Below are 52844 nucleotides of genomic sequence, written 5' to 3'. Positions count from 1 at the left end.
GACTTGGCCTCGCTGAGGTGTTCGTGGATCGAGGCCGAGGCATTGACACAGATCAGCAGGCTCGGCGGTTCCGCGCTGAGCGAGGTCACCGCTGTGGCGATAAGCCCGTGCCGCACGCCGTCGCATTCGCAGGTGATCAGCGAGACACCGGCAGCGAGGCGTCTCATGCCGGATTTGAAGTCGTTGGGGTCCATCAGTCGTCCTTTCCTTCGATCTCGGCGGGCCGGGAGGGAGCCAGCGCCGGGGCAATCTGCGCGGCGAGCCGGATCAGCCGGCTGTCCTGCGCCCGCGCCGCCACGAGCTGCACGCCGAGCGGCAGCGGATGCGAGACCGCAGGAACATGAATGCAGGGCAGTTGCATCGCCGTCCAGAGGGCATTGAACTTCGGCTTGCCTGCGCTGCGCCCGATCGGCGCAAATCCGGGTGCCGCGGGGACAATGACCGCATCATATGGGGCCACGAGGGCCTCGAAGGCGCGGCGATGGTCCGCAAGCCGGTCATAGGCGGCGACCATCTTGCGCGCGCTGTGGCCCTCGCCGCGACTCGCGCGGTTCGGGAAATCTCGGTGCACCAACGGGCGCTTGTGCAGAAGATTGCGCATGGCGGCAGCGCCCTCGCTCATCTGCACACAGCGGTGCAATGCGTCGAGGTCGTGCATCTCGGCGGGCAGTTGCAGCCATTCGGTGTCGGCAACCGGGGCGAGCCGGGCGGGCAGGCTCTGCATGAGGTCCATAGTCTCTGGCGCGAGCTCGCCGGCGTAGGGCTTCACCCCCTCGGCCGAGATCAGCCCCCAGCTCGGTTTCATGGCCGGGGTGCCGCAGAACGACGCCGGGCGGATGGTCGAGCCGCCGGTCTGCGTGCCGAGCGCCAGCGGTACGTGGAAATCCGCGACGGCCGCTGCCGAGCCCGCCGAGGAGCCGCCGGAGGTGCGGGACGGATCGGCGGGGCAGCCGGGCATCGCGTTGCGCCCGGCGGCGGCAAATTCCGTGGTGTCGGTCTTGCCCAGACTGATTGCTCCCGCAGCGCGCAGGATCGCGACGCAGGGGGCGTCGTCGCTCGGGCGGCGAGTGCCGTAGAGCGGGGAGTTCTGGTTGGTCGGCAGGTCTGCCGTGTCGATCACATCCTTGATCGCCACCGGGATTCCGGCCAGCGGGCGGGGGTTGAGATTGAGCCACGCGCGGATCTCGCCGTCGCGCGCGGCAATGCGGGCGAGGCAGACGCGCATGAGCTCGCGCGGGGTGAGCCGCCCGTCACGCATCAGCGCACGGGCGGAGGTGGCGTCGAGCCTGCAAAGGTCGGTCATCGTCGTGAGGGGAAGGCTGCCGCTTGTTCCTACATGCGCGGCGGTCCTGCAGACATCCTGCTGCCGCCGCGCCTGATCGGGGTTCTGGTCGCGGGTCAGGCGGCCTTGAGCTTGTCGCTGCGCGAGTTCATCAGCGGCTGGATCTTCTGGCCGAAGGCATCCATTCCGATGAGGAAGTCGTCGAAGGTCATCATGATGCCCTTCACGCCTTCGACGGCCGCGGCCTCGTCGAGCATCTTGGCGACGGTTGCGTAGGAGCCGACCAGCGTGCCCATGTTGAAGTTCACCGCGCCCTCGGGCACCGACATGTGCTTGGCGGTCGAGGTGCCGTCGCGGCCCTCGTCGACGTTGGACTGGTCGATCAGCCACTTCAACGCGCCCATGTCGGCCATGTCGTGGTACTTCTGCCACTTGGCCATGGCCGCCTCGTCGGTCTCGTCGGCAATCACCATGAAGAGCACGTAGGCGCCCACGTCGCGGCCCGACTCCTTGCCCGCCTCGACGAGGATCTTGGCGTTGTCGGCAAAGGCGGTGGGGGTGTTGATCCCGGCACCCATGATGAAGTTGTAGTCGGCGTATTCGGCGGCAAACTTCATGCCGCGCGGGCTCATGCCCGCGGCAACGATCTCGACATCGCCCAGCGGAGGCGGCGAGAGCTTGCAGTCGGTCATGGAGAAGTGCTCGCCCTTGAAGTCCGAGCTGCCCTCGCCCCAGAGGTCCTTCATCACCTGCACGTATTCGGTGGCATAATCATACCGGTAGCCGAACCAGTCGTTGCCCGGCCACATGCCCATCTGGCTGTATTCGCCCTCGGCCCAGCCGGTGACGATGTTGATGCCGAAACGGCCCGGCGCGATCGAGCTGATGGTCGAGGCCATGCGCGCCACGATGGCGGGGGGCAGGGTCAGGATGGCGGTGGAGGCGAAGAGCTTGATCTCCGAGGTGACGGCGGCAAGGCCGGCCATCAGCGTGAAGCTTTCCAGCGCGTGGTCCCAGAACTCGGTCTTGCCGCCGAAGCCGCGCAACTTGACCATCGAGAGCGCGAACTCGAGGCCGTAGCTCTCGGCCTTCTGCACCACCTGTTTGTTGAGATCGAAGCTGGCCATGTACTGTGGCGCGCCTTCGGAAATCAGCCACCCGTTGTTCGCGATCGGGATGAAGACACCCATATCCATATGAATTCTCCTGCTGGACATCTCGTTTTTGTATGTCCGAACTAATCCGGTCAGGTCCGGACGGGTCCAGCGGAGTGATGCAAGGACGTCCGGACTTATGCGGAGGCTCCGGGCGGCTGATGATTTTATGTGCAGAGCGGTCTTGGGCTGGGCTCGACGTGGGCAGCGCGCGAGCGCTGCGGAGGTCTCACTCGGCGGAGAGATTCGTGCGATAGGCGAAGGCGTCGTCGGGAGACGTCTGGATCGCATATTCCAGCAGCCGCCCGCCTGACGCGAGGTAGCGCCGGGTGATGCGCAGCCCGATGGTGCCTTCGGGCCGGTTCAGCTCCCGGCAGACCTCGGGGCAGATCTGCACGGCGCGGATCTCCTGCTGTATCTCTTCGATCCGCTCTCCGGTGCGCTGCTCGATCAACTGGAAGAGAGAAGAGCGCAAAGCGGTCATGTCGGTCACCACGTCCTGCGCGATCGGGTCGAGGTAGACCTCGTTCCAACAGAAAGGCGTGGGCTCGCCGATGAAATGCCGCGGGCCAGCCATGTAGATGAGCCGTTTTCCGGGACGACAGCCGATCTCGGCCGCGGTCTTGCCGCGCACCTCGCGGCGCTCCTTCTGGCGAATGAAGAACTCGCTCTGACTGGCAAACTCGAAAAGGTCGTCGCGGGAGTCATTGCGGAAGCGATCGCGCCAGTCTGCCTTGGCGGCCTCGACTCGTGTGCCCACGCCCTTGCGGGCCACGAGCATTCCCCGCTTGCGCAGCTGGGCAATGGCCTGACGCACCGTGTGCCGGCTGACGCCAAGTTGCGCTGCAAGCTCCGCCTCTGGCGGGAGAAGGCTGCCGACCGCGCGCTCGCCAGAGACAATCTGCCGCTCCAACCGGTGCGCCACCTGGAGATAGAGCGGGGTGGACGTGCCCGCGTCCTGCTCGAGATCCTGGTCTTCCGTCACCTCATGCTCCCCTGAAGCGGATAGAATTCTTTCCAATAAGTACGTACTTATTAGGCGTCCTGCGCATCGCACTCATATTGCCCGCCATTTAAGTCCGGACTTTACGCGAATGAGCGACAGCTTGTCGACCCAAGGTGCCCCAACTGCGCCGAACCTTTGGATCAGGCCGCTGGCGCTCATGACGCTGGTGCAGATCGCCGCGACGAGCAGCATCCTCGCGCTGACGGCGCTGGCACCGGAAGCGGCGGAGAGCCTCGGCATCGGTGCGCATTGGATCGGGTACCAGATCAGCCTTGTCTATTTCTCGGGCATGTTCGCCTCCGGGTTTGCCGGGGTGGTGGTCGAGACGCTGCGCGCCGAGCGCGTGATCCGGCTGGAACTGGCGATCTTCGTGCTCGGCCTTCTGGTCCTCGCGACCGGGCAACCGGTGCTCATGGTGCTGGTCTCGCTGCTCTTTGGTGTCGGTTACGGGCTGAACAACCCGGCCTCTTCGGTCATCCTGCACCGCCATACGCCGCCGGCGCGCCAGAGCCTGGCCTTCTCGATCAAGCAAAGTGGCATGCCGCTCGGTGCGGTCGTCGCCCACGTGCTTTTGCCGGCGCTTGCGGTCGCGCTGGGGCTGGGATGGCAAAGCGCGCTCGTTCTGGCGGCAGTCCCGCCAGCGGGGCTGCTGCTGCGCTCGCTGCTGGTCGGGCGGCCCGAACCGATCCGCCGCGGCGCGGCCTTGGAGGGCATATGGCGGCGCATGCTGCGCGAACAGCGGGCGATCCTGTCGAACCCGCGATCGCGCACCTTGGCCATTCTCGGATGCCTCTACTCGGCGCTGCAACTCATCGCGACGGCCTTCATCGTCGTGATGCCGGTCGATCAGGGCTGGACGCTGGTGGCGGCGGGACGCGTGGCGGCCGCCTCGCAGATGCTCGGCGCGGCCGGGCGCATCGGCTTGGGGGTGGCCGCGGATCACCTCGGCGGATTCCGGACGCTGGCGCTGATCGGGGGGCTCGCCGGCAGTATCCTCTTGTCGCTCTTCTGGCTTGGCTCCTTCCCGGCACCGTTGCAAGTGGCGCTGCTGGCCGGTCTCGGCGGCGTGGCCTCGGGCTGGAACGGGGTGTTTCTGGCCGCCGCCGCGCGTGGCGCGCCCAAGGGCAAGGTCGGCGCCAACACCGGCGCGCTGCTCGTCTACACCTTCGTCGGGGTGATCCTAGCTCCGAGCTGCTTCGCCTTCATCTACGGGCTGGTCGGGGACTACGGGCTTGGCTTCTCGCTCTTCTCGGGCGTTGGCTTTCTCGGTGCGGCGCTGTCTTGGGGTCAGATGCGGGCGCAGGCCCGCGAGGTGTTGCCCGCATAGGTCAGGTGCACAAGGGGCAGGCGTCCCCGCGATGAGAATGCGGGCATCTCGCGTCCGGCCGCGGTCGTTCCGTCAGATTCCTCGCGCGACTCGTTGACATAAATTTGCAAAAGTACGGACAATCATCACGTGTACGGGCATGTGCCCGGCGCGAAAGGTCATTGCCCGAAAGACGCAGATGAGCACCTCAATCCCGGCAAATCCCTCGGTCGAGCAGTGTCAGGTCCGGCCCCGCGTGTGCGCATCGCCGTGCAGACGCGGTCCGTTTTCTCATCCAATTGCCCTCACAGGCGATCAGCGGATGGGCAAATCGGCGGTGGAGCCTCCGATTGGGTCGCGCGACTCTGGTGCTTGGCCGCAGGCTCGATCAGCACGATCCCCAAAGCAGACAAGCCAGGACAGCCGCGCCCGAGCGGCTGGGAAAGGACCCCTCACATGGAACAGGAGCTGAACGCTCTGCTGGGGCGCGCCCCATCGGACAGCGAACGCGCCATCGCGCAGGATCAACGCGCCCGCGTCGAGGCCGGCATCTTCGCCAATCCGCTGCTCGCATTGGCCGGCGACGGCCCCTTGCGCCCTTCCGGCCGTTGCGGCGCGCTGGCGGCCACCGATCCTTTCGCGGAGGGCGCCGCATGAGCCTGGTCACCATCGCCGCCCTGCAAGCCCGGCTCGAAACGGGCGAGACCACCGCCACCGCGCTGCTCTCGGACATGCAAGCGCGCATCACCGCCCGCGGCACGCTCTCGCCCTTCCAGCGGCTGGAGTGGGAGCGCGCCTACGAGCAGGCCGAGCGGTCCGACCGTGCGCGGCGCGAGGGGGCACCGCTCGGACCGCTCGCGGGCGTCCCGATGGCGCACAAGGACATGTTCGACCGCAAGGGCGCGACCGTCGGTTTCGGGGGGCATCCCTCGGCCCGCAAGACCGCCACGGCAACCGCGCCGGTGCTCGAGCGGCTCGACGCCGCCGGGGCGGTGGATTTCGGTCGGTTGCAGATGTCGGAGTTCGCCATGGGGCCGACCGGGCAGAACCACCATTACGGCATGCCCGAGAACCCGGCGGTTCCCGGCGGCGTGCCCGGCGGGTCGTCGAGCGGCTCGGGCGTTGCGGTCGGCATGGGGCTGGTGCCCGCGGCGCTCGGTTCGGACACGGGCGGGTCGATCCGCGTGCCCGCGGCCTGCAATGGCGTGGTGGGGTTCAAGCCGAGCCTTGGCCTGGTGCCGCTCACCGGTGCCATGCCGCTGAGCTGGACGCAGGACACCCTCGGCCCGCTCGCCGCCTCGGTGGACTGTGCGCGGCGGGTGCTGTCGGTGATCTCCGGCGGCAAGATCCGCCCGCGGGGCGAACCGCTGCGCAAGCTGCGCATCGCCTTTGACCGCGGCGCATTTGTCGAGGGCATCTCGGATCGCATGCGCGCGGCGCTGGCCGAGACTCGCGGCGCGCTGGCGGGGCAGGGGCACGACCTCGTCTCGCTCGACATGGGCTTCTTCGCCGATCTCACAGAGCCTGCCAATGTCATCGCCATCGCCGAGGCCGCAACGGTCCATGCCGACCGGCTGCGCGACTGTGCCGAGACCTATGGCACGCAGGTGCGCGCCCGCCTCGCGCAGGCGGCGGGCATCTCGGCCCAGGCCTACCTGCGCGCCCGGCAGATCCGCGAGATCGCCATGGTGCGCACCGCCGAGGAGATCTTCGGCGCCGCCGACCTGGTGATCCTGCCCGGCCTCGCCGACGTCGCCCCGCAGGCCGAGGCGCTGGTCCATGCAGAGGGCACCGAGATCGCCCGGATGATCTCGGGGATGACCGGCTTCACCCGCCCCGGTTCGATCCTCGGCCTGCCGGTGCTCTCGCTGCCGGTGGCCTGGACCTCGGACGGCCCGCTCAGCCTCCAGATCATGGGGCCGCGCGGCTCGGAGGACCTGATCGCCGATCTCGCGCAAACCCTGGAAACCTCGCGCCAGCCGGTGGAATCCGCCCTGGCCGAACCCGCTTGAAGACTGAAAGGCACGATCCATGAAAGACCTCCTCCCCACCGGCGCGCTCGATGCCGCGGCGCTCGACACGCTCTTCCTCGAAGCGCGCAGCCAGAACGCCTGGCAGGACAAGGACATCCCCGAGGAGATCCTCGCGCAGCTCTACGACCTGGTGAAGATGGGCCCGACCTCGGCCAACTGCTCGCCGGCGCGCTTCGTCTTCATCCGCAGCAAGGACGCCAAGGACAAGCTCGCCCCCGCCATGTCGAGCGGCAACCGCGAGAAGACCATGGCGGCCCCGGTCACCGTCATCGTCTGCCAGGACATGGCATTCTACGACAAGCTCGGCGAGCTCTTCCCGCATGTCGACGCCAAGCCCTGGTTCACCGGCTCCGAGGCGATGATCAGCGAGACCGCCTTCCGCAACTCCTCGCTGCAGGGCGGCTACCTGATCACCGCTGCCCGAGCGCTCGGTCTCGATTGCGGCCCGATGTCGGGCTTCGACGCCAAGCTGATCGAGGAGACCTTCCTCGCCGGCACGACCTGGAAGGTGAACTTCATGGTCAACCTCGGCTATGGCGAGCCTTCCAAGGTCTTCGGTCGGCTGCCGCGGCTCAAGATGGAAGACGCCTGCAAGGTGCTCTGAGCCATGCTCTCGCCATGGTGGCGCGCCGCCGCCATGGCCCCCTCTCCTCCAGCCTTCTTCTAGGATCAAATATCCCGGGGTGAATGCCCGCAGGGCAGAGGGGCAGCGCCCCTTCCTGCGCGATGGGGCAACCGGCGTCCGGGCCAACCCCCTTTCCCCTCCCGCCTCATTCCGCTAAGGACCGGACCCAAGCGAAACCAAGCCGGGCCGAGAGATGAAATTCACGCTTTCCTGGTTGAAAGACCACCTCGACACCTCCGCCACGGTGGAGGAAATCACCGAGGCACTGACCGATCTGGGGCTGGAAGTCGAAGGGGTGGAAAACCCTGCCGACCGCCTGTCGGCCTTTACCATCGGCAAGGTCCTCAAGGCCGAGAAACACCCCGACGCCGACAAGCTGCGCGTCTGCACGGTGATGACCGACGAGGGCGAGAGCCAGATCATCTGCGGCGCACCCAACGCGCGCGAGGGGATCACCGTGGTCGTGGCCAAGCCCGGCACTTATGTGCCCGGCATCGACACCACCATCCAGGTCGGCAAGATCCGCGGCATCGAGAGCTTCGGCATGATGTGCTCCGAGCGCGAGATGGAGCTGTCGGAAGAGCATGACGGCATCATCGAGCTGCCCTCGGGCGAGGTCGGCGAGCGCTTCATCGACTGGCTGGCGGCCAATGATCCGGCCAAGGTCGATCCGGTGATCGAGATCGCCATCACCCCGAACCGCCCCGACGCGCTTGGCGTGCATGGCATTGCCCGCGATCTCGCGGCGCGGGGGCTCGGCACGCTGAAGGCGCTGCCCGAGGTGACCGTGCCCGGCGCCTTCGCCTCGCCGATCAACGTCACCATCGACGAAGACACGCTGGACGACTGCCCGGTGTTCTACGGCCGCGTCATCCGCGGCGTGAAGAACGGCCCGTCGCCGCAATGGCTGCAGGACCGGCTGAAGGCCATCGGCCTGCGCCCGATCAGCTTCCTCGTCGACGTGACCAACTACTTCACCTTCGACCGCAACCGCCCGCTGCACGTCTTTGACGCCGGCAAGGTGTCGGGCGATTTGCGCGTGCACCGCGCCAAGGGCGGCGAGACCATCGAGGCGCTCGACGAGCGCACCTACACGCTCGAGCCGGGCATGGTGGTGATCTCGGCCGGGGATACCGTCGAAAGCCTTGGCGGCGTCATGGGTGGCGAGCCCACGGGCGTTTCTGACGAGACGGTCGACGTCTTCCTCGAGGCGGCCTACTTCCAGACCGTCCGCACCGCCTACACGGGCCGCGCGCTGAAGATCAATTCCGACGCCCGCTACCGCTTCGAGCGCGGCATCGACCCGGCCTCGGCGGCCCCGGGCATCGAGGCGGCCACCAAGATGATCCTCGAGATCGCCGGCGGCGAGGCCTCGGAAGTCATCGTCGCGGGTGCCACCCCTGACGTCAGCCGCGCCTACAGGCTCGACACCGACCGGGTGATCAGCCTCGTCGGCATGGAAATCCCGGCGGACGAACAGCGCGCCACGCTGACCGCGCTCGGCTTCACCTTCGACGGCGACATGGCCAATGTGCCGAGCTGGCGTCCCGACGTGATGGGCGAGGCGGACCTGGTGGAAGAGGTTGCCCGCATGGCCTCGCTCACCAAGCTGCAGGGCCAGCCGATGCGCCGCGCCCAGCCGGGTGTGCCGAAGCCGATCCTCTCGCCGCTGCAGAAGCGCGAGCAGGTCGCGCGGCGCACCACGGCGGAGCTCGGCTACAACGAGTGCGTGACCTACAGCTTCATCGACAAGGCGGCGGCCGAGCTCTTTGGCGGCGGCACCGATGCAACCATGCTGGCCAACCCGATCAGCTCCGAGATGAGCCACATGCGCCCCTCGCTGCTGCCGGGCCTCTTGCAGGCGGCAGCACGCAACCAGGCGCGCGGCTTTGCCGACATGGCGCTCTTCGAATGCGGTCCGGCCTTTGCCGGTGGTGAGCCGGGTGAGCAGGCGACGCAGGTCTCCGGCATCCTCGTCGGCCGCACCGGCCCCAAGGACGTGCACGGCGCGGCGCGCCCCGTCGATGTCTTCGACGCCAAGGCCGATGCCGAGGCGATCCTCGCGGCCATGGGCGCGCCCGCCAAGATGCAGATCCTGCGCGGTGCCGAAGAGTGGTGGCACCCGGGCCGTCACGGCAAACTCTGCCTCGGTCCGAAGAAGGTGCTCGGCGTCTTCGGCGAGCTGCACCCCAAGGTGCTGCAGGCGATGGACGTCAAGGGCCCGGTCGTGGCCTTCACCCTCTACCCGCAGGACATCCCGCTGCCGCGCAGCACCGGCTCGGCGCGCCCCGCGCTGAAGCTGAACGACCTGCAGGCCGTCGAGCGGGACTTCGCCTTCGTGGTGGACGCGAACGTGGCCGCGCTCGATCTGGTGAACGCCGCGGCGGGGGCCGACAAGGCGCTGATCGAGGACGTCCGGGTGTTCGACGAGTTCATCGGCGGCAGCCTCGGCGAGGGCAAGAAGTCGCTCGCCATCACCGTGCGCCTGCAGCCGAGCGACGCAACGCTGAAGGAAAAGGACATCGAGGAAGTGGCGGCAAAGATCGTTGCCAAGGTCGAGAAGGCCACCGGCGGCGCGCTGCGCGGCTGACCTCTGGTCCAAAGCAAAGGCCCCGGCGGGATCGTTCCGCCGGGGCCTTTTTATTTGCTGTTGTCGGGCCGCGCCTCAGCCTCGCCAGAACCGCAGGACCTCGATGCGCAGCACGCGCATCATGTCCCGCCAGCCGAGACCGCGCCGTTGGGCTGGCGCGCCCACGCGCAGCGGCACGCTCAGCTCCCCGGGCGCTTCGGCGGGGTCAGTTCGTTTCCGCTCAGCACACCGTCGCCGTTGCGATCCATGCGGGTGAACATGGCGCGGGAGTTGGCATCGAATTCTGCCTTGGTGACCTTGCCGTCGCCATTGGCATCCATCTGCTTGATCATGTCGCCGGGGCCGCGGCCAGCTCCGGCGGCACCCTGGGGCTGGGCCGCGAGGGCGGTTGCGGAAAGCGCGAGGGCGAGTGCTGCTGCGATGAGGGGCTTCATGGGGCGTCCTTTCTTGCCTGTGTCCCTCTGATACGCAGCCCGCGCGCTCCTCCGTCGCGGCATTAGCTCTCGGCTGTAAATTCGTCGTAGGCGGCGAGCGCCTTGGCGGCATACATCAGGCCCGGGCCGCCGCCCATCTGCACGGCCATGCCGGAGACATCGGCGATCTCCTCGCGGGTGGCGCCGAGGCGGACCAGCGCGTTGACGTGGCTCACGATGCAGGCGTCGCAGCGGATCGCGATGCCGATGCCGAGCGCCACGTATTCCTTCTGCTTGTGGTCCAGCGCGGCGTCGGCCGAGGCGGCCTGTTCCATCGCGACGAAGCCGGCGAAGGTCTCGGGGATCGCCTTGCGCAACTCGCGCAGTTCCTTGCGCTTGTCCGAGAGTTGTTCCTTGAATGACATATGTCTCTCCTTGAATGTGACTGAGCCCTGATGACCACGCGGGCGGGACCGCGGCCTTGATCCAGATCAGGCAAGAGGAGAGTAGCGGGATTGCAGGGCGCGCAGAACGCAGAAGGCCCCGCGGGGCGGGGCCTTCCTGTGCATCGGAGGCAGGATGTTCAGCCGAGCAGACGTCGCGCGATCACCTGCGCCTGGATCTCCGCCGCCCCCTCGAAGATGTTGAGGATGCGCGCGTCGCAGAGGATGCGGCTGATCGTGTACTCCAGCGCGAAGCCGTTGCCGCCGTGGATCTGCAGCGCGTTGTCGGCATTGGCCCAGGCGACGCGCGCGCCGAGCAGCTTGGCCATCCCGGCCTCGAGATCGCAACGGATGCCCTCGTCCTTCTCGCGGGCCGAGAAATAAGTGAGCTGGCGGGCGATCATGATCTCGACCGCCATCATCGCCAGCTTGCCCGAGACGCGCGGGAAGGCGATCAGCGGCTTGCCGAACTGCTTGCGCTCCTGCGCGTAGCGCATGCCGACGTCGAGCGCCGATTGCGCCACGCCGATGGCGCGGGCGGCGGTCTGGATGCGGGCGCTCTCGAAGGTCTCCATGAGCTGCTTGAAGCCCTTGCCCTCCGCGCCGCCGAGCAGGTTCTCGCCCTTCACCTTGAAGCCGTCGAAGCCGAGCTCGAACTCCTTCATGCCGCGATAGCCGAGAACCTCGATCTCGCCGCCGGTCATGCCGGGGGTGGGGAAGGGCGTCTCGTCGTCGCCGGGGGTCTTCTCGGCGAGGAACATCGACAGGCCCTTGTAGTCGCTGCTGCCGGGATCGGTGCGGGCGAGCAGGGTCATCACATGGGCGCGGGCGGCATGGGTGATCCAGGTCTTGTTGCCGGTGATTACGTAGTCGCCGTTCTCGTCCTTCACCGCGCGGGTGCGCAGGCTGCCGAGGTCCGATCCGGTGTTGGGCTCGGTGAAGACCGCCGTCGGGAGCTTCTCGCCGCTGGCGATCTGCGGCAGCCATGTCGCCTTCTGCTCCTCGGTGCCGCCGGCGAGGATCAGCTCGGCGGCGATCTCCGACCGGGTGCCGAGGCTGCCCACGCCGATATATCCGCGCGAGAGCTCCTCGGAGACGACACACATCGAAGCCTTGCTGAGGCCGAACCCACCGAATTCCTCGGGGATGGTCAGGCCAAAGACGCCCATCTCGGCCAGTTCCTCGATCACCTCCATCGGGATGTAATCGTCCTTGAGGTGCCAGTCGTGGGCAAACGGCTCGACTTTTTCGACGGCGTAGCGTCGGAACTGCTCGCGGATCATCTCAAGCTCGTCGCCAAGCCCGGTGCGGCCCACGGTGATCTCGGCGGCGCGCTCCTCCATCAGCTCAACGAGGCGGCTGCGGGCGGCTTGAGAATTCCCGATGGCAGCGAGCCTTCCTGCGGCGCCCTCGCGAAGCGGCCCGGCGGCAGAGGGCGGCAGGCCGAGATCCGTAAGGCGTACCATCTCGCCCTGGTTCATCTGGATGCCGCCGGCAATTTGACTGAGGTACTCTCCGAAAGCGATTTGCAGGATCAGCTGTTCGATCTCGCCGAAGGTGCCCGCCGCCGCGAGCCGCGTGGCCCAGCCGTGCATCTGGCGCAGCGATTCGGCGTAGGTGGCGAGCCAGGCAAGACCGTGCGCGGCAAACTGATGCTGCTCGACCAGATCTCCGGAGACGCGGCCATCTTGCACGACCAGCGCGCGGACCGAGTCGCGGGCCCGTTCAAAGACCTGCCCGACCGGATCCAGCGCAGCACCGGTGAGCGCCAGAAGATCGGCGCTCAGGACACCCTGTTCCACCATGCCACCCTGTCCGTCATGAGCCATGAATCATCTCCTCGTCCTGCAAGGGACGGGGATAGCGACTTTGCACTCGCAGCGCAACAAAAATGCTCAAGTGGCGATGTAATGGTTGCACTTATTACCTTGCCGATTGAGGCTGCCCGACTGATCCGCCCGTGATATGAGCGGCTTATGGATGCGCTTCTCACTCTTGTATCGCCGCCGGTCCTGGCGCTCGCCTTCGCTGTTGCAGCACTTGCCGGCCTGATCAAAGGCATGGTCGGTTTCGCCATGCCGATGATCATGATCTCGGGGTTGGGCTCGCTGGTGTCCCCCGAACTGGCGCTGGCCGGGTTGATCCTGCCGACGGTGGCCACCAATGCTCTGCAGGCCCTCGGCGAAGGTCCGCGCGCGGCATGGGAGACGGCGAAACGCTTCAAGGTGCTGCTGGTGGTGGCCTTGGCCATGCTGGCGATCTCGGCGCAACTGGTCCGGGTGCTGCCGGTGCAGGTGCTGCTGGCGATGATCGGCGGGCCGGTCTTCGTTTTCTGCCTGTTGCAGCTCGCGGGATGGAAACCCAACCTGCCCAACGGGTCGACGCCGCGCATCGAGGCGACCGTGGGCGCGGTGGCCGGGTTCATCGGCGGTATGTCCGGCGTCTGGGGGCCCCCGTTCGTGGCCTACCTCACGGCGATCGGCACCGAGAAGCGCGATCAGATCCGTGTCCAGGGCGTGGCCTACGGGTTGGGCGCGATTGCCCTGGTCGCGGCGCATACGGTCTCGGGCGTGTTCAGCGCGCAGACCGCGCCCTTCTCGGCGGCGTTGCTGGTCCCGGCGATGGCGGGCATGTGGCTGGGGCGGCGCGTCCACGACCGAATCGACCAGTCGATGTTCCGCAAGCTGACGCTGATCGTGCTGCTGGTGGCGGCGCTGAACCTGCTGCGGCGGGCTTTCTTTGGCTGAAATCGCCACGGGGGCGCTGCCCCCGTCCGCCGCTGGCGGACTCCCCCGGGATACTTGGACCTAGAAGAAAGGGCGGCGGGGCGCGGGGTGGATCAGTCGAAATGCAGTTCGGGGTACCCCGTGCGCGGATCGACCATGCGGCGGAAATGCACCGGGGCGAGGCCGATGACGACCTCTGCGGTGGTGCGCACGATCGACCCCTCAAGCAGGTGACCGCCAAGCATGGTGCCCTTGGAATCCGAGACCGAGATGTGCAGGTGCGGGCCATTCTCGGAGAAGGTGCCCGACAGCGAGACGATTTCGAGCGTCACCTCAAGGGCCATCGGCGTGTCGAGCCCCGCCGGGCGCAGGCAGACCTTGCTCAGGCTGCCGACACATGCGACCACGAAGCCCGCGTGCTCGCGCTCTGCGCGGAAGGCCAGGTCGAGCGCCGAACGCAGATCGTCACCCGGCAAGAGCCGCAGGGCGAGGAAGCGCATCGCGGCACCGGGCCAGCGGGATTTCAGCTCAGGGTCCATGTGCCGAGGATGCCATATCATGGCCGAATTTCCCAAGATATTCGCGCCAAGGTTGCGCTTGAGGGGACGCGGCGCGCGCATTCCAAGTCATTTTGCCGCCTCATTCCGGTCGGCGGGCGCAGCGGTGATCGCCAAATGGCGCCCGTGCCGGGGCGCTGAAGGAACAACGAGGCCTTCGGCAGTGACCCGGCGTTCCGCTTGCTGTTAGAAAGGGGGTACCCGAGGCAGGAGACCCCCCGTGTTCGACTTTTCGCATCCCTTCTTCCGCCCGCTCTGGCTGCGCGTCGCGGTCACGCTCGTCTGTTTCGGCTGGGGCGCTGTCGAGACGCGGGTCGGCTCGCCGGGATGGGCAGTGGTCTTTCTCGGGCTGGGGGCAATCTGCGGCTACAAGCTCCTGCTGACGTATCAGCCACCGGAGGGCGGCGAGTGATGCTGGAAGGCCGCGGTTCGCGGGGGATTTCGGGGCTGCGCAAGGGAAGCCGATTTTCCCGCCGATACCCGGTTGACCACGCCTTCAGAACCTTCTAGAGAGCGCAGCACACAGGGGTATAGCTCAGCTGGTAGAGCGACGGTCTCCAAAACCGTAGGTCGCGGGTTCGAACCCTGCTGCCCCTGCCAAGCACCAGGACAAGGGTGCTGTCTTTTCTCGAAAATTGATCTGGGTTTCCGCGCCGCGCGGGTCGGCCCCCTTTGGCCCGTGGCCTTTTCAGCGCGCGGGAGCGTTGCTGGATTGTCTGGTTTCCGCCGGGGCAACGTCATGCGCGCAAAAGTTGTTTCGCACTTTGGCCAATTTGGCCTACGCTTTTACCGAGTGTGACTTCGAAACTTTTTCCGCATGACATTTTATTGGAGCGCTCCCATGACGTATTTGTCCCGAGCCCTCGGAGCAGGGCTTGCCATCACGTTGCCTGCGGCTCCGGCCCTCGCCCAATCGCCCTCCGATGCGGCGGATCTGCAAAAGCAGCTGTCCAATCCGGTGGCGTCGCTGATCTCGGTGCCCTTCCAGTTCAATTTCGACGACAACATCGGCCCCAAGGACAAGGGCGAGCGCTGGACGATGAACATCCAGCCGGTCATTCCCTTCGATCTTGGCGGCGGGTGGAACCTTATTTCGCGAACGATCGTGCCGGTGGTGTCGCAATACAACCTGCCCTCGGAAGGCGAGGACGCCTGGGGCCTGGGCGACACCACGCAGAGCTTCTTCTTTTCTCCGACGCCGAGCGACGGCGGGCTGATCTGGGGCGTCGGCCCAGCCTTCCTCTTCCCCACGGCGAGCGAAGACGACCTTGGACTTGACACCTTCGCGGCCGGCGTGACCGGCGTGGTGCTGAAACAGAGTGGCCCCTGGACGATGGGCCTGCTTGCCAACCACCTGTGGGACTGGGATGGCCCGGTCGAGATCGACTCGACCTTCACGCAGCCCTTCCTGGCCTACGCCTATGACAATGGCTGGACCGCGACGCTGCAGGCGGAATGGACCCACGACTGGGTCAATGACACGGATTCCGCGCCGATCGGGCTGCTTGCGTCGAAGCTGACCAACATCGGCGGCACTCCGGTGAGCTGGCAGGGCGGTGTGCGCTATTACGCGGAGTCCGCACCGAACGGACCAGAGGGATGGGGCGCCCGCTTTGGCGTGACGCTGCTGTTCCCGAAATAGGGGTTCAGTGCTTCGGCCCGCGGGGCTGGGTGCGTCTGCAGCGGACCGGTGCGCCCAAGGGGGGCATCGCGGGCGCGTGACCGTATCTTGGGGCTGGGGGGGAACCATAGGCGATATCTGCGCGTTTCTGCGCTTGCAGCGTCACATTGACGATACAACGAGACGCCATAAGGCGGGCGAACAGTGAAGGAACATGCCCGGATGCCGAGATTTTCCGATGGCCGAGACGCCCGCACGCCCTATCGCAGCCTGTTCATTTCCGATCTGCACCTGGGTGCACGTGCCTGCCGCGCCGGTCCGATCCTCGATTTTCTGCGGGGGGTCGAGGCAGAGACCATCTATCTCGTGGGTGACATCTTCGATCTCTGGCACGGCGGGCGTTTGCACTGGGCGGCGGCGCATGACGCGATCATGGCCGAGCTTCGGGCGCGGGCGAAGGCGGGCACCCGCGTGGTTTACCTTCCGGGCAACCACGATGCCAGGATGCGCGCGCCCGATGCCGCGATCGAGGGCTGGGAGCTGCGCGAGGCGGTTGTTCACAAGGCGGCTGACGGGCGACACTACCTTGTGCTGCACGGCGACCAATGCGACCCGCGCATCCTGCGCTGGCATTTCATGACCCGGCTCGGAAGCCGTGCCGACGCGATGCTGCGCCAGCTTGACGGGTACCTGCGCCGCCGCGCGGGCCTGACCGAATGGGAACAGAGCTTCGTCGACCGGGTGCTCGCGGCCGCCAACAACCTGCTGGCCATGGGCGGTGGCTTCGAGCGCAAGCTGACCAAGCTGGCAGGGGCTGCCGGGGCCATGGGGGTGATCTGCGGTCATTCGCACAAGCCGGGGCTGCGCCAGCACAACGGGCTCGTCTATGCCAATTGCGGCGACTGGGTCGATAGCCTGACCGCGCTTGCCGAGGATTTCGACGGCAAGATGCGCCTGCTCAGCTACGAGCCCGTGCCCGTGGCCAAGGCGCTGCCGCGCCCGGCAGCCCAGCAACGCCCCGCCGAGGATGGCGCACTGGCGGAGGGGGCGATGTGATGCTGATTGCTTTTTCCCTGCTGATCCTTGTGCCCTTGGCCATCCATCTGGCGAGCGCCGCGCTGGCAGGCTGGCGCTACGTCGCGCCTGGCCCGAAGTACGAGCCGCGCGAGAAGCCTTTCCTGTCGCTGATCCGCCCGGTCTGCGGGCTCGACAGCTTCGACGAGGAGACGCTGCGATCGTCGTTCCGGCAGGCCTACCCCAGCTATGAGGTGATCTTCTGCGCTGCGCGCGAAGAGGATGCCGCGGTGCCGCTTGTGCGTCGGCTGATCGCCGAGCACCCGCATGTCGCCGCGCGGCTGCTCATCGGCGAGCAGCGTCTGACTGGCAATCCCAAGCTCAACAACCTGTTCAAGGGCGTTGCTGCCGCGCGGAGCGATGCGCTGGTGATGACCGACAGCAACCTGCTTCTCGACCGCGACTACCTGAGCCGGCTGGTCGCGACCTGGCGCGATGACACGGGTCTCGTGTCTGCCCCGCCCGCGGGCAGCCGTCCCGAGAACTTCTGGGGCGCGGTCGAATGCGCCTTTCTCAACAGTTCGCAGGGCCGCTGGCAACTGGCAGCGGACAGCCTCGGGATTGGCTTCGCGCAGGGCAAGACGCTGTTCTGGAAGCGCGCGGTGCTGGAGGCGGGCGGAGGGCTGGAAGGGTTGGGGCGCAACTTGGCGGAGGACGTGGCCTCGACCAAGATGGTGCGCGCGCAGGGGTTGAAGGTGCGCTTGGCGCGGCGGCTCTTCTGCCAGCCGATCGGGGCGCGGAAACCCCGCGCGGTCTGGGATCGGCAACTGCGTTGGTCGCGGGTGCGGCGCGATGGCTTTCCGGGGCTCTTTCTGGGAGAGATCGCGCAGGGGCCGCTTCTGCCGCTCATCGGTCTGATGGGCGTGATGTCCATGTTCGGGACGAGCCTTTGGACACTCCCCGCGCTTCTGGGCATGTGGTATGCTGCGGAATGGGCCCTGTGCCGCGTGGCGGGCTGGCCTGCCGGACCGCGGGACGTTGCCGCCATGCTGGTGCGCGACCTCTTGCTTCCGGCGATCTGGGTGGCCACATGGGCAGGACGCGACATCTCCTGGCGCGGAACGGACATGGCGCCGGGCGGCCCCTTGAAGACGGCTGCGGGGCCTGCGGAGTAGAACCTTGATCGGACTTGAAACGGTAACCGCGCTCATCGCCAAGGAGGGCCTGGCGATCCTTGCCCCCATCGCCATGCTCGAGGGGCCGATCGTCACGGTGATCGCGGCCTGGCTCGCCAGCCGCGGCCTGCTCGACATTCTCAGTGTCACGATCGTTGTGATCGCCGCCGACATCGCGGGAGACATGCTGCTCTATGGCATCGGGCGCTGGGGGTTGAACCGCCTGCCACAGGGCTGGCTGATGAAGATGGGGCTGAATCGCGCGCGGGTCGGAGCGCTGGCCGGGCATTTCCATCACAAGGGGGGGCGCACGCTGGTGATTGGCAAGATCACCCATAGCGCCGGTGCGCCGATCCTTGTGGCCGCGGGGCTGGCGAAGATGCCGATCTGGCGTTTCTTCTGGGTCAACACGCTTGCGACCATCCCCAAGAGCCTGTTCTTCGTCGCGCTTGGCTACACTCTGGGCTCGGCTTACAGCCAGATCGACAACTGGATCGCCCGCGTCTCGCTGGTGCTGCTGGGCGGGCTGGTGCTCTTCGGCGCGGCCTGGATGCTGCGGCGCGGGATGAAGACCGGGCTCAAGCTGGGGGGCAAGCCGTGACCGCCTGCAGGCTCAGCTGCATCATCCCCGCCTACAACGAGGCACCGCGCATCGCGGCCGTGCTGGGGGCCGTGCTGGATCACCCGCTGATCGATGAGGTGGTGGTGGTGGACGACGGCTCCGGCGACGGCACCGCCGAAGTGGCCGAGGCGGCGGGGCAGGGCCACAGCCGGCTGCGCGTGCTGCGCCAGCCGGACAATGGCGGCAAGACCCGTGCCGTCGCACGTGGCATCGCCGAGGCGCGGGGCACCCATGTGCTGCTGCTCGACAGCGATCTGATCGGGCTTGATGCGGGGCAGATCAGCGCGCTGGCAGCGCCGGTGCTCGAAGGGCGGGCGGGGGCGGCGATCAGCCTGAGGCGCAATGCCCCGCTGCTCTGGCGGATGATCGGCATCGACTACATCTCGGGCGAGCGGGTGATGCCGCGTGACGTGCTGGCGGCGCAGGTCGAGACGCTGCTGGCGCTGCCGCGCTTTGGGCTCGAGGTCTTCATGAACCGCCTGTGGATCGAGGCTGGCCTGCGCGTTGCGGTCGTCCGCTGGCCCGGAGTCGAAAGCCCGTGGAAACACGATAAGCGCGGTGGCCGGATCGCCGGGTTGCGTGCCGACCTCGCGATGATGGGCGACATCTTCCGCACCGTCCCGCCCGCCGAAACGATCCGGCAGGTTCTGGCGCTGCGGGCGGCAAGGGTCTTCTGAGCGCCGCGGCTTGAACGTCGGCGGCAGCCGGTCCAAGACTTGGCGCCATGATCGACGCCTTTCTCCTGCCCTTGCAGCGCCGGCTGCTGCATCCTGTCGCCCGCGTGCTGCACCGCAGCGGGGTCAGGGCCGACTGGATCACGATCGCCGGCTTCGCCTGTGGTCTGGCCGGGGCGGCCGCCGCCGCCTGCGGCGCTTTCGGGCTGGCGCTGCTCGGATTGGCGCTGAACCGGCTGGCGGATGGGCTCGATGGAGAGGTCGCGCGCCGGGCGGGCGCCACCGACCGCGGCGCGTTCCTCGACATCGCGCTCGACTTCCTGTTCTACGCGCTCTTCCCGCTGGGCTTCGCGCTGGCAAATCCGCAGGCCAATGCGCTGGCGGCGGCGGCGCTGATCGCAAGCTTCATCGGCACCGGGTCATCCTTCCTCGCCTTTTCGCTGATTGCCGAGCGGCGCGGCATGACGGCGGCCGACTACCCGAGCAAGGGCATCTACTATCTTGGGGGGCTGACCGAAGGCGCGGAGACCATCGCGCTCTTCGTGGCCTTCTGCCTTCTGCCTTCGGTCTTTGCGCCGCTGGCCTGGGTCTTTGCGGGGGCCTGCGCGTTGACCACTCTGACGCGGCTCTGGGCGGGCTGGCGCCTGTTTTGATAAGGCGCGCCGGGACTTGCGGAACCGCGCCTGCGTGCGAGGGGTTTCTTCGGGGAAGCGCCCGCAGAGACGCTGCGGCGCAGGCAGACCCGAGGAGGATCCCATGTCCCTTGCCAACATCATCCGCCGCGCGGCTTCGAGCTATGCCGCGAGCCAGACCCGCCATAACCGACCCATTCGCCGACGCCCGGTGAAGCGGAGCCACAGCCAGAAGCTTCGATTGGCACAGACCGCCCTGCGCGCGGTGCAACGCCGACTGTAGGCGGGACGCGACGCGGCACATTCTTCTGCCAAGCAAAAGGGGCGGTCCCAGATGGGCCGCCCCTTCGCGTCGCGGGGGGAACCCCCGCAAAATCCGGTGCTCAGGCGAGCTGGATGTTCACGGCGCTTTCGCGACCGTCACGGCCGGCTTGCAGCTCGTAGGTCACTTTCTGGTTGTCGGCGAGGCCGGTGAGGCCCGAACGCTCGACTGCAGAGATGTGAACGAAAACGTCCTTGGAGCCGCCATCGGGAGCGATGAAGCCATAACCCTTGGTGGTGTTGAACCACTTCACGGTGCCAGTTGCCATGGGATAAACCCCTTCCTGTCAGTACGCTGCCCACGGAACTGCGGCAGCCCGGCGTAGAAACGTCTGTATCGATAGACTGCGTGCCGGGAAGGAACTGGGTCGTCGAATAGAAGCCTAAGCGGGCAGCAAGGTGGCACGAACAGGCCCGAAATTCAAGGGGATTCGATCCCGGCGGGGCGGGTCTCCGCCGCCAGCCATGCGATATAGTCACTATTGCCGTCAACGGGTTGCCGCAGGATTGCGGGAGTCTCGTAGGGATGATGGGCGCGGATCAGTGCGACCAGAGGCTCTGCAAGGTCGGGCCTTGTCTTCAGCAGAAGGGGAACCTCGCGCCCGCGGCAGAGCTGGCCCTTCCAGTGATAGAGCGAAGCGATCGGTGCGAACCGGTTGGTCGCGGCGGCAAGACGAGACGTCACCGCGGCCTCGGCGATCCGGTCGGCGCTGGCCTCGTCCGGGCAATTGGTCAGAAGGATGAGAAGCTGCATGGCGCGAGGCTGCGCCGCAGCGTGCGATTTCGCAAGCCCGGCGTCCTCTCGACTCTTGTAGTCGAGCTGCCGCTGCGGCAAGCCTTGTCGCGGGAATAAGGAGTTATCCAATGCAGCTGGTTCTTGTCGGAATTCTCATGGGGTTGGGTGGAACCCTCGCCATGGACCTCTGGGCGCTGCTGCTGCACCTGGTGCTGGGCTATCCGAAGCCCGCCTGGCGCAATCAGGGGCGCTGGGTCCTGCGCTCTCTTCGAGGCAAGATCTTCCATGACGACATCACGGCCACCCCTGCGCTGGCGCATGAAAGCGCAGTCGGCTGGAGTTTTCACTACGCGGTGGGCATCGCCTACGGGGTGATCTTCATGGTGCTGGCGGGACCGGGCTGGCTTGAGGCACCGCGCTTCCTGCCGCTCTGGCTGTTCGCGTTGGTCACCATCTGTGCGGGATGGTTCCTGATGCAGCCGGGCATGGGGCTGGGCTGCGCGCTGTCGAAAACGCCCACCCCATGGAAGGGGCGGGCGCTGGGACTGATTGCCCACACGGTGTTCGGCCTTGGCATGTGGGCGGTGGCGCTGCTCGCCACCTGAGCGTCAGATCATCGCCCAGTCGGTGAAACGGAACTCCGGTTGGGGCTGGGGCTCCGGTTGTTTGCGGGCCGTGTGCTGCGATACCTGTGCGGACTGCATGCTCATGTCGAACTCTCAGATCTTTGCGTTTGCTCCGGAAGACCGCGACTCTCCGCGTCTCCCGTGGCGGGGCAGGTAATCGCGAGGCCGGGGAAACGAAAGACCCCACGCACGGTCAAGTGCGTGGGGCTGATCGCTTCGTGAACGAAGAGCGGCGGAAACCGGCTCAGCGCGTGAATTTCTTGAACTTCACGCGGGTCGGCTCGAGCGCCGCGGCGCCGAGGCGGCGCTTCTTGTCTTCCTCGTAGTCCTCGAAGTTGCCTTCGAACCATTCCACATGCGCCTCACCTTCGAAGGCGAGGATGTGCGTGCAGATCCGGTCGAGGAAGAAGCGGTCGTGCGAGATGACCACCGCGCAGCCGGCGAAATCGACAAGCGCGTCCTCGAGGGCGCGGAGCGTTTCCACGTCGAGGTCGTTGGTCGGTTCGTCGAGCAGCAGGACGTTGCCGCCCTCCTTGAGAAGGCGCGCCATGTGCACGCGGTTGCGTTCACCACCCGAGAGCAGGCCGACCTTCTTCTGCTGGTCGCCGCCCTTGAAGTTGAAGGCGCCGCAATAGGCGCGCGAGTTGATCTGCGCGTCACCCAGCTGGATGATCTCGGCGCCGCCGGAGATCGCTTCCCAGACCGTGGCGTCGCTGGCCAGATCGTCGCGCGACTGATCAACGTAGGAAAGCTTGACCGTGTCACCATAGGTGACCGAGCCCTCGTCCGGCTGTTCCTGCCCGGTGAGCATCTTGAACAGCGTCGATTTGCCGGCGCCGTTCGGGCCGATCACGCCGACGATGCCGCCCGGCGGCAGCGAGAAGTCGAGATCCTCGATCAGGAGCTTGTCGCCCATGGCCTTCTTCAGGCCCTCGACCTCGATCACCTTGCTGCCAAGGCGCGGGCCGTTGGGGATGATGATCTGGGCCTTGCCGACCTTCTCGCGCTCGGACTGCCCTGCCATTTCCTCGTAGGCCGCGATACGGGCCTTCGACTTGGCCTGACGCGCCTTGGCGCCCTGGCGCATCCATTCGAGTTCGCGCTCGAGGGTCTTCTGCTTGGCCTTGTCCTCGCGGGCTTCGTGCGCGAGGCGCTTGGCCTTCTGTTCCAGCCAGCTCGAGTAGTTGCCCTCGTAGGGGATGCCGCGGCCGCGGTCGAGCTCGAGGATCCAGCCGGTGATGTCATCGAGGAAGTACCGGTCGTGCGTGACGCAGAGGATCGTGCCCTTGTACTCGATGAGGTGGTTCTGCAGCCAGGCGATGGTCTCGGCGTCGAGGTGGTTGGTCGGTTCGTCGAGCAGCAGCATCTCGGGCGCTTCGAGCAGCAGCTTGCAGAGCGCCACGCGGCGCTTTTCACCGCCGGAAAGCGTGGTCACATCCGCCTCGTCGGGGGGGCAGCGCAGCGCTTCCATGGCGACGTCGATCTGGCTGTCGAGATCCCACAGGTTCTGCGAATCGATTTCGTCCTGCAGCTGCGCCATCTCGTCGGCGGTCTCGTCGCTGTAGTTCATCGCCAGTTCGTTGAACCGGTCGAGCTTGGCCTTCTTGGCCGCGACGCCGAGCATGACGTTGCCGCGCACGTCGAGCGAGGCATCGAGCTCGGGTTCCTGCGGCAGGTAGCCGACCTTGGCGCCCTCGGCGGCCCAGGCCTCGCCGGTGAAGTCCTTGTCGATGCCCGCCATGATGCGGAGCAGGGTCGATTTACCGGCGCCGTTGACGCCGACGACACCGATTTTCACCCCGGGAAGAAAGCTGAGACGGATGTTCTCGAAGCATTTCTTGCCGCCGGGATAGGTCTTGGAGACGCCGTCCATGTGGTAGACGTACTGATAGCTGGCCATCGGTTCCTCCGGTGAAAAAGCTTTGCGGGCGTGTATGGCACCGCAAGGGGGGAAAGCAAATGCCTTGTTTCGCGGGATCCGGACCGTCCGGCGCGCTTTGACACGTGGTCAGCGCCGAAAAATCCGGTTGATCCCTGAGCGAAATCCTGTGTCTTTGGGCATTCATTCCTGAAGGAAGGCGCGCAATGCTCTGGACTGCGCATGAGACCGGGTTTCACGTGGCTCCCGGGCAGAGGGTCGGATTGCTCGGCGGATCGTTCGACCCGCCGCATGAAGGCCACGTCCGCATCACGCTCGAGGCGCTGAAGCGCTTTCGGCTTGACCGGGTGATCTGGCTGGTCAGCCCGGGCAACCCGCTGAAATCGCAGGGACCGGCACCGCTCGACACGCGCATTTCCGCGGCGCGCGCGCTGATACGGCACCCGCGCGTCATGGTTAGCCGCTTCGAGGCACTCGCGGGCACCCGGCATACCGCCCGCACTCTGGAGCTGCTGCAGGGGCGCCATCCGGGCGTGCGGTTCGTCTGGCTGATGGGCGCTGACAACCTTGCGCAGCTGCACCGCTGGGAGGATTGGCAAGAGATCATGCGCCGCGTGCCGGTGGGCGTGCTGGCCCGGCCCGGAAGCCGCCTCGCGGCCCGGGAGTCGGTCGCCGCCTCGGTTTTTCGTCACGCGCGCCTGCCCAGCAGCGCCGCGCCGCTGCTGCCGCTCTGCACGCCGCCAAGCTGGTGTTTCGTCAACCTGCCGATGTCGGACCTCAGCTCGACTGCCCTGCGGGCGCGGCAAGGGAGATGAGCGCAGAGAACAACCGGCGCAAATGTGAAGTAGTCCCCCGCTCTGGGCGCTTGCTGCGCTCTGGCCGCATCGGTTAAATCGACACCATGACCCGCGGACTCTCTCGTCGCCATTTCCTGTTCTCGCTCGCTGCAACGGGGCTTTCCTCTGCTGCCGCCCCGGCTTTCGCGGAGGCGCTGGATCGCTCGCTGCGTCCCAAGGCGCGGGGCGACAAGACCGCCGCGCCAGCGCCCGATACGCCCGAGGATCTGATCTCAAAGGCGCGGCTCGGGGATGGCATCGTCGGCTTCGCGGTGTTGAGCGCCGCCACCGGACAGCTGCTGGAAAGCCACCGTGGAACGCTTGGCTTGCCGCCCGCGAGCGTCGCGAAATCGCTGACCGCGTCCTATGGGCTTGACGTGCTGGGGCCGGACTACCGCTTTTCGACCGAGCTCTGGACCACCGGCGCGATCGTCGGCGGCGAGCTGCGCGGCGATCTGGTGCTGGTCGGCGGCGGCGATCCGACCCTGGACACCGACGGGCTCGCCAAGCTCGCACGCAACCTCGAGGAGGTCGGCATCAAGTCGATCACCGGGCGGTTCATCGTCGATGGCGGGGTGCTGCCCTATGCGCCGGTCATCGACACCGAGCAGCCGGTGCATGTGGCCTACAACCCTGCGGTCGCGGGCATCAACCTCAATTATAACCGTGTCAGCTTCGAATGGGAGCGCAAGGGCGAGGGCTACGAGGTCAGCATGGACGCGCCCTCGATGGCCGGACGTCAGGCGGTGCGCATGGCGCATATGGAGGTCGCCGACCGAAACGGACCGATCTACACCTACGCCGACTTGAACGGACGAGACGAGTGGAGCGTGGCGAAGCATGCGCTCGGCCAGGACGGCTCGCGCTGGCTGCCGGTGCGAAAGCCCGAGCTTTATGCCGGCGAGGTGTTCCAGGCGCTGGCAGGCTCGCGCGGGCTGCAACTGCCCGAGCCGGTGATCGAGCATGGCGTCGAGACCGTGGACTTCATCGGCCGCGTCGAGAGCGAGCCGCTGCATGTTGTCCTGAAGGAAATGCTCAAATACTCGACCAACCTCACCGCCGAGTTGGTCGGGCTGACCGCCACGCGCAAGCGGCTGGGTCACGCGCTGTCGATCAAGCATTCCGCCGAAGAGATGAACGCCTGGGCGCGCGACAGCATGGGGTTGACCCATGTGGCGATGACCGATCACTCGGGGCTGGGCGGCGACAGCCGCGTGGCGGCGGCGGATGTTGCCATGGCGGTGCTGGTCGCCGAGCGGCGATTGAAGCTGAAGCCGCTGATGAAGCCGATCACCGTGCTCGACAACCGTGGCCGTCCGGTGAAGGACGCGAAGCTGCAGGTCCACGCCAAGACCGGCACGCTCAATTTCGTCAGCGGGCTCGCGGGTTATGTCGACCTGCCGAGCGGCGAGGGGCTGGTCTTTGCGATCTTCTGCGGCGACGTGCCCCGCCGCGACGCGATCCCGATCGAGGAACGTGAACGGCCGCCGGGAATGATGGAGTGGAACACCCGCGCCAAGATGCTTCAGCAGGATCTGATCCGGCGCTGGGGAGCGATGTTCCCAGAGGGCAAGGGTCCCGAGACCGTGGCCGTGTCGAGCGTGACGCCAGCCATGCAGACCTCGTCCGGCACCGCGGCGCTGGTGGAGACGGTCGAGCCCTAAGCTTAAGCTCTGGCCGGGGTGTCCGGGCAGGACTGATCCGCCCCGGACACCCCGGCCAGTGGCTCAGGCGCGCAGGTGGCGCGCGCGGGCGCCGCGCTCGATGGCAGCGGCGTGCAACCGGTCAATGTCGAGCTCGTAGCGAATCTCCTCAAGCAACCGCAGCTCTTCCTCGCGCAGCGTGCCATCGGCGGCGGCCACGTCGCAGGCCAGCGCATAGGCGGTCTCGTTCAGGCGCTCGGGCAAGTTGTCACGCAGCAGGCCGAAAAGCGCGTCGAGACCGTCTTCCTGCTCGAAGAGGTCGAAGACGAGGTCAGTGATCACGCGCATGCGGTCGATGTCATAGTCGCTGAAGATCGGCAGCATGTTGACGGCGGACTCGATCTTCACCAGTTCGGCAGTGCGCATGTTCTCGTCCGAGGCCGAGACGGCGATCATCAGCGCGACAAGGCAGTCTTGCGGCGTCAGCGGGTGCGGGGCGGCTTCGGGCACTGGAATACTCCGGAAAAATCATGCTACCGGCAATTTATTGACCCCGTGCCCCGCCTGCAATAGGACGCGGGCGCACTGCCCCGTGAAAGGGGGCGTTTCTTCCCTAAGGAGTGTTTCACATGTCCGAACTGCGCGACGCAGCAATGAGCTCGAAGGCTTGGCCCTTTGAAGAGGCGCGCCGGGTGCTGAAACGCTACGAGAAGACGCCGCCCGAGAAGGGCTACGTGCTGTTCGAGACCGGCTACGGGCCGTCGGGCCTGCCGCATATCGGCACGTTTGGGGAGGTTGCGCGGACCACGATGATCCGCCGCGCCTTCGAGGTGATTTCGGACATCCCGACCCGGCTGATCTGCTTCTCGGACGACATGGACGGCATGCGCAAGGTGCCAGAGAACGTGCCGAACCAGGAGCTGCTGCAAGAGAACCTGCAGCGCCCGCTGACCTCGGTGCCGGACCCCTTCGAGGAGTTCGAGAGCTTCGGCCATCACAACAACGCCATGCTGCGCCGCTTCCTCGACACCTTCGGGTTCGAGTACGAGTTCTATTCGGCGACGGATTTCTACAAGTCCGGCCAGTTCGACGAGATTCTGCTGCGCTGCTGCGAACGCTACGACGACCTGATGAAGATCATGCTGAAATCGCTGCGCGACGAGCGAGCGTCGACCTACTCGATCTTCCTGCCGATCCACCCCGAGACCGGCCGCGTGCTCTACGTGCCGGTCAAGCACGTCGATGCCGCCGAGGGGACCATCACCTTCGACGATGACGACGGCAAGGAATGGACCCTGCCGGTGACCGGCGGCAACGTGAAGCTGCAATGGAAGCCCGACTTCGGCGCCCGTTGGGCCGCGCTCGGCGTCGATTTCGAGATGTATGGCAAGGACCACTCGACCAACACACCGATCTACGACGGCATCTGCCGCACCCTCGGCGTGCCCGCGCCCGAGCATTTCACCTACGAGCTTTTCCTCGACGAGAACGGCGAGAAGATCTCGAAGTCCAAGGGCAATGGCCTGTCGATCGACGAGTGGCTGACCTATGCCTCGACCGAGTCGCTGTCCTACTTCATGTTCCAGAAGCCGAAGACCGCGAAGCGCCTGTGGTGGGACGTGATCCCCAAGGCGATGGACGAGTACCACCAGCAGCTCCGCGCCTATCCGACCCAGGACGCGGCGGCGCAGCTGAACAACCCGGTGTGGCACATCCACGGCGGTGACGTGCCGGAATCGAAAATGGTGGTTCCCTTCTCAATGCTCCTCAACCTCGCCTCGGCCGCCGGTGCCGAGGACAAGGAGGTAATGTGGGGCTTCATCCGCCGCTATGCGCCCGACGCCGCGCCGAAGACCCACCCGGATCTCGACGCCGCCGCCGGTTTCGCGGTGCGCTACTTCAACGACTTCGTGAAGCCCACCAAGAAGTTCCGCGCCCCCACCGATCAGGAGCGGGCGGCGATGGAGGATCTTGCGGCCAAGCTCGAGGGTTACGACGGCGCGGTCGATGACGAGGCGCTGCAGACCTTGGTCTTCTCGGTCGGCAAGGAGCACGGGTTCGAGAACCTGCGCGCATGGTTCCAGGCGCTCTACGAGGTGCTGCTGGGCCAGAGCCAGGGGCCGCGCTTCGGCGGGTTCATCGCGCTCTACGGCGTCGCCGAGACCGCCGCGCTGATCCGCAAGGGGCTGGCGGGCGAGCTGGGCTGATCCGCCCGACGCTTGACGCATCATGACGAAAAGCTACCTCTCCGGGCATTCCGGGGAGGTTTTTCTTATGCGGCATCTGCTTTCTGTCCTGACGATCGGCATTGCGCTCGCGGGTCCTGCGGCGGCGCAGCAGTCCGAGATTGCTGAGACCATCCGGCGCCAGATGGACGCCTTTCTGGCCGAGGATGAATCCACGGCCTTCGGCTTCGCAAGTCCCGGGATACAGGGCCTTTTCGGCACTCCGGAGAATTTCGGGCGGATGGTGCGCGACGGATTCCCGATGGTCTGGAACCCCGGTGATGTGCGCTTCGGCCAGCTTTTCGAGCGCGGCGGTCTCTGGGTGCAGAACGTTTACGTGAGCGATGCCGCGGGCGCGCCCCACCTGCTCGAATATAGCATGGAGCAGATCGACGGCCGCTGGCGCATTGCCGGCGTGCGGATCCTCGAGATGCCCGGAGCCGCGGTGTGACCCCGACCTGTGTGACCCCGACCTGTCCCGTTGCGCCCCGGCACGGTCCGCCGCGCGGTGCCGCCGGGGCGCGTTAACCTCTGCCCTCTAGCTCTGTCTCCCGTGGGGTCGGCGCGAACCCGCGAGGCGTTTCAGAGCAGAGGTGCAAGCCATGAACATTGCGGTGACCGACGGGGTGGTGCTGACCCCCACGCCATTTTCCGAGGGGTTGGCTGTCTGGTCGCGGGGCGACGGGCGACCGGGATCGGACAACTACGCCTCTGATGCCTCGGCGGCCTATGTCCCGGCGGATGCCGATTTCGGTGGCTGCCTCGAGCTGCAGAAAACCGAGGCCACGCAAAAGCTGCGCTACATGGGGCAGACGCCGATTCTGCCGGGGGTCTACCTGCGCATCACCGCGCGGATGAAAGCGGTGTCGGGCAACCTTCCGACGGTGTGCATCGCCGGGTGGGCTGGGACCGGCAGCGATGTCGAGGTATCCGGGCTGCCGATGCAGGGGCCCTCGGTAACGCTGGCGAGCTACGGCGAGGTGGTCGAGGTTTCGGCCATCGTCGGGACCGGCGCGCGGGGCGGCGTTGACCTGGTCTGGGGAACGGTGCCCACCTACGGCCACTTCGGCCTGGATCTGACCGGACTCACCGGCGGGGTGCTGCGCATCGACGACCTGCGGATCGAGGATGTGACCGAGGTCTTCCTGCGCGGCATGATGGCCCGCGTCGATGTGCGGGACTATGGCGCGCTTGGGGATGGCAGCACGGATGACAGTGCCGCCTTCGAGGCTGCCGACGCGGTCGCCGACGGGCGGCAGATCCTCGTGCCCGCCGGGACCTATCATCTGGCGAACTCCGTGACGCTGGAGAATCCTGTGCGCTTCGAAGGGCAGGTGACCATGCCCGCCGCGGCGATTCTGTCGCTGACCAAGGACTTCCATCTGCCGGCCTATGTCGCGGCCTTTGGTGACGAGCAACTGGCGCTTGCCAAGGGCCTTCAGTCGCTGCTCAACAATGCCGACCACGAGAGCTTCGACCTTGGCGGACGGCGGGTGTCGCTGACCGCGCCGCTCGACGTGCGCGCGGCGGTGAACAACCGCGACACCTTTTCCCAGCGTCGCGTCCTGCGCAATGGCCAGCTGCGCGCCGAGAGCGGCGGCGACTGGGACGCGGTCAGCGTCGCGGGCACGGCAACCTATTCTGCTTCGAACCCGTGGCAACTGACCAATGTGTCGAACATCGCCAACATCGAGGTTGGCAGCCTGGTGACGGGGGCCGGGGTGGGCCGCGAGATCTACGTGAAGGAGAAAAGCGTGGGGGCCGCGACGATCACCCTGTCGCAGCCGCTGTCGGACGCCGTGGGCACACAAGCCTACACGTTCACGCGCTTCCGGTACCTTCTGGATTTCTCGGGGTTCACCAAGCTCGAAAAATTCGAGATCGAGGACGTGGAGTTCCAGTGCTCCGAGCTGGCGAGCGGCGTGATGCTGCCGCCCGCGGGCACGGTCAACGTGATTCGCGACTGCGTGTTCAATCGTCCCGGTCACAGGGCCATCACCTCGCCCGGTGACGGTTGCCAGGGGATGCTGATCGACCACAACCAGTTCCTCAGCGCCGAGGGCGATCTGGAAACGCAGAACCGCCAGTCGGTGGCGATCAACACCAATGGCAACGACGTGAAGATCCGCGACAATCGCGCCTCGCAGTTCCGCCACTTCGCGGTGATCTCGGGGGCGCACGCGGTGATCTCGGGCAACCACTTCTTCCAGGGTGACGACAGCGGCGCGGGTATCCGTTCGGCGGGCCTCGTGCTCTGCCTGCGCGCCTGCAACACCACGATCACCGGCAATTACATCGACAACTGCTTCATCGAGTGGACCAACGAGCGCGAGCCCGAGCCGGATTTCACCGGCGGCTTCGGCTTCGCGGGCCTGTCGGTGACCGGCAACGTGATGCTGTGCTCCGACGTGGCCGAGTGGTTCTCCTTCCTCGTGGTGAAGCCCTACGGCTCGGGCCACATGGTCAACGGGCTGAACCTGTCGGGGAACCTCTTCCGTTGCGTCGGAGGAACCATCGTGCGGGCAGACCGGGTGGACACCTCCTTTGCGCCGCTGAACCTTGGCGCAATGCGGCGGATCTTCGTGCAGTCGAACACCTTCCACAATGTCGAGGTGCAGACCGAGAACCCGTTGCAGGTGAGCCATGCGCAGAACAGCCACGCCAGCACCTGGGTGGTGGAGACGGACAACAAGCTGCCCTTTGGTGGCCAGGCGCGCGAGGTCCAGAGCCTCGTTCTGCGCTCACGTCCCCGCGATGCGAGCAACGTCAGCAAGTTCGTCACCCCCTACGCCACATCCGAGGGCGGCAGCGCGCGCGACGAGGTACATGTGGTCTGGCCCGAGCCGATGATGGGAGACCTGACGATGATGGTGCGCATGGATTACTGATCGGCATCGGTCGTTTGGTGAGCGGCAGGCCGGCGCCGAAGGGTGTCGGCCCGTTTGCGGTCAGAACTCTGTCCAGAGCCCCAACAGAAGCCCGGCACTGGCGTCGCCCGACAGGCCCCAGCTGGCCCCGACCTCGGCCTGGATGCGTGGATGGAGCGGGACCACCAGCGACGGCGCGAAACGCGCGAAGGGCGGATCGCCCTGCTGGACGCCGGTTTGCAGTTGCAGGATCATCCGCAGCTTGCGCGGCAGGCGCAGGCCCAACGTGAGGTCGAGCTTGTAATCCGTGCCCGCGTCGCCGCGCATCTCGAACAGCAGATCGGCGTTGAGCCACCCCTGCGCGCCGCCCAGCCCCAGCGACAGACCCGGCCGGAGCGCCTGCGCGCCGTCGATCCGGCCCAGCCCGAGCTCGGCCGACGCCCGCAGAGCGCCGTCGTCCTTGAGCGGCAGGCGCAGAAAGGCCAGCATCTTGCCGCCGCCCGAGATCGATCGCCCCAGGTCGGCGCCGGCGGTGAGGCGCCGGCCAAGCCCATACTCGAAATAAAGCGTGTCATACCGCCCTTCGGGCTGTCGCCAGCCGAGCAGGGCATTGTCCTGCGGCCAGGTGAGCCGCGTGGTGCTGCTGGCAAAGCCGACGCCGTCCGGCATGAGCCAGGCACCGGCCGAAACCGGCGGCACGCCCGGTACAAGCAGGGCGCAGGCAAGCGCAACCCGAAACAGCCGCATGATCAGCCTCCCGTCCGCCAGCCTCGGGGAAACGTGGTTAAGACAAGGTGAACTTTTGCTGGACAGGCATCGCGGCGGAGTTTCTCGGATCGGTGCGGACGCCGGGTCATCTGTCCACTGGACGGCTTGCGGCGTTCGGATATGCTGCAGGTGCAAACTGGGCCCGGCGGGGGCCAGGAGCGCCGCAAAAGGGGGAGTTTCATGACCGGATCGGTGATCACCGTCGCGCAGCAGAAGGGCGGCTCGGGCAAGACCACGCTCTCGGCCAATCTCGCGATCGGCTTCGTGGCGCAGGGAAAATCCGTGGCGTTGGTGGACATCGACCCGCAGGGCAGCCTCGGGCGCTGGTTCATGACCCGGCTCGAGCGTGACCCCGAGGCTGCTGGCGGGCTCGAATTCGCCACATCCTCGGCCTGGGGTGTGACCTACGAGTGCCGCAAGCTGGCGGCGAGCCACGACGTGGTGATCGTCGACACGCCGCCCAAGGCCGACAGCGATCTGCGCCCGGCGCTGCGCGCTGCCGATCTGGTCGTGGTGCCGGTCTCGATGAGCCACCTCGATCTTTGGGCCACCGAAGGCGTTCTGGATCTGGCCCGGCGCGAGAATCGCTCGGCGCTCGTGGTGCTCAACCGCACCCGGCCCGGTACGCGACTCTCGGGCGAGATCGCCGAGGCGGTGCAGGCCATGGACGTGCCCATCGCTGCCGCGCAGCTTGCCAACCGCGTCGGCTATGCCGAGGCCTTCGGTCGCGGACAGGGTGCCGCCGAGGGCCGCAAGACCCCGGCCCGCGCCGAGATCGCCGCGCTGACCGCAGAGGTGGCGGAGGCGCTGGCAAACGGGTAAAGCGGGCGGCAACAGGAGATTTGCCATGACCGATCACGCCGCCCTTGCCGAGACGATCCGCCGCCACCAGCAGGGCCAGGGCCAGCCGATCTCGCGCCTTGGGTATTTCTGCGCGCCCTTCCGACCGGCGGACGGGCCGTTCGCCGACAAGGTGGTGAAGGTCTACCGCGGCCTGCCTGACGGTGCGGCGCTGGAGCGGTTGGCGCGGGCCCATGACGCCTATGTTGCCGCGCTCGAGCAAACCGGTGTGCCGCTGCCGCAGACCGAGTTCCTGCTGATGCAGACCGATCAGGGCCGGGTGCCGGTGATCCTGCAGGAGGCGCTGCCCGAAAGCGCGCTGATGCGCCCGCGCATGCAGCGCGAGGACCTGGCCGCGACGCTGGCGATGATGGAAAGCGCCGGGCAGGTGATCGCGCAGTTCTGGAACAACGCCGACCAGATCGACGGCCGGGTTGGCTTCCATCCGTCGATCCGCAACTTCGCGGTGGTCGACGGGCAGGCGATCTTCTTCGACACCTTCCCGCCGCTGATCGGCTACAGCCGCGAGGAAATGGGTGAGCTGCTGCTGCAATTCTCCGAAAAGCGCCTGATGCGCTGGATCGGCCCGCTGATGAAATCCAAGGTCACCGGCATTCAGGACGAGTGGTACTCGGCCCCCGAGACGCTGGTCGGCCTCGTCGGCTCGGCCTGCCGACTGCGCCCCGAGCATGCCGACGCCTATCTCGATTGGGGGCGCGACTTCGCGCCGCGCGCCATGCCGCGCTTTGCCGAGGAGGCGCTGGAGGGGCTGTCGCAGCCGCCGCGGCTGCCGGGCTACTGGACCGGCTTCCGCAAGCTGCTGGGCTTGCAGGGCGAGCCCAACCTCTGAGACCTGCGCTGACCCCGAGGGCGGGGTTTGCGTATTTGCAAAGAGAAGAAGCGGCGGGCGCGGCGCGATCTTCCGTGGTCGGTAACCTTGGGTTAACCGCTTCTGCGGCACTCTGGACCTGCGGTACAGGCTTGCGAGCCGATGACCGCAAGAGGAGAAGCCCCGCGCCCGGCCTGCCATAGTCCCTCCACGACAACAGCCGCCGGGGGCGGGGTGCACCGCCTCGCCCTTCTTCTCTTTCAAAATACGCACCTCCGGCGGCCGTGGCGGGCGCGGCGCCGGGGAAGGGGCGTGCCGGTCGCGCCCGCGCTGCAAAAAGGCCCGCCTCTTTCGGGGCGGGCCTTTCGTGCATCACGGCGGCTCGGATCAGACGATCTTGATGCCGGCCTTTTCCGCGTCGACCAAGAAGGCGGCAAGGCCCTTGTCGGTCAGCACGTGGTTCGCCATCGCCTTGATCACCGACGGCGGCGCGGTGCAGACGTCGGCACCGATCTTGGCGCAATCCGACATGTGGTTGGCCGAGCGGATCGAGGCGGCGAGCACCTGCGTCTCGTAGCCATAGTTGTCGTAGATCTGACGGATGTCGGCGATCAACTGCAGCCCGTCGAGGTTCAGGTCATCAAGGCGGCCGATGAACGGCGAGATGAAGGTCGCGCCGGCCTTGGCGGCGAGCAGCGCCTGGTTGGCCGAGAAGCAGAGCGTCACGTTGACCATGTTGCCCTCTTCCGAGAGCACCTTGCAGGCCTTGAGGCCGTCCCAGGTCAGCGGCACCTTCACGGCGATGTTCGGCGCGATCTCGGCCAGCTTGCGGCCTTCGGTGATCATGGCTTCGGCTTCGGTGGCGACCACCTCGGCCGAGACCGGGCCCGGCACCATGTCGCAGATTTCCTTGGTGACCTCGAGGATGTCACGGCCAGACTTGGCGATCAGCGAGGGGTTGGTGGTGACGCCATCCACCATGCCGAGCTCATGAAGCTCGCGGATTGCGTCCACGTCGGCGGTATCGACAAAGAATTTCATCTCGGTAAGCCCTCCAGGCTTGGCTTGGCATTCGGTCGCGCCTGTCTTACCTCATGCAGAGAGGGGCGGGAACCCCCTTGGAAATAGCGCTAACGGACCTGCCCTCAATGGATGATTTCTACGACGAAGGCACGCTGATCTCGGTGCTGACCACGCAGCCGCTCGATCGGCTGCTGGACTACAAGGCACCGGCGGGCGGCTGTCCGCAGGGCGCCTATGTCGAGGTGCCGCTCGGGCCGCGCAAGGTGCTGGGCGTGGTCTGGGGGGCGGGGCAGGGCGGCTTCGATCCGGCCAAGGTGCGCGCCGCCTTCCGCATGCTCGACGCGCCGCCGATGCGCGCCGAGCTGCGCGAGTTCCTCGAACGCTCCGCCGATTACACGCTGACCCCGCGCACCGCCATGCTGCGCCTTGCCACCCGCGCGCCGGGGCTCGGAGACGGGCCGGCGATGCGCAAGATCTACCGCAAGGGCGAGGCCGAGCCCGACCGGATGACCGACGCGCGCCGCCGGGTTCTGGAGGTGCTGGACGAGATGGGCGGGCTCTCGCTGACGCTGAAGGAGCTGGCCGATGCCGCCGGGGTGACCTCCTCGGTGGTCAAGGGGCTGGCCAAGCAGGGGGCGGTGCGCGAGGAGGAGGCGCCGCGCGATACGCCCTTCTTCCGGCTCGACCCGGACCACGGCGGCAAGACCCTGACCGAGGATCAGTCCGCGGCGGCCGAGGTGCTGCGCGAGGGGGTTCGGTCGGGGAAATACGGCACGGTGCTGCTCAAGGGCGTGACCGGTTCAGGCAAGACCGAGGTCTACCTCGAGGCGGTCGCCGAATGCCTGCGCAAGGGCCGGCAGGCGCTGGTGCTGCTGCCCGAGATCGCGCTGACCTCCGAGTTCCTGACCCGAGTCGAGGCGCGCTTCGGGGCGCGGCCCGCCGAGTGGCACTCGGGCGTCACGGTGACCGAGCGTCGGCGGGTCTGGCGGCAGGTGGCCGAGGGCGGCGCGCAGCTGGTGGTGGGGGCGCGCTCGGCGCTTTTCCTGCCGTTCCGCGACCTTGGGCTGACGGTGGTCGATGAAGAGCACGACACCTCCTACAAGCAGGAGGAGGGTGTGCTCTACAACGCCCGCGACATGGCCGTGCTGCGCGCCTCGATCTGCTCGGGGCGGGTGGTGCTGGCCTCGGCGACGCCCTCGCTGGAGAGCTGGGCCAATGCCGACGCGGGCAAGTACCAGCGGCTCGATCTGGTGTCGCGCTTCGGCCCGGCGGTGATGCCGCAGATGCGGGCGCTCGACATGCGCGGCGAGGACCTGCCCGGCAGCCGCTGGATCTCGCCCTCGCTGCAGGCGGCGGTGAAGCGGCGGATTGCGCAGGGCGAGCAGTCACTGCTGTTCCTCAACCGGCGCGGCTATGCGCCGGTCACCATCTGCCGCGCCTGCGGCCACCAGATCGCCTGCCCGCATTGCGACGCGCGCATGGTCGAGCACCGCTTCCAGCAGCGGCTGATCTGCCATCAATGCGGCGAGAGCACCGCCAAGCCCGAGAAATGCCCGTCCTGCGAGGTCGAGGGCAAGCTGGCCGCGGTGGGGCCGGGGGTCGAGCGGCTGGCCGAGGAGGCGGCGGAGGTCTTTCCCGATGCGCGGCTGGCGGTGCTGTCGTCGGACCTCTTCGGCTCGGCGCGGCAGCTCAAGGCGGAAATCGAGAAGATCGCCATGGGTGGAGCGGACATCGTCATCGGCACGCAGCTGGTGGCCAAGGGGCACAACTTCCCCAACCTGACGCTGGTGGGGGTGATCGACGCCGATCTCGGCCTGCAGGGGTCGGACCTGCGGGCGGCCGAGCGGACGTTCCAGCTGATGCGGCAGGTGGCGGGGCGCGCCGGGCGGGCCGAGAAGCCGGGCACGGCGCTTCTGCAGACCTTCCAGCCCGAGCACCCGGTGATCCGCGCGATCCTCTCGGGTGACGAGGAGGGCTTCTGGAAGGCCGAGGCGGACGAGCGTCGCATGGCGGGGATGCCGCCCTATGGCCGGCTCGCGGGGGTGATCCTGTCCTCGACCGAGGTGCAGGAGGTCTTCGATCTGGGCTCCGCCATGGCGCGGCAGGACGGACCGCTGCGGCGCATCGGCGCGCAGGTCTACGGGCCGGCACCGGCGCCGATCGCCCGCGTGCGCGGCCGGCACCGGGTGCGGCTGCTGGTCAAGGCGCCGAAGGGCGTGGCGCTGCAGGCGGCGCTGGCGGAATGGGCCGGGCAGTTCCGCCTGAGGGGCGAGCTGCGCATGGCGATCGACATCGACCCGCAGAGTTTCTTCTGAGGCTCAGCTCGACCGGCTCAGCTTCGTGCTGAGGTGGATCAGGCTCTCCGAGCTCTTCACCCCGCGCGCCTCGGCGATCCTGTCGAGCGTGGCATCGAGTTCCTCGGTGCTGCGGGCGCTGACCTGGACCAGAAGATCGACCCGACCCGAGGTCGTATGCGCGGCCTCGACCGCGGGCATCTGGCGCAGACGTGCCAGCACCTCTGGCTGACTGCGCGGCTCGATGCAGACCAGCACCGTGGCGCGGATCGGTGCCCTCAGCGCGGCGCCGCGGCGCAGGGTGAAACCGGCGATGATGCCGCGGGCCAGCAGCCGGTCGATGCGCGCCTGCACCGTGGTGCGCGCCAGCCCAAGCTTGCGGGCAAGATCCGCCACCGGCAGCCGGGCGTCCGCCTCGAGCAGGGCGACGAGCTGGCGATCTGTTTCGTCGATCTGTAGAGATTTATCGTCAATTTGCCTCATCACACCTGACATTCTGTGCCAACTGCCGAGCGGATCCGAGCGTTTTCTGCGCCATGCTGAAAGAAAACCGACAGGAGGCAGTGACCGATGCGGCTCGATCCGACCCTTTCCCCGACGCCGGAGGCCTGGCTCGCGGCCAATGCCCCCGACGAGCCGGTGTTCTTCTTCCACCGCGCACGGCTGATGGAGGTGGCGCGCGAGTTCCTCGAGGGGTTTCCCGGCCTTGTGACCTACGCGGTCAAGGCCAACCCGGCGCCAGAGATGATCAGCGCCCTGCACGCGGCCGGGGTCACCGCCTTCGATGTCGCCTCGCCCGCCGAGATGACGCTGGTTCGGGCCGAGGCGCCGGGGGCGGCGCTCCACTATCACAACCCGGTGCGCTCGGCGGCAGAGGTCGCGGCGGGGCGCGAAGCTGGCTGCCTGTCCTGGTCGGTCGACAGAATGGCGGAACTCGAAAAGCTGGCCGGGCTGCAAGAAGGCACCGAGATCGCGGTGCGCCTCAAGCTGCCGGTGGCAGGTGCGGCCTATGATTTCGGCGCGAAGTTTGGGGCCACGCCCGAGCAGGCAGTGGCGCTTCTTCGGCGGGTCGCCGCGATGGGATTTGTCCCGTCGATCACCTTCCACCCCGGCACGCAATGCGCCAGCCCCGAGCCCTGGGCACGCTACATCGTCGAGGCCGCGGCGGTCGCCCGCTCGGCGGGCGTCATGCTGCATCGTCTCAACGTCGGCGGCGGGTTCCCCGCGCACCGCGATGCGGGCAGGCCGAACCTGCAGGCCATCTTCGACATCATCCGGGACACCACCTTCGGTGCATTCGACATCCCGCCGCAGCTGGTCTGCGAGCCGGGGCGGGCGCTGGCCGCCGAGGCGCTGACGCTGGCGGTGCGGGTGAAGGGCGTGCATGACGAGGCGGTGTTCCTCAACGACGGGGTCTACGGCGGGCTGGCCGAATGGCGAGACATCGCGCCGATGGACCGGGTGCGGGCGGTGCGCCGCTGCGGCACGGAGCTTGGCGGGCCCAAGATCCGCCGCGTGGTCTTTGGCCCGACCTGCGACAGCATCGACCGCCTGCCCGAAACCCTGCCGTTGCCGGGCGCTCTTGCCGAGGGCGACTTTCTGCTGTTCGAGGGCATGGGGGCCTATTCCCGCGCGCTCGTTACCGGCTTCAACGGTTACGGCGTACGCAGAGTGGTGGAAATCGAAAATCAAGACTGAGATCACAGTCTCGGGCGCTGGACTCTGCTGCTGCGGCCTCTACAGTCGCGGCAAATATGCAGTCGCGGGAGGACCAGCCAGATGGAAAAATTCGGCAAGAGCCAGTCGTTCAAACGCAGCGAGGACGTGCGCTTCCTGACCGGGCATGGCCGCTACGTCGATGATATCGCGCCGGAGGGGGCGCTGCATGCCTATGTGCTGCGCTCGCCCGTGGCCCATGCCACGATTGCCAAGCTGGACGTGACGGATGCCCGCGAGATGCCGGGTGTCCACATGGTGGCAACGGTTGATGACCTGGTCGCCGCCGGCATGGACATCTCTATGGATGGCACCGTGATCAAGAACCGCGACGGCAGCAAGGCCGCCGATCCGCTGCGTCCGATGCTGGCCAAGGACCGGGTGCGCCATGTCGGCGAGCCGGTGGCGCTGATCGTCGCCGACTCCATGATCGAAGCCAAGGATGCGGCCGAGGCGATTGTCTTCGATTTCGACGAACTGCCGGTGAACATGGCGCTGGAAGCGGGCGGCGAGGCGATCCACCCCGAGGCACCGGACAACCGCGCCTTCGACTACGGGCTCGGCAACGAGGCCGAGACCGACGCGGCCTTTGCCGCCGCCGCCAAGGTGGTCAGCCTCGAGGTCGGCGACAACCGGGTCATCGTCAACGCCATGGAGCCGCGCGGCGCCTATGCCGAATGGGACGGCGAGAAGCTGCACGTCGCCTTCAACGGGCAGGGCGTCTGGGGCTTCAAATCCGAGCTGGCGCAAGCCTTCGGCCTGCCGGTCGAGCAGATCCGGGTGACCAACCCCGACGTTGGCGGCGGCTTCGGGATGAAGGCTCCGGGCTACCCCGAGTATTTCGCCATCGCCTTCGCCGCGAAGGAGCTGGGTCGGCCGGTGCGCTGGATGTCGGACCGCACCGAGGCGATGCTCTCGGACCACGCGGGGCGCGATCTTGTGACGCTGGCCGAGCTGGCTTTCGATGAAGACAACCGCATCCTCGGCTACCGCAACCACACCCGCTGCAACCTCGGCGCCTACAATTCGAACTTCGGGCAGGCGATCCAGACCGCGCTCTATGCCAAGGTGCTGACCGGCACCTATGACATCAAGGCCGCCTACATGCGGGTCGAGGGCTTCTACACCAACACCACGCAGGTCGACGCCTACCGCGGCGCCGGCCGCCCCGAGGCGATCTACACGCTCGAGCGGATCATGGACCGCGCCGCGCGCGAGCTCGGCGTCGATCCCAGCGAGCTGCGCCGGATCAACTTCGTGCAGGAGTTTCCCTACAAGACGGTGACCGGCGAGAATTACGACGTCGGCGATTTCTCCCGCGTGCTGGCCCATGCCGAGGCGGATGCCGACATCGCAGGCTACCCGGCGCGCAAGGCGGCCACCGAGGCGCAGGGCAAGCTGCGCGGCCTGGGCCTCTGCTACTACATCGAGAGCATCCTCGGCGATCCGGCCGAAGACGTGAAGGTCGAGTTCACCGAGGACGGCGGCGCCGTGATCTACGTCGGCACCCAGTCGAACGGGCAGGGGCACGAGACGGTCTTTGCCAAGTTCCTGTCGGACCAGACCGGCATCCCGGTCGAGAAGATCGGCTTCGTGCAGGGCGACAGCGACCTCATCCCGCGCGGCGGCGGCACGGGGGGCTCGCGCTCGGTGACCACGCAGGCGACGGTGACGCTCACCGCGGTGCGCGACATGATCGCCGGCTTCTCCGAGTTCCTCGCCGGCGAGATGGGCGTGGACCCGGACGAGGTGCGATTCGACGACGAGCAGTTCCGGGCGGATGGCTCGAACCTGCACCCGACCATGCTCGAGGCCGCGGCGCTGGCCCGCGAGAAGGGCCGCGAGGACCTGCTCAGCTGGTCGGCCCGCACCGCGATCGACGCCCGCTCCTACCCCAACGGCGCGCATTTCTGCGAGGTCGAGGTCGACCCCGAGACCGGCGTGACGCAGGTGGTGAAATACACCGTGGTCGACGATTTCGGCAATCTCATCAACCCGATGCTGGCCGAGGGCCAGGTGCACGGCGGGGTGGTGCAGGGGCTCGGCCAGGCGCTGACCGAGCACACGGTCTACGACGAGGACGGCCAGCTGCTGACCGCGACCTTCATGGATTACGCGATGCCGCGCGCCAAGGATTCCCCCTGGATCGCCTTCGATGTCGAGCCCGTGCCCTCGACCGGCAACCCGATGGGGATGAAGGGCTGCGGCGAGGCCGGGACCGTCGGGTCCATGGCGGCGGTGTCGAACGCGGTGCAGGATGCGCTCTGGGAGCGGGGGATTCGCCAGGCCGACATGCCCTTCACACCGCACCGGGTGTGGCAGATGCTGAGCGAGAAGGCGATCGCCGCGGAATGACTCGCCAGCACGTGACGCAAGGAAGGTCAAGATTTTTTCATCACATGATCGCGAGGGGTCTTCACTCTGTGGCATTTTCGCCTATCTCTGATCCAGAGGCGCGGAACTGGAACCTCCGCGACCCCTTCACTGTCCCTCGTTCCGTAACTGGCGTCCGGGTTTTACCCGGACGCTTTTTCTTTCCGTGGGGTCCCCCTGCGGGAGGCCGCGCGGTGGCTTCCTCTTCCCGCGGCGCTGTGACAGGCTGACACCATGAGCTACTCTGACGCTTTCCTGAAAGACATCCTGACCCGGACCCGGGTCATCGCCGTTGTCGGCATCTCCACAAATCCGGTGCGGCCAAGCCACTACGTCTCGCGCTTCCTCTACCAGCGCGGCTACCGGATCATCCCGGTGAACCCGGCGCATGTGGGGCAGACGCTGTTCGGCGAGGAGTTCCGCGCGGGGCTCTCCGAGATCGACGCGCCGGTGGACATGGTCGACATCTTCCGCCGCCACGACGCGGTGCCCTCGGTGGTCGGCGCGGCCTTGTCGCACCTGCCGCAGTTGCGCACCATCTGGATGCAGCTGGGCGTGACCCATGCCGAGGCCGCGGCGCGGGCGGCGGCCAAGGGCATCGACGTGGTGCAGGACCGCTGCACCAAGATCGAATACGAGCGGCTTCTGGGCGCCGGCATGCCGCTGGCCGAGGTGATCGGCGGCTGATCCTTTGCGGGCGCGTTCGGGGCGCGGGTCAGGGGGCTCCGCCCCCGCCGCGCTGCGCGCGTCTCCCCCGGGATATTTGAGCCTAGAAGAAAGCGCGGGCCCCGCAGCGATCAGACGGGTGCGCCGCCTGTGCGTCCCGTCTTCTTCTCTTGAAAAATACGCCGGGGGTGAGCCGCGCAGTGGCGAGGGGGCAGCGCCCCCTGTCGCCGGTCAGCCCTTGGGGCGCGCGGCCTTCTCGGCGATGCCGGAGCGGCCCTGGCGGCGCTCAAGCTCGGCCATGACATCCGTCAGCGGCAGATCGCGCGCGCGCAGCATCACGAGGAAGTGGAAGAGCACGTCGGCGGCCTCGGAGGCGAGCTTCTCGCGGTCGCCTTTCACCGCCTCGATGATCGCCTCGATGGCTTCCTCGCCGAATTTCTCGGCGCATTTCTCGGGGCCCTTGGCGAGCAGCTTGGCGGTCCAGCTCTCGTCGGGCGAGGCGGCGGCGCGGGTCGCGACGATCTCTTCGAGCTTTTCGAGCGTCATCTCGGTCATCTCAGAGCCTCACGGGAACGCCGGCGGCGGCCATGTGGGCCTTGGCCTCGGCGATGGTGTAGGTGCCGAAGTGGAAGATGGAGGCGGCGAGCACCGCCGAGGCATGGCCCTCGGTCACGCCCTCGACCAGGTGATCGAGCGTGCCGACGCCGCCCGAGGCGATCACCGGGATCGGCACCGCGTCGGCGATGGCGCGGGTCAGCGGCAGGTTGAAGCCCGCCTTGGTGCCGTCGCGGTCCATCGAGGTCAGCAGGATTTCCCCCGCGCCCTTGCGCGCCATGGTGATGGCGAACTCGACCGCGTCGATGCCGGTGGCGCGGCGGCCGCCGTGGGTGAAGATCTCCCAGCGGCCCGGCTCGACGGTCTTGGCGTCGATGGCGCAGACGATGCACTGGCTGCCGAAATGGTCGGCGGCCTCGGCAACCACGTCGGGATTGGCCACGGCGGCGGAGTTGAACGAGACCTTGTCGGCCCCGGCCAGCAGCAACGCCCGCACGTCGGCGACGGTGCGCACGCCCCCGCCCACGGTGAGCGGGATGAAGCATTGCTCGGCGGTGCGGGTCACCACGTCGAACATCGTGCCGCGGTTTTCATGCGTGGCGTGGATGTCGAGGAAGCAGATCTCGTCGGCGCCGGCGGCGTCATAGGCTCGGGCGGCGTCGACCGGGTCGCCCGCATCGCGCAGGTCGACGAAGTTGACGCCCTTGACCACGCGGCCATCGGCCACGTCGAGGCAGGGGATGATGCGCGTCTTCAGCATGGGGTCCTGATAGTGCGGAATTTCCGCGGGGGGAAGAGGATGTTGCGGCAACCGGCGGGAATGCGAAGGGGGCGCGCCGTTGCCGGCACGCCCCCGCGTCCTGTCGCCCGGCGGGCGGCTCACTCGGCGATGGTGATCCGGCCGTCGGTATAGGGCTCGTAGGGGGTGCCTGCCGCGATGAACTCGGCCGCCACGTCGGCAAGGTCGGGACCGAAGTCATAAGCCTGCTTGGCGGTGGTGAACATCGCATAGCCGTCGCCGCCGTTGCGCACGAAGTTGTTCGACACGACGCCGTAGGTCTTCGCCTCGTCGAGCGCGGCGTCGCCGACCATCACGTCGGAGATGCGGCTGCCGACCTCGGCCGCGGGGGTGACGGTGAAGCTGATCCCCGAGACCTGCGGGAAGCGGCCGCCGCCCTCTTCCATCTGGCTCACGCCGTTCTCAAGCGCCTCCTTGATCACCGCGCCGGTGACCTGGAAGGTCGAGAGCGTGTTCTGGAAGGGCAGCACGGTGAGCACCTCGCCCATGGTGACCTCGCCCGCGTCGATCGAGGCGCGCAGCCCGCCGCCGTTGGTGATCGCGATCTCGACGCCCTGGTCCTTGACCCGGTCGAGCATGGCGTCGGCCACGAGGTTGCCCATCGGGCATTCCTCGGCGCGGCACATGTCGCGGCTGCCGTTGATCTCGGCGGTCGACTCGCCGATCACCTTGTTGCGGATCTCGTCGAGCGGCTTGGCGGCCTCGATGATGCGGTCCTTGGTGGCGGCATCCTCGGTCACGGCGGCATCCATGATCAGCGGCGCGCCCGAGGCCTCGGTGATGTTGCCCTCGTCGTCGAAGGTGACGTTCAGCTCGCCGAGGAACTTGCCGTAGGCATAGGCCGAGACGATGGCGGTGTCCTTGACCATCGTGGGGTAGGGGCCCGCGGCGCCATCCATGTCGCCGAGCAGCGTGTTCGAATGGCCGCCGACGATCACGTCGACGCCGGTGGTCTCCTCGGCGACCTTGAGGTCGACGTTGTAGCCCGAGTGCGACAGCACGATGATCTTGTTCACGCCCTCGGCGGTCAGCGCGTCCACCTCGGCCTGCACCGAGCCCACCGGATCGGTGAAGACCACGTTCTTGCCGGGGCTCGACAGCTCGTCGGTATCGACCGGGGTGAGGCCGATGAGGCCGATTTTCTGGCCGTCCTTCTCGATGATGGTGGATTTCTTGATCGCGCCCTTCAGCAGGCCCTCGCCCGTGAGGTCGGCGTTGGACATGAGCACCGGGAAGTTCACGGAATCGACGAAGCCGCGCAGCACCTCGGGGCCGTCGTCGAACTCGTGGTTGCCGACGGTCATCGCGTCGTAGCCCATCTGGTTCATCATCTCGGCGGCCAGCTTGCCCTTGTAGTAGGTGTAGAAGAGCGTGCCCTGGAACTGGTCGCCGCCGTCCACCAGCAGGTAGTTGCCGGCGCGCTCCTTGGCCTCGGTGATGGCGGTCTGCAGGCGCGGCGAGCCGCCGAAACACTCGCCCGCGGCATTGTCCTCTTCGCCGCAGGTCGAGTCGTACTTGCTGATCGGCTCGAAGCGCGCATGGAAGTCGTTGGTGTGCAGGATGGTGATCGCATAGTCCGCGCTGGCGGTGCCTGCGGTCAGGGCGAGGGCGGCAGCGCCGGTCAGAAGGCGAAGCGACATCGGGAATCCTCTCTGTCGGGTTTTTCTTATCTTCCGATCCTGCAACGACAATTCCTTTGTGTCAAAGCACGTCGGGTGAAGTTTTCATGGCGCTCCAGCCTTGGCACAGAAGACGGGCAAGTGCCCGGGGGTCGTCGCCTAGTCCGCCCGAGAGCAATTTGTACCAGAGCATCGCGATCACCGCCTCGGCCAGCCGGGCGGGCACAGCGTCCGGGGCAAGTTCGCCGCGGACTCCGGCGCGGGCGACGACCTCCCGAAGGCCCGCAAGGCGCTCTTCCCGGAACTCCGCCAGCGCCTCTGCCACATCGGGCTCGGCCTGGGCGGCGGCGATGATCGATCGGAAGATTTGCCCGGTCTCGCCATGCCAATGCGCGAAGACCTGGGCGAAGACGGCGGTCAGGTCGCCCTCGAGCGTGCCGGTGTCGGGGTAGGCCGCCACCGGCTTGCGGCGCCTGTAGAGCGCCAGCAACAGGGCGCCGCGCGTGGGCCACCAGCGGTAGAGCGTGGCCTTTCCGGCGCGGGCGCGTTTGGCCACGGCCTCCATTCGCAGCCCGGAGATGCCGCTCTCGGCGAGGATCTCCGCAGCGGCGTCCAGAATCGCGGTTTCGGTCTCGGGGTTGCGGCGCGCGCCGATGGAAGCTCGTTTTTCGGTCATCGGGTCCGGATCAGGTGAAGAAAGGGGAACGCCCCTCCCGCATAGCCCTTTACAGGAGAGGCGGCCAGCTCTTATGAGAACGATACGTTCCGTTCCTATAAAGAGACCTCCCATGTCTGCCACGACAGCTACGCCGCGGGTGCCGTCCCGCCTGCGCTTCGCCCTCTTCGTATTCTGCGCGGTCTACCCGTTTGTCACCCTGCTGGCCTATCTGATCGGGCCGCTCACTGCGGAATGGTCGCTCTGGCAGCGCAATCTTCTGCTCGTGCCGATCATGGTCTTCTCGATGGTCTGGGTGATCATCCCGCGCATCCAGAGGCATTGCGGACGCTGGCTCTGAGCGCGGATTTGCTCAACGTGCATTGACTGCGGGGATTGACCGGAACGGGGTTCCACGGCATCAGCCGGTCATGCTGATCTACAAAATCCTCCGGGCCGACGAATGGGCGGCGCTGCAGGCGCAGGGCGAGACCGCCGGTGCGCCGATCGACGTGGCCGATGGCTACATCCATTTCTCTACCGCCGAGCAGGTGCGCGAGACGGCGGCGAAGCACTTCGCCGGGGCTGAGGGGCTTCAACTCCTGTGCTACGAGGCGGAGTCCCTCGGTGACAAGATCACCTGGGAGCCGTCGCGCGGCGGGGCGCTGTTTCCGCATCTCTATTCCGCGCTGCCGCTGGCTGGGCTACTATGGTCGCGCCCGATGCCGCTCGGCAGTGACGGCGCACATGTGTTCCCGGACGATCTGGCATGATGAGATTCCTCGAGAAGGCGGGCCTGCCGCTTCTGCACAAGGTCGATCCCGAGCAGGCGCACGGGCTGGCGATCATGGCGCTGAAGATGGGGCTTGCCCCGGCACCGGGGCTGATCACCTCGGACCGGCTACGCTGCGAACTGGCAGGGCTTCCGCTGCCCAACCCGATCGGGCTTGCCGCCGGCTTCGACAAGAACGCCTCGGCGCTGCAGGGGTTGTCGCGGGCGGGCTTCGGCTTCGTCGAGGTCGGGGCCGTCACGCCCCGCCCGCAGCCCGGCAACCCCAAGCCGCGCCTCTTCCGCCTGACCGAGGACCGGGCCGCGATCAACCGCTTCGGCTTCAACAACGAGGGCATGGAGGTGGTCGCGCAGCGCCTTGTCCAACGCCCGAGCGGCATGGTGCTGGGGCTCAACCTCGGCGCCAACAAGGACAGCGAGGACCGTGCGGCGGATTTCGCCAAGGTGCTGGCGCGCTGCGGCGAGCACCTCGATTTCGCCACGGTGAACGTCAGCTCGCCCAACACCGAGCGGCTGCGCGACCTGCAGGGCAAGGACGCGCTGGCGGCGCTGCTGGGCGGCGTCATGGATGCGCGGGCGAACCTCGATGACCGCATCCCGGTGTTCCTCAAGATCGCGCCGGATCTCGATGAGCAGGGGCTCAAGGACGTGGCCGAGGTCGCCATGGCCAGCAAGGTCGACGCGGTGATCGCCACCAACACCACGCTCTCGCGCGAGGGGCTCTCCTCGCCCTTCGCGTCGGAGGGGGGCGGCATGTCCGGCCAGCCGCTGTTCGAGAAATCCACCCGCGTGCTGGCAAGGCTCTCGGAGCTGACGGATGGGCAGATGCCGCTGGTCGGCGTCGGGGGCATTGGCTCGGCCGAGCAGGCTTACCAGAAAATCCGCGCCGGCGCCTCGGCGGTGCAGGTCTATACCGCGCTGGTCTTCGGCGGGCTCTCGCTGGTGCAGGACATCGCCGAGGGACTGGACGCGCTGCTGGCGCGGGACGGCTTCGCTTCGGTCGAGGAAGCGGTCGGTACCGGCCGAGGGGACTGGACATGATCCTCTGGCACAACCCCCGCTGCAGCAAGTCGCGCGAGGCGCTGGCGCTGTTGCAGGACAACGGCGTCGAGCCCGAGGTGCGCCGCTACCTCGAGGACGCGCCTTCCTTCGACGAGCTGAAGGCGGCGCAGGCCGCGCTCGGCGTGCCGGCGATCGAGATGGTCCGCACCAAGGAAGCCGAGTTCAAGGCGGCGGGCCTGAGCCGGGACAGCGACGACGAGACGCTGCTGCGCGCTCTGGCCGAGACACCCAAGCTGATCGAGCGTCCGGTCGCCATCTCCGGTGCCCGCGCGATGATCGGCCGCCCGCCCGAGCGCGTGCTCGAGCTGCTCTGACGGGACATGTGATGGACAAGACATTCGAGATTTTCCTGGCCTGCGCGCCGGGGCTGGAGCCCGTGCTGGTTGCCGAGGCCAAGTCGCTCGGCTTCGGCCCGCTGAAGCCCGAGCAGGGCGGCGTGTCGTTCCAGGGCGGCTGGCCCGAGGTGGCGCGCGCAAACCTCGAACTGCGCGGCGCGGCGCGGGTGCTGGCCCGGATCGGCGGCTTCCCGGCGGTGCACCTCGCGCAGCTCGACAAGCGCTCGCGCAAGTTCCCCTGGGGTGACATCCTGCGGCCCGACGTGCCGGTGAAGGTCGAGGCACTGAGCCGCAAGTCGAAGATCTACCACGCCGGTGCCGCGAAGGAGCGCATCGAGCGGGCGATCACCGAGGAGTTGGGCGCGCCGCTGGCCGACGACGGGGTGCGCATCCTTGCCCGGATCGAAGAGAATATCGTCTCCTTCTCCGTCGACACCTCCGGCCAGCCGCTGCACCGGCGCGGCCTGAAACAGGCGGTCAGCAAGGCGCCGATGCGCGAGACGCTGGCCTCGCTCTTCCTGCGCGCCTGCGGCTACGACGGGGTTGAGCCGGTGCTCGACCCGATGTGCGGCTCCGGCACCTTCCCGATCGAGGCCGCCGAGATTGCCGCCGGCCTGTTGCCCGGCAGGGCGCGCGCCTTTGATTTCGAGCGGCTGGCGGTGTTCGCGCCCGCCGATCTCAAGGGGCTGAAACGGCAGGAGCCGCTGCGCGCGCCCGGCTCGCTCTACTACGGCTCGGATCGCGACGCGGGCGCTGTGCGCTTTGCCACCGAGAATGCCGCGCGCGCCGGGGTCACCGACTGGACCCGCTTCGCGTGCCGCCCGGTGAGCGAGCTGGAGCGCCCCGACGGCCCGCCGGGCCTCGTCATGGTGAACCCGCCCTACGGCGCGCGGATTGGCGAGAAGGGCCCGCTGCACGCGCTGCACGCCTCGCTGGGCACGGTGCTGAAGGAGAGGTTCGCGGGCTGGCGCGTCGGCATCATCACCACCGAGCCGGGGCTGGCCAAGGCCACCGGCCTGCGTTTCCTGCCCACCGGCGCGCCGGTGGCGCATGGCAGCCTGAAGGTGAAGCTCTACCGCACCGAGCCGCTCTGATCGCCGGAATGAAGAAAGGGCCGCCTCCGGGGCGGCCCTTTGACATTCGGCTCGACTGTTGCTCAGTCTTTGAGCGCGGCCAGCGCCTCTTTGAGATCGATGGCGCCATCGTAAAGCGCCCGGCCCGAGATCGCGCCATTGAGCTGCGCGCCGCAGTCGCGCAGCGCGATGAGGTCCGCCAGCTTCGACACGCCGCCCGAGGCGATCACCGGGATCGAAACGGCGCGCGCCATGGCGGCGGTGTATTCGATGTTCGGCCCCTGCATGGCACCGTCGCGGTTGATGTCGGTGTAGATGATCGCCGCGACGCCGTCGTCCTCGAAGCTGCGTGCCAGATCCACCGCGTCGACGTCGGTCACCTCGGCCCAGCCCTTGGTCGCCACGCGGCCGTCGCGCGCGTCGATGCCGACGGCAACCTTGCCGGGGAAGGCCCTCGCGGCCTCGCGCACCAGCTCGGGCTTTTCGACCGCCACGGTGCCGAGGATGACCCGCGCGAGGCCCTTGTCGAGCCAGCGCTCGATGGTGGCCATGTCGCGGATGCCGCCGCCGAGCTGCGCCGGCACCTTGGTGCGCGCGAGGATCGCCTCGACCGCCGCCGCGTTCACCGGCTCGCCGGCGAAGGCACCGTTGAGATCGACGAGGTGCAGCCAGTCGCAGCCCGCCTCGACGAACTCCATCGCCTGCGCCGCGGGATCGTCATTGAAGACCGTGGCCTTCTCCATGTCGCCGCGCAGCAGGCGCACGGCCTTGCCGTCCTTGAGGTCGATGGCGGGGTAGAGGATCATGGCGCGGCTCCGCAAAGTCTGTGACGGCCCCCTATAGCCGCGCGGGGGCGCGCTTTGCAATGCGCGCGCTGCCCCTGCGAGAGCGGAAGCTCGGCGCGTCGCTGTCAGGGCGCCCAGGTCAGGAAGTTTCCGATCATCCTGAGGCCGGTGTCGGCGCTCTTTTCGGGGTGGAACTGGAAGCCCAGCATGGTGCCTTGCCCGACCACCGCGGTGACCGTGCCGCCGTAGTCCACATGCGCCAGCCGGTGGTCGGGGTTGAGCATGCGCATCTGGTAGGAATGGACGAAATAGGCGTGATCGCCGCTGCTCACCCCGTCCAGCACAGGGTGGGCGCGGTCGATGACCAGCTCGTTCCAGCCCATGTGCGGCACCTTCAGCGCGGTGTCCTCGGGCAGGATCTTTTCGACCTCGCCATCGACCCAGCCAAGGCCCGGCGTCTCCTCGTACTCGAAACCGACGCGGGCCATGAGCTGCATGCCGACGCAGATACCGAGGAAGGGGCGGCCCTTCACGGTGACCGCCTCGACCATGGCCTCGAAGCAGCCGGACTGGCGCAGCGCCCTGGCGCAGGCCGGGAAGGCCCCGTCGCCGGGCAGCACCAGCCGATCGGCCCGTGCCACCACCTCGGGCGAGTCGGTTACCACGATCTCACCGGCGTCTAGCTCGCGCGCCATGCGCTGAAAGGCCTTCTCGGCGGAATGCAGGTTGCCGCTTTCGTAGTCGATGATCGCCGTCAGCATCTCGCCTCCTGTCCGGGCGGCCGGTCCGCCCCTGTTTCTTCTAGGGTCAAATATCCCGGGGAGTGCGAGGGGCAGCGCCCCTCGCTGTCGACGCTGTCAGAGCGCGCCCTTGGTCGAGGGAATCGCGTCCCGCTTGCGCGGGTCGGGCTCCACGGCCTCGCGCAGCGCACGGGCCACGGCCTTGAACGCCGCCTCGACGATGTGATGCGAGTTCACCCCGTCGATCGCCTCGATGTGCAGGGTGATGCCGCCATGGGTCGCCAACGCCTGGAAGAACTCGCGCACCAGCTCGCAATCGAAGCTGCCGATCTTCTCGGTGGGCAGCTGCACCTTCCACACGAGGAAGGGCCGCGCCGACAGGTCCAGCGCCGCGCGCACCAGCGCGTCGTCCATCGGCAGCAGGCAGGAGCCATAGCGGCGGATGCCGCGCTTGTCGCCGAGCGCCTTGGCCAGCGCCTGGCCGATGGCGATGCCGGTGTCCTCGACGGTGTGGTGGTCGTCGATGTGCAGGTCGCCCTCGGCGCGCACGTGCATGTCGATCAGCGAATGCCGCGCCAGCTGGTCCAGCATGTGGTCGAAGAACCCCACACCGGTCTTCATGTCGTAGCTGCCGGTGCCGTCGAGATCGAGGCTGACCTCGATCTTTGTCTCGGCAGTGCTGCGGCTCACCTCGGCCTTGCGCATGGACCATACTCCTCGATGTCTCGCAGCGGCTTATAGGGCGGGGCAGGGCGCGCGCCAAGCCCCGCGCGCATGCCGGTGCGGCCCCGCGCTTGCGGCGGCAGGAACGCTGTGACAGCTTGCGCGCATATCATCGAAAGGCCCCGCCATGACCACCTGCGTCTTCGTCCAGATCCGCTGCAAGCCCGGCACCACCTACGAGGTGGCCGACCAGATCGCGCTCAAGGAGATCCACTCCGAGCTCTACTCGACCTCCGGCGAATGGGACCTGCTGCTCAAGCTCTACATCCCCGAGGGTGCCGACGTGGGCCACTTCATCAACGAGAACCTGATGGTTCCGGGAATCGAGCGGACGCTGACCACGCTGACCTTCAAGGCGTTCTGAGCCGGTACGGGGCGGCCTTCAGGGTCGCCCGTCGCCCGCAGGGCCGCGGCGGAAATCGCCGCGCAAATGCGAATATCCCGGCAGCGCGATCCCGCAGCCGGTCGATTGCACGATGTCCGAGATTTTGTCCTCCGCGAGGGAGGGTGGTGAATGGAGCGGGCGAGGCGATTCGAACGCCCGACCCTTACCTTGGCAAGGTAATGCTCTACCCCTGAGCTACGCCCGCAAACCATTCATCATGTGGGTTTTTCAACCCGTCCGGCCTGTCACCGGTCCGACTTGCGCCGGAGGTCCAACTGGAGCGGGCGAGGCGATTCGAACGCCCGACCCTTACCTTGGCAAGGTAATGCTCTACCCCTGAGCTACGCCCGCTTCCTTGTTGGTGTGGGCGATTTAGAGTTTCCCGCGGACCTCCGCAAGGGGAAAAACGACCTTTCTTCCGGAAATTTCTCGGACCGCGAAAAATCGCAATGAAACGCGACGGAAACCTGGCCGCGTCCCGTGTGATCTTGGGTGCCGCACGTGGGTGTGGTGCCGGTCTCGCCACTTTCGGAGCCAGCCGAGCCATGAAGAGTCTTCTCAATCGCTACGCCACGCCGCTCATCACCGGGCTTTTCCTCGTGTCCCTGATCTCGGGAGTCGCGCTTTTCTTCCACTGGAACTCGGGGTGGTTCCACGGGATGCATGAGTGGCTCAGCATGGTGCTGATCCTGCCCTTCGTGCTGCACCTGTGGAAGAACTGGCGGCCGATGAGCAATTACATACGCAAGCCGGCCTTCGCGCTCTCCATGGCTGCCTCGGCGGCGATGGCGGCGTCCTTCCTCGTCCCGGCCCTGTCGCCGCAAGAGGGGGCCGCGCGCCGGGGCGGGCCACCGCAATTCGCCGCAGCCCAGCTGCTGCTTGCGGGCAGCCTGTCTGAGGTCGCCGCGCTTGCCGATGTGCCGGCGGACCAGCTGGCCGACACCCTGGCGCAGGCGGGATTCGCCGTGGACACAGGGGACGAGAGTCTCTCGGCCATCGCCGAGGCGTCAGGCCGCAGCGAGGTCGAGATACTCGCGACACTGGTCTCGGTGGCCCGCTGAGGACCGCCTCCGGTGGGCGTATTTGTCAAAGAGAAGACGCGGCGCGGGCCCGCCGGATTTCTTCTAGGGGAAAATATCCCGGGGGTGAATTCGCCGCAGGCGAAGAGGGGGCGGCGCCCCCTCTGCTTGCCGTTTCGGCGGGCCGGGGCCCGCGGTTGGTCACTCCAGCTCGATCAGCAGGTCCTTGGCGTCGATCTGGCCGCCGGGCAGCACGTGCACGGCCTTGACGGTGGCGTCGCGCTCGGCATGCAGGCCGGTCTCCATCTTCATCGCCTCGATGGTGAGGAGCAGATCGCCCTCCTTGACCTTGGCGCCCGCCTGCACCGCGATGGTGGCCACGACGCCCGGCATCGGCGCGCCGATGTGGTTCGGGTTGCCGGGCTCGGCCTTGGGCTTGGCGCCGCCCGCCGCCTTGGCCTTGCGGTCGGGCACGCGCACCGTGCGCGGCTGGCCGTTCAGTTCGAAGAACACCCGCACCTCGCCGTCGTCCTGTGTGTCGCCGACGGTGATCAGGCGGATCTCCAGCGTCTTGCCGGGGTCGATCTCGGCGGTGATCTCCTCGCCGGGCTGCATGCCGTAGAAGTAGGTCAGCGTCGGCAGCACGCGCACGGGGCCGTAATCCTCGTGCCGCGCCACGTAGTCGGTGAAGACCTTGGGGTACATCAGGTAGCCGTTGAAGTCCTCGTCGTCGAACTCGACATCCGGGAACTTCGCCGCCAGCTCGGCGCGCAGCGCGGCGAAGTCGGC

Annotated in this window: 56 protein-coding genes and 3 tRNA genes (2 of these 59 cut by a window edge); 34 read left to right on the top strand and 25 right to left on the bottom strand. The window is 67.4% G+C overall.

Annotated elements, in window-relative coordinates:
• The 4 genes from IQ782_RS07280 to IQ782_RS07265 all read right to left on the bottom strand — a co-directional run.
• On the bottom strand, positions 1-194 hold the 5' end (the start) of the coding sequence (locus IQ782_RS07280; protein ID WP_194133958.1) for a flavin reductase family protein. The gene continues 298 nt to the left of window position 1, outside the view; 194 of the gene's 492 nt are visible here — the first part of the coding sequence; it begins with the start codon at positions 192-194; the stop codon falls past the left edge of the window.
• Positions 194-1303, bottom strand: coding sequence for an amidase (locus IQ782_RS07275; protein WP_194133957.1), 1110 nt, complete (start codon positions 1301-1303; stop codon positions 194-196). The genes IQ782_RS07280 and IQ782_RS07275 overlap by 1 nt, the downstream gene beginning before the upstream one ends.
• A gap of 95 nt (positions 1304-1398) precedes the next feature.
• Positions 1399-2478 carry a pyrimidine utilization protein A gene (rutA, locus tag IQ782_RS07270; RefSeq protein ID WP_194133956.1) on the bottom strand — a complete coding sequence of 360 codons (1080 nt, stop codon included), beginning with the start codon at positions 2476-2478 and terminating at the stop codon, positions 1399-1401.
• A 187-nt stretch (positions 2479-2665) separates the two neighbouring features.
• Positions 2666-3421, bottom strand: a complete 756-nt coding sequence (locus tag IQ782_RS07265) for a GntR family transcriptional regulator (protein ID WP_194133955.1) — start codon at positions 3419-3421, stop codon at positions 2666-2668.
• A 109-nt stretch (positions 3422-3530) separates the two neighbouring features.
• Between IQ782_RS07265 and IQ782_RS07260 the strand changes: the two genes are divergently transcribed.
• The 5 genes from IQ782_RS07260 (at position 3531) to pheT (ending at position 9996) form a co-directional block, all read left to right on the top strand.
• Complete coding sequence (locus tag IQ782_RS07260; RefSeq protein WP_194133954.1) at positions 3531-4769, top strand: MFS transporter; 1239 nt, start codon at positions 3531-3533, stop codon at positions 4767-4769.
• A 435-nt stretch (positions 4770-5204) separates the two neighbouring features.
• Positions 5205-5405 carry a hypothetical protein gene (locus IQ782_RS07255; RefSeq protein ID WP_194133953.1) on the top strand — a complete coding sequence of 67 codons (201 nt, stop codon included), beginning with the start codon at positions 5205-5207 and terminating at the stop codon, positions 5403-5405.
• Complete coding sequence (locus IQ782_RS07250) at positions 5402-6760, top strand: amidase (RefSeq protein WP_194133952.1); 1359 nt, start codon at positions 5402-5404, stop codon at positions 6758-6760. The genes IQ782_RS07255 and IQ782_RS07250 overlap by 4 nt, the downstream gene beginning before the upstream one ends.
• A gap of 19 nt (positions 6761-6779) precedes the next feature.
• Positions 6780-7385, top strand: coding sequence for a malonic semialdehyde reductase (locus IQ782_RS07245; protein ID WP_194133951.1), 606 nt, complete (start codon positions 6780-6782; stop codon positions 7383-7385).
• Between the two features lie 214 nt (positions 7386-7599).
• Positions 7600-9996, top strand: a complete 2397-nt coding sequence (pheT, locus tag IQ782_RS07240) for a phenylalanine--tRNA ligase subunit beta (protein ID WP_194133950.1) — start codon at positions 7600-7602, stop codon at positions 9994-9996.
• A gap of 179 nt (positions 9997-10175) precedes the next feature.
• Here the strand turns inward: pheT and IQ782_RS29715 are convergent, their stop codons facing one another.
• The 3 genes from IQ782_RS29715 to IQ782_RS07225 form a co-directional block, all read right to left on the bottom strand.
• Complete coding sequence (locus tag IQ782_RS29715) at positions 10176-10430, bottom strand: EF-hand domain-containing protein (RefSeq protein ID WP_240989149.1); 255 nt, start codon at positions 10428-10430, stop codon at positions 10176-10178.
• A 62-nt stretch (positions 10431-10492) separates the two neighbouring features.
• Positions 10493-10834: a carboxymuconolactone decarboxylase family protein gene (locus IQ782_RS07230; RefSeq protein WP_194133949.1), complete on the bottom strand. Its 342-nt coding sequence runs from the start codon at positions 10832-10834 to the stop codon at positions 10493-10495.
• Positions 10835-10992: 158 nt separating this feature from the next.
• Positions 10993-12681, bottom strand: a complete 1689-nt coding sequence (locus IQ782_RS07225; RefSeq protein WP_194133948.1) for an acyl-CoA dehydrogenase family protein — start codon at positions 12679-12681, stop codon at positions 10993-10995.
• Between the two features lie 147 nt (positions 12682-12828).
• Between IQ782_RS07225 and IQ782_RS07220 the strand changes: the two genes are divergently transcribed.
• Positions 12829-13599, top strand: coding sequence for a sulfite exporter TauE/SafE family protein (locus IQ782_RS07220; RefSeq protein ID WP_194133947.1), 771 nt, complete (start codon positions 12829-12831; stop codon positions 13597-13599).
• 92 nt (positions 13600-13691) lie between these two features.
• Here IQ782_RS07220 and IQ782_RS07215 read toward each other — a convergent pair whose 3' ends face one another.
• Complete coding sequence (locus IQ782_RS07215; RefSeq protein ID WP_240989148.1) at positions 13692-14138, bottom strand: PPC domain-containing DNA-binding protein; 447 nt, start codon at positions 14136-14138, stop codon at positions 13692-13694.
• Positions 14139-14355: 217 nt separating this feature from the next.
• Here IQ782_RS07215 and IQ782_RS07210 point away from each other — a divergent pair, with 217 nt between their 5' ends.
• From IQ782_RS07210 to IQ782_RS07170, 9 genes are all read left to right on the top strand, one after another.
• The gene (locus tag IQ782_RS07210) at positions 14356-14547 is read left to right on the top strand and encodes a hypothetical protein (protein ID WP_194133946.1); all 192 of its coding nucleotides are present in this window, start codon (positions 14356-14358) and stop codon (positions 14545-14547) included.
• 112 nt (positions 14548-14659) lie between these two features.
• Positions 14660-14735: transfer RNA gene (locus IQ782_RS07205), tRNA-Trp, on the top strand.
• A 241-nt stretch (positions 14736-14976) separates the two neighbouring features.
• Positions 14977-15777 (top strand): transporter, encoded by an 801-nt coding sequence (locus IQ782_RS07200; protein WP_194133945.1) that lies wholly within the window; start codon positions 14977-14979, stop codon positions 15775-15777.
• Positions 15778-15978: 201 nt separating this feature from the next.
• Positions 15979-16812, top strand: a complete 834-nt coding sequence (locus IQ782_RS07195; RefSeq protein WP_194133944.1) for a UDP-2,3-diacylglucosamine diphosphatase — start codon at positions 15979-15981, stop codon at positions 16810-16812.
• Positions 16812-17945, top strand: coding sequence for a glycosyltransferase (locus IQ782_RS07190; RefSeq protein ID WP_194133943.1), 1134 nt, complete (start codon positions 16812-16814; stop codon positions 17943-17945). Before IQ782_RS07195 ends, IQ782_RS07190 begins: the two co-directional genes overlap by 1 nt.
• A 4-nt stretch (positions 17946-17949) precedes the next feature.
• Positions 17950-18546, top strand: coding sequence for a DedA family protein (locus IQ782_RS07185; protein ID WP_194133942.1), 597 nt, complete (start codon positions 17950-17952; stop codon positions 18544-18546).
• Positions 18543-19244 carry a glycosyltransferase gene (locus IQ782_RS07180; protein WP_194133941.1) on the top strand — a complete coding sequence of 234 codons (702 nt, stop codon included), beginning with the start codon at positions 18543-18545 and terminating at the stop codon, positions 19242-19244. The genes IQ782_RS07185 and IQ782_RS07180 overlap by 4 nt, the downstream gene beginning before the upstream one ends.
• 47 nt (positions 19245-19291) lie before the next feature.
• On the top strand, positions 19292-19894 hold the full coding sequence (locus IQ782_RS07175; RefSeq protein ID WP_194133940.1) for a CDP-alcohol phosphatidyltransferase family protein: 603 nt from the start codon (positions 19292-19294) through the stop codon (positions 19892-19894).
• A 103-nt stretch (positions 19895-19997) separates the two neighbouring features.
• Positions 19998-20156, top strand: coding sequence for a hypothetical protein (locus IQ782_RS07170; RefSeq protein ID WP_194133939.1), 159 nt, complete (start codon positions 19998-20000; stop codon positions 20154-20156).
• A gap of 100 nt (positions 20157-20256) precedes the next feature.
• Here the strand turns inward: IQ782_RS07170 and IQ782_RS07165 are convergent, their stop codons facing one another.
• Both IQ782_RS07165 and cutA read right to left on the bottom strand, forming a co-directional pair.
• Positions 20257-20463 (bottom strand): cold-shock protein, encoded by a 207-nt coding sequence (locus IQ782_RS07165; protein ID WP_066104551.1) that lies wholly within the window; start codon positions 20461-20463, stop codon positions 20257-20259.
• A gap of 152 nt (positions 20464-20615) precedes the next feature.
• Positions 20616-20948 carry a divalent-cation tolerance protein CutA gene (gene cutA / locus IQ782_RS07160; protein WP_194133938.1) on the bottom strand — a complete coding sequence of 111 codons (333 nt, stop codon included), beginning with the start codon at positions 20946-20948 and terminating at the stop codon, positions 20616-20618.
• 110 nt (positions 20949-21058) lie between these two features.
• Here cutA and IQ782_RS07155 point away from each other — a divergent pair, with 110 nt between their 5' ends.
• Complete coding sequence (locus tag IQ782_RS07155; RefSeq protein WP_194133937.1) at positions 21059-21535, top strand: DUF2938 family protein; 477 nt, start codon at positions 21059-21061, stop codon at positions 21533-21535.
• A 265-nt stretch (positions 21536-21800) separates the two neighbouring features.
• Here the strand turns inward: IQ782_RS07155 and ettA are convergent, their stop codons facing one another.
• On the bottom strand, positions 21801-23456 hold the full coding sequence (gene ettA / locus IQ782_RS07150; protein ID WP_194133936.1) for an energy-dependent translational throttle protein EttA: 1656 nt from the start codon (positions 23454-23456) through the stop codon (positions 21801-21803).
• Between the two features lie 185 nt (positions 23457-23641).
• Here ettA and IQ782_RS07145 point away from each other — a divergent pair, with 185 nt between their 5' ends.
• Both IQ782_RS07145 and dacB read left to right on the top strand, forming a co-directional pair.
• Positions 23642-24250, top strand: coding sequence for a nicotinate-nucleotide adenylyltransferase (locus IQ782_RS07145; RefSeq protein ID WP_194133935.1), 609 nt, complete (start codon positions 23642-23644; stop codon positions 24248-24250).
• Between the two features lie 86 nt (positions 24251-24336).
• Positions 24337-25935, top strand: a complete 1599-nt coding sequence (gene dacB / locus IQ782_RS07140; RefSeq protein WP_194133934.1) for a D-alanyl-D-alanine carboxypeptidase/D-alanyl-D-alanine endopeptidase — start codon at positions 24337-24339, stop codon at positions 25933-25935.
• 63 nt (positions 25936-25998) lie between these two features.
• Here the strand turns inward: dacB and IQ782_RS07135 are convergent, their stop codons facing one another.
• Positions 25999-26424, bottom strand: a complete 426-nt coding sequence (locus tag IQ782_RS07135) for a tellurite resistance TerB family protein (protein WP_194133933.1) — start codon at positions 26422-26424, stop codon at positions 25999-26001.
• Between the two features lie 119 nt (positions 26425-26543).
• Between IQ782_RS07135 and IQ782_RS07130 the strand changes: the two genes are divergently transcribed.
• From IQ782_RS07130 to IQ782_RS07120, 3 genes are all read left to right on the top strand, one after another.
• Positions 26544-28121, top strand: a complete 1578-nt coding sequence (locus IQ782_RS07130; RefSeq protein WP_194133932.1) for a lysine--tRNA ligase — start codon at positions 26544-26546, stop codon at positions 28119-28121.
• Between the two features lie 67 nt (positions 28122-28188).
• Positions 28189-28590: a DUF4864 domain-containing protein gene (locus tag IQ782_RS07125; RefSeq protein WP_194133931.1), complete on the top strand. Its 402-nt coding sequence runs from the start codon at positions 28189-28191 to the stop codon at positions 28588-28590.
• A 151-nt stretch (positions 28591-28741) separates the two neighbouring features.
• A complete protein-coding gene (locus IQ782_RS07120; protein WP_194133930.1) occupies positions 28742-31027 on the top strand; it encodes a right-handed parallel beta-helix repeat-containing protein in 2286 nt (761 codons plus the stop codon).
• 60 nt (positions 31028-31087) lie between these two features.
• Here the strand turns inward: IQ782_RS07120 and IQ782_RS07115 are convergent, their stop codons facing one another.
• The gene (locus tag IQ782_RS07115) at positions 31088-31753 is read right to left on the bottom strand and encodes a hypothetical protein (RefSeq protein WP_194133929.1); all 666 of its coding nucleotides are present in this window, start codon (positions 31751-31753) and stop codon (positions 31088-31090) included.
• Between the two features lie 201 nt (positions 31754-31954).
• Here IQ782_RS07115 and parA point away from each other — a divergent pair, with 201 nt between their 5' ends.
• Positions 31955-32596, top strand: coding sequence for a ParA family partition ATPase (gene parA, locus IQ782_RS07110; protein ID WP_194133928.1), 642 nt, complete (start codon positions 31955-31957; stop codon positions 32594-32596).
• Between the two features lie 25 nt (positions 32597-32621).
• Entirely contained in the window at positions 32622-33464 is an 843-nt protein-coding gene (locus IQ782_RS07105) for a DUF6206 family protein (protein ID WP_194133927.1), read from the top strand.
• A 366-nt stretch (positions 33465-33830) separates the two neighbouring features.
• On the opposite strand, the gene fsa is transcribed toward IQ782_RS07105, so the two are convergent.
• Positions 33831-34484 carry a fructose-6-phosphate aldolase gene (gene fsa / locus IQ782_RS07100; RefSeq protein ID WP_194133926.1) on the bottom strand — a complete coding sequence of 218 codons (654 nt, stop codon included), beginning with the start codon at positions 34482-34484 and terminating at the stop codon, positions 33831-33833.
• A gap of 107 nt (positions 34485-34591) precedes the next feature.
• Here fsa and IQ782_RS07095 point away from each other — a divergent pair, with 107 nt between their 5' ends.
• Positions 34592-36781 carry a primosomal protein N' gene (locus IQ782_RS07095; RefSeq protein WP_194133925.1) on the top strand — a complete coding sequence of 730 codons (2190 nt, stop codon included), beginning with the start codon at positions 34592-34594 and terminating at the stop codon, positions 36779-36781.
• A gap of 3 nt (positions 36782-36784) precedes the next feature.
• Here the strand turns inward: IQ782_RS07095 and IQ782_RS07090 are convergent, their stop codons facing one another.
• Positions 36785-37243: an Lrp/AsnC family transcriptional regulator gene (locus tag IQ782_RS07090; protein ID WP_194133924.1), complete on the bottom strand. Its 459-nt coding sequence runs from the start codon at positions 37241-37243 to the stop codon at positions 36785-36787.
• Between the two features lie 87 nt (positions 37244-37330).
• Here IQ782_RS07090 and IQ782_RS07085 point away from each other — a divergent pair, with 87 nt between their 5' ends.
• The 3 genes from IQ782_RS07085 (at position 37331) to IQ782_RS07075 (ending at position 41536) form a co-directional block, all read left to right on the top strand.
• Complete coding sequence (locus IQ782_RS07085; RefSeq protein ID WP_194133923.1) at positions 37331-38458, top strand: type III PLP-dependent enzyme; 1128 nt, start codon at positions 37331-37333, stop codon at positions 38456-38458.
• A gap of 81 nt (positions 38459-38539) precedes the next feature.
• On the top strand, positions 38540-40831 hold the full coding sequence (locus IQ782_RS07080; protein WP_194133922.1) for a xanthine dehydrogenase family protein molybdopterin-binding subunit: 2292 nt from the start codon (positions 38540-38542) through the stop codon (positions 40829-40831).
• Between the two features lie 252 nt (positions 40832-41083).
• Positions 41084-41536, top strand: a complete 453-nt coding sequence (locus IQ782_RS07075) for a CoA-binding protein (RefSeq protein WP_194133921.1) — start codon at positions 41084-41086, stop codon at positions 41534-41536.
• Between the two features lie 210 nt (positions 41537-41746).
• Here IQ782_RS07075 and IQ782_RS07070 read toward each other — a convergent pair whose 3' ends face one another.
• From IQ782_RS07070 to IQ782_RS07055, 4 genes are all read right to left on the bottom strand, one after another.
• Entirely contained in the window at positions 41747-42061 is a 315-nt protein-coding gene (locus tag IQ782_RS07070; protein ID WP_194134084.1) for a phosphoribosyl-ATP diphosphatase, read from the bottom strand.
• 10 nt (positions 42062-42071) lie between these two features.
• Positions 42072-42830 (bottom strand): imidazole glycerol phosphate synthase subunit HisF, encoded by a 759-nt coding sequence (hisF, locus tag IQ782_RS07065; RefSeq protein WP_194133920.1) that lies wholly within the window; start codon positions 42828-42830, stop codon positions 42072-42074.
• A gap of 119 nt (positions 42831-42949) precedes the next feature.
• Positions 42950-44509: a bifunctional metallophosphatase/5'-nucleotidase gene (locus tag IQ782_RS07060; RefSeq protein WP_194133919.1), complete on the bottom strand. Its 1560-nt coding sequence runs from the start codon at positions 44507-44509 to the stop codon at positions 42950-42952.
• 61 nt (positions 44510-44570) lie between these two features.
• Complete coding sequence (locus IQ782_RS07055; RefSeq protein WP_194133918.1) at positions 44571-45164, bottom strand: TetR/AcrR family transcriptional regulator; 594 nt, start codon at positions 45162-45164, stop codon at positions 44571-44573.
• 112 nt (positions 45165-45276) lie between these two features.
• Here IQ782_RS07055 and IQ782_RS07050 point away from each other — a divergent pair, with 112 nt between their 5' ends.
• The 5 genes from IQ782_RS07050 to IQ782_RS07030 all read left to right on the top strand — a co-directional run bounded on the left by IQ782_RS07050 (position 45277) and on the right by IQ782_RS07030 (position 48424).
• Positions 45277-45504: a putative antibiotic biosynthesis monooxygenase gene (locus IQ782_RS07050; RefSeq protein WP_194133917.1), complete on the top strand. Its 228-nt coding sequence runs from the start codon at positions 45277-45279 to the stop codon at positions 45502-45504.
• Positions 45505-45574: 70 nt separating this feature from the next.
• Complete coding sequence (locus IQ782_RS07045) at positions 45575-45916, top strand: DUF952 domain-containing protein (protein ID WP_194133916.1); 342 nt, start codon at positions 45575-45577, stop codon at positions 45914-45916.
• Entirely contained in the window at positions 45916-46974 is a 1059-nt protein-coding gene (locus IQ782_RS07040) for a quinone-dependent dihydroorotate dehydrogenase (RefSeq protein WP_194134083.1), read from the top strand. Before IQ782_RS07045 ends, IQ782_RS07040 begins: the two co-directional genes overlap by 1 nt.
• Positions 46971-47309, top strand: coding sequence for an arsenate reductase (glutaredoxin) (arsC, locus tag IQ782_RS07035; RefSeq protein ID WP_194133915.1), 339 nt, complete (start codon positions 46971-46973; stop codon positions 47307-47309). Before IQ782_RS07040 ends, arsC begins: the two co-directional genes overlap by 4 nt.
• A gap of 11 nt (positions 47310-47320) precedes the next feature.
• Positions 47321-48424 carry a THUMP domain-containing class I SAM-dependent RNA methyltransferase gene (locus IQ782_RS07030; RefSeq protein ID WP_194133914.1) on the top strand — a complete coding sequence of 368 codons (1104 nt, stop codon included), beginning with the start codon at positions 47321-47323 and terminating at the stop codon, positions 48422-48424.
• A 62-nt stretch (positions 48425-48486) separates the two neighbouring features.
• On the opposite strand, the gene hisA is transcribed toward IQ782_RS07030, so the two are convergent.
• The 3 genes from hisA to hisB form a co-directional block, all read right to left on the bottom strand.
• Positions 48487-49209, bottom strand: a complete 723-nt coding sequence (hisA, locus tag IQ782_RS07025; RefSeq protein WP_194133913.1) for a 1-(5-phosphoribosyl)-5-[(5-phosphoribosylamino)methylideneamino]imidazole-4-carboxamide isomerase — start codon at positions 49207-49209, stop codon at positions 48487-48489.
• Between the two features lie 104 nt (positions 49210-49313).
• Entirely contained in the window at positions 49314-49949 is a 636-nt protein-coding gene (hisH, locus tag IQ782_RS07020) for an imidazole glycerol phosphate synthase subunit HisH (RefSeq protein ID WP_194133912.1), read from the bottom strand.
• Positions 49950-50045: 96 nt separating this feature from the next.
• Positions 50046-50633: an imidazoleglycerol-phosphate dehydratase HisB gene (gene hisB / locus IQ782_RS07015; RefSeq protein ID WP_194133911.1), complete on the bottom strand. Its 588-nt coding sequence runs from the start codon at positions 50631-50633 to the stop codon at positions 50046-50048.
• A gap of 145 nt (positions 50634-50778) precedes the next feature.
• Between hisB and IQ782_RS07010 the strand changes: the two genes are divergently transcribed.
• The gene (locus IQ782_RS07010; RefSeq protein WP_092423852.1) at positions 50779-51015 is read left to right on the top strand and encodes an Lrp/AsnC ligand binding domain-containing protein; all 237 of its coding nucleotides are present in this window, start codon (positions 50779-50781) and stop codon (positions 51013-51015) included.
• 151 nt (positions 51016-51166) lie between these two features.
• Here IQ782_RS07010 and IQ782_RS07005 read toward each other — a convergent pair.
• Positions 51167-51241 (bottom strand) — tRNA-Gly (locus IQ782_RS07005).
• A gap of 71 nt (positions 51242-51312) precedes the next feature.
• Positions 51313-51387: transfer RNA gene (locus IQ782_RS07000), tRNA-Gly, on the bottom strand.
• Positions 51388-51581: 194 nt separating this feature from the next.
• On the opposite strand from IQ782_RS07000, the gene IQ782_RS06995 reads away from it, so the two are divergent.
• On the top strand, positions 51582-52097 hold the full coding sequence (locus tag IQ782_RS06995) for a DUF4405 domain-containing protein (protein WP_194133910.1): 516 nt from the start codon (positions 51582-51584) through the stop codon (positions 52095-52097).
• Between the two features lie 159 nt (positions 52098-52256).
• On the opposite strand, the gene IQ782_RS06990 is transcribed toward IQ782_RS06995, so the two are convergent.
• Positions 52257-52844, bottom strand: partial view of a pyruvate carboxylase gene (locus IQ782_RS06990; RefSeq protein WP_194133909.1) — the end only. The gene runs 2856 nt beyond the window's last position; the window shows 588 of its 3444 coding nt (coding positions 2857-3444); its start codon lies off the right edge, out of view; the stop codon is at positions 52257-52259.

Origin of the sequence: Salipiger mangrovisoli, assembly GCF_015223355.1 — a bacterium.
GTDB classification, from domain to species: Bacteria; Pseudomonadota; Alphaproteobacteria; order Rhodobacterales; family Rhodobacteraceae; genus Salipiger; species Salipiger mangrovisoli.
The sequence above is the reverse complement of the archived record's forward strand: the minus strand, read 5'-3'. Positions and strand labels throughout refer to the sequence as shown.

What these genes read in the sequence shown, in the direction of transcription:
- IQ782_RS07120 (WP_194133930.1), top strand. Translation starts at nt 28,742, where the DNA reads ATGAACATTGCGGTGACCGACGGGGTGGTGCTGACCCCCACGCCATTT.
- IQ782_RS07050 (WP_194133917.1), top strand. Translation starts at nt 45,277, where the DNA reads ATGTCTGCCACGACAGCTACGCCGCGGGTGCCGTCCCGCCTGCGCTTC.
- IQ782_RS07275 (WP_194133957.1), bottom strand. Translation starts at nt 1,303, where the DNA reads ATGACCGACCTTTGCAGGCTCGACGCCACCTCCGCCCGTGCGCTGATG.
- rutA (WP_194133956.1), bottom strand. Translation starts at nt 2,478, where the DNA reads ATGGATATGGGTGTCTTCATCCCGATCGCGAACAACGGGTGGCTGATT.
- IQ782_RS07125 (WP_194133931.1), top strand. Translation starts at nt 28,189, where the DNA reads ATGCGGCATCTGCTTTCTGTCCTGACGATCGGCATTGCGCTCGCGGGT.
- IQ782_RS06995 (WP_194133910.1), top strand. Translation starts at nt 51,582, where the DNA reads ATGAAGAGTCTTCTCAATCGCTACGCCACGCCGCTCATCACCGGGCTT.
- IQ782_RS07175 (WP_194133940.1), top strand. Translation starts at nt 19,292, where the DNA reads ATGATCGACGCCTTTCTCCTGCCCTTGCAGCGCCGGCTGCTGCATCCT.
- IQ782_RS07190 (WP_194133943.1), top strand. Translation starts at nt 16,812, where the DNA reads ATGCTGATTGCTTTTTCCCTGCTGATCCTTGTGCCCTTGGCCATCCAT.
- IQ782_RS07200 (WP_194133945.1), top strand. Translation starts at nt 14,977, where the DNA reads ATGACGTATTTGTCCCGAGCCCTCGGAGCAGGGCTTGCCATCACGTTG.
- IQ782_RS07155 (WP_194133937.1), top strand. Translation starts at nt 21,059, where the DNA reads ATGCAGCTGGTTCTTGTCGGAATTCTCATGGGGTTGGGTGGAACCCTC.
- IQ782_RS07095 (WP_194133925.1), top strand. Translation starts at nt 34,592, where the DNA reads ATGGATGATTTCTACGACGAAGGCACGCTGATCTCGGTGCTGACCACG.
- IQ782_RS07055 (WP_194133918.1), bottom strand. Translation starts at nt 45,164, where the DNA reads ATGACCGAAAAACGAGCTTCCATCGGCGCGCGCCGCAACCCCGAGACC.
- IQ782_RS07255 (WP_194133953.1), top strand. Translation starts at nt 5,205, where the DNA reads ATGGAACAGGAGCTGAACGCTCTGCTGGGGCGCGCCCCATCGGACAGC.
- IQ782_RS07225 (WP_194133948.1), bottom strand. Translation starts at nt 12,681, where the DNA reads ATGGCTCATGACGGACAGGGTGGCATGGTGGAACAGGGTGTCCTGAGC.
- IQ782_RS07230 (WP_194133949.1), bottom strand. Translation starts at nt 10,834, where the DNA reads ATGTCATTCAAGGAACAACTCTCGGACAAGCGCAAGGAACTGCGCGAG.
- IQ782_RS07010 (WP_092423852.1), top strand. Translation starts at nt 50,779, where the DNA reads ATGACCACCTGCGTCTTCGTCCAGATCCGCTGCAAGCCCGGCACCACC.
- ettA (WP_194133936.1), bottom strand. Translation starts at nt 23,456, where the DNA reads ATGGCCAGCTATCAGTACGTCTACCACATGGACGGCGTCTCCAAGACC.
- IQ782_RS07145 (WP_194133935.1), top strand. Translation starts at nt 23,642, where the DNA reads ATGCTCTGGACTGCGCATGAGACCGGGTTTCACGTGGCTCCCGGGCAG.
- pheT (WP_194133950.1), top strand. Translation starts at nt 7,600, where the DNA reads ATGAAATTCACGCTTTCCTGGTTGAAAGACCACCTCGACACCTCCGCC.
- fsa (WP_194133926.1), bottom strand. Translation starts at nt 34,484, where the DNA reads ATGAAATTCTTTGTCGATACCGCCGACGTGGACGCAATCCGCGAGCTT.
- IQ782_RS07105 (WP_194133927.1), top strand. Translation starts at nt 32,622, where the DNA reads ATGACCGATCACGCCGCCCTTGCCGAGACGATCCGCCGCCACCAGCAG.
- IQ782_RS07115 (WP_194133929.1), bottom strand. Translation starts at nt 31,753, where the DNA reads ATGCGGCTGTTTCGGGTTGCGCTTGCCTGCGCCCTGCTTGTACCGGGC.
- IQ782_RS07195 (WP_194133944.1), top strand. Translation starts at nt 15,979, where the DNA reads ATGCCGAGATTTTCCGATGGCCGAGACGCCCGCACGCCCTATCGCAGC.
- IQ782_RS07070 (WP_194134084.1), bottom strand. Translation starts at nt 42,061, where the DNA reads ATGACGCTCGAAAAGCTCGAAGAGATCGTCGCGACCCGCGCCGCCGCC.
- IQ782_RS07080 (WP_194133922.1), top strand. Translation starts at nt 38,540, where the DNA reads ATGGAAAAATTCGGCAAGAGCCAGTCGTTCAAACGCAGCGAGGACGTG.
- cutA (WP_194133938.1), bottom strand. Translation starts at nt 20,948, where the DNA reads ATGCAGCTTCTCATCCTTCTGACCAATTGCCCGGACGAGGCCAGCGCC.
- IQ782_RS07215 (WP_240989148.1), bottom strand. Translation starts at nt 14,138, where the DNA reads ATGATATGGCATCCTCGGCACATGGACCCTGAGCTGAAATCCCGCTGG.
- IQ782_RS07060 (WP_194133919.1), bottom strand. Translation starts at nt 44,509, where the DNA reads ATGTCGCTTCGCCTTCTGACCGGCGCTGCCGCCCTCGCCCTGACCGCA.
- IQ782_RS07220 (WP_194133947.1), top strand. Translation starts at nt 12,829, where the DNA reads ATGGATGCGCTTCTCACTCTTGTATCGCCGCCGGTCCTGGCGCTCGCC.
- IQ782_RS07040 (WP_194134083.1), top strand. Translation starts at nt 45,916, where the DNA reads ATGAGATTCCTCGAGAAGGCGGGCCTGCCGCTTCTGCACAAGGTCGAT.
- IQ782_RS07260 (WP_194133954.1), top strand. Translation starts at nt 3,531, where the DNA reads ATGAGCGACAGCTTGTCGACCCAAGGTGCCCCAACTGCGCCGAACCTT.
- IQ782_RS07245 (WP_194133951.1), top strand. Translation starts at nt 6,780, where the DNA reads ATGAAAGACCTCCTCCCCACCGGCGCGCTCGATGCCGCGGCGCTCGAC.
- IQ782_RS07250 (WP_194133952.1), top strand. Translation starts at nt 5,402, where the DNA reads ATGAGCCTGGTCACCATCGCCGCCCTGCAAGCCCGGCTCGAAACGGGC.
- IQ782_RS29715 (WP_240989149.1), bottom strand. Translation starts at nt 10,430, where the DNA reads ATGAAGCCCCTCATCGCAGCAGCACTCGCCCTCGCGCTTTCCGCAACC.
- IQ782_RS07075 (WP_194133921.1), top strand. Translation starts at nt 41,084, where the DNA reads ATGAGCTACTCTGACGCTTTCCTGAAAGACATCCTGACCCGGACCCGG.
- IQ782_RS07130 (WP_194133932.1), top strand. Translation starts at nt 26,544, where the DNA reads ATGTCCGAACTGCGCGACGCAGCAATGAGCTCGAAGGCTTGGCCCTTT.
- IQ782_RS07170 (WP_194133939.1), top strand. Translation starts at nt 19,998, where the DNA reads ATGTCCCTTGCCAACATCATCCGCCGCGCGGCTTCGAGCTATGCCGCG.
- hisH (WP_194133912.1), bottom strand. Translation starts at nt 49,949, where the DNA reads ATGCTGACGGCGATCATCGACTACGAAAGCGGCAACCTGCATTCCGCC.
- hisF (WP_194133920.1), bottom strand. Translation starts at nt 42,830, where the DNA reads ATGCTGAAGACGCGCATCATCCCCTGCCTCGACGTGGCCGATGGCCGC.
- IQ782_RS07045 (WP_194133916.1), top strand. Translation starts at nt 45,575, where the DNA reads ATGCTGATCTACAAAATCCTCCGGGCCGACGAATGGGCGGCGCTGCAG.
- IQ782_RS07030 (WP_194133914.1), top strand. Translation starts at nt 47,321, where the DNA reads ATGGACAAGACATTCGAGATTTTCCTGGCCTGCGCGCCGGGGCTGGAG.
- dacB (WP_194133934.1), top strand. Translation starts at nt 24,337, where the DNA reads ATGACCCGCGGACTCTCTCGTCGCCATTTCCTGTTCTCGCTCGCTGCA.
- arsC (WP_194133915.1), top strand. Translation starts at nt 46,971, where the DNA reads ATGATCCTCTGGCACAACCCCCGCTGCAGCAAGTCGCGCGAGGCGCTG.
- hisA (WP_194133913.1), bottom strand. Translation starts at nt 49,209, where the DNA reads ATGATCCTCTACCCCGCCATCGACCTCAAGGACGGCAAGGCCGTGCGC.
- parA (WP_194133928.1), top strand. Translation starts at nt 31,955, where the DNA reads ATGACCGGATCGGTGATCACCGTCGCGCAGCAGAAGGGCGGCTCGGGC.
- IQ782_RS07085 (WP_194133923.1), top strand. Translation starts at nt 37,331, where the DNA reads ATGCGGCTCGATCCGACCCTTTCCCCGACGCCGGAGGCCTGGCTCGCG.
- hisB (WP_194133911.1), bottom strand. Translation starts at nt 50,633, where the DNA reads ATGCGCAAGGCCGAGGTGAGCCGCAGCACTGCCGAGACAAAGATCGAG.
- IQ782_RS07090 (WP_194133924.1), bottom strand. Translation starts at nt 37,243, where the DNA reads ATGAGGCAAATTGACGATAAATCTCTACAGATCGACGAAACAGATCGC.
- IQ782_RS07165 (WP_066104551.1), bottom strand. Translation starts at nt 20,463, where the DNA reads ATGGCAACTGGCACCGTGAAGTGGTTCAACACCACCAAGGGTTATGGC.